Below are 57,671 nucleotides of genomic sequence, written 5' to 3'. Positions count from 1 at the left end.
TGGGCGGGGTTCGTGGAGTTGCGTCCGGCACGGCGCCGCGCCGCTTCGCCCAGGGACGGGCACGACAGTTGTCACAAGCCATCGGAAGGAGCGTTCATGCCGGGTCGGCTGGTGGTCGTATCGGGCGGTGGGACAGGAATCGGGAAGGCGATCGCGGCTACCTTCGCGGCAAGCGGGGACCGCGTGGTCATCATCGGACGGCGGCGGGAGGTGCTGGAGAAGGCCCGGTCCGACATCGGGGAGGACCGGATCCACGTGATGGCGGCCGACCTGCGGGACCCGGGCCAGGTGGAGCGGGCAGGAGACCGCATCGCCGCGCTCGGGGAGGTCGGCGTCCTGGTGAACAACGCGGGAGCCAACGCCACCCCGCCGACCGACGACAGCCTCCATGCCCTGTCGGCTGCCTGGCGCCACGATCTGGACACCAACCTTCTCACCGCGGTTCTGCTGACCAGTGCCCTGCGCGACCGACTGGCGCGGCCGGGGGGCCGGGTGGTCGTCATCAGTTCCACCGCGGCACAGCGCGGCGGAACCGGGGCACACTCATACGGCTCGTACGCAGCCGCGAAGGCCGGACTCCACGGTTGGAGCCTGGGGCTCGCCAAGGAACTCGGGCCCGCCGGGATCACCGTCAACGTGCTCGCACCCGGATACATCGCCGGCACGGAGATTTTCGGGGACACGGCCGATGGGGCGTTCCGGTCCAGGAAACGAGACGACACGCTGGTCGGCCGGGTTGGCACCCCGCGTGACGTGGCGGCCGCGGTCGACTACCTCGCCTCTCCCGACGCCGGCTACCTCACCGGCCAGGTCATCGGTCTCAACGGCGGGGCAGTGCTCGGACGTTGAGACCCCTCAGGCATCCCGTACGGGCGCGACGCGCAGCACCTTCTGGAGCGTATCCATGATCAGTTCAGATCAATTCTGCGACGTACTCGAGGACCAGGACGTCGGCTTCGTCAGCGGGGTTCCGTGTTCCTACTTCTCGGGCCCTATCGAGCGGCTCAGCGCCCAGGGGGTCTACGTGCCCGCTGCGAGCGAAGGGGCAGCGCTCACGATGGCCGCCGGTGCCGCCCTCCGAGGCGTCCGGACGGCCGTCATCGCCCAGAACTCCGGCCTGGGAAACATGATCAATCCGCTGACCTCTCTCCTCTTGACCTATCGGATCCCGACGCTGGTCTTCATGAGCCTGCGGGGCTGGCCCGACCCCGCGGACGACGAGCCCCAGCACGCCGTGATGGGCTCTGCGACGCATGCCCTGCTGGACGCCCTGGGAGTGGCGCACTGGACGCTGTACCAGGACAGTACGGACCTGGGTGGCATCCTTGCCGAGGCCGAGAAGGAACTGGCCCAGGGAAGACCGGCGTTCGTACTGGTCCAGAAGGGCGCTGTCGGCAAGCGTTCCGCGCCACCGCAGCAAGGAGGGGCCGGCCGTCTGACGCGGGCGGAGGCGCTGCCGCTGCTGCTGTCGAAGTTCTCCGGCCTGCCCGTCGTCTCGACCACCGGATATACCTCGCGCGAGTTGTTCGCGGCCGGCGACGCGGACTCCCACTTCTACATGCAGGGATCGATGGGACACGCGTCCGCGCTCGGCCTGGGCGTGGCCCTGGGCGCGGCTCATCAGGACGGCGGGGCCGGGCCGGTGGTCGTGCTCGACGGCGACGGCGCCGCACTCATGCACTTGGGCACGATGTCGACGATCGGGTCGCGGGCACCGATCGGTCTCGTGCACGTGCTGTTCGACAACGGTACGTACGAATCGACTGGAGCCCAGCCCACCACCTCCGGCACGGTGGACTTCGCGGCAGTGGCACGCGGGCTCGGCTATGCGTCGGCTCGCGTGTGCCGCACGCGTGAGGAGATCGAGGAGGGCGCGGAGATGATGCTGCGCACAACCGGCCCCCACTTCATGGTCGTCCCCGTCGGCCCGATCGACGGCGCCGTACCCAACCGCGCGACCTCGTCGATCTCCGCGCCGGCGTTGCACGCCCGGTTCGCATCCTTCATGAGCGCGGGCGCGACGGCAGAGGAGGACATGTGCCGATGAACGCCGACGCGTTGCACTCGAAAGCCGACCAACTGCGCCTGGACACGATGCGGATGATCGCGGCTGCCGGAGCGGGGCACCCCGGCAGTTCGCTCTCGACGATCGAGATCCTCACCACCTTGCACTACGGGGTGATGAGCCCGGGGCGAGGCCTCGTAGCGGACCGGAGACAGGGCGATCCGCTCGTGACGGACCTCGACCGTGACCGTTTCGTCCTGTCCAAGGGACACGCGGCGCCTGCTCTGTACGCGGTCCTGCTCGACCTCGGTGTCCTGCCGGAGGGGACCTGCGGCACCCTGCGCAGCCTGGGGTCCCCTCTGCAGGGACATCCGGACAGTCGGCTGACACCTGGCGTCGAGGTGAGTTCCGGGTCACTCGGCCAGGCGTTCTCGGTGGCGGTGGGCATTGCCCTCGGGCTACGGCATCGAGCGGCGCGCGCCAGGGTCTTCGCCCTGCTGGGCGACGGCGAATGCCAGGAGGGCCAGGTGTGGGAGGCCGCCATGGCGGCGGGGCAGTTGGGCCTGGACGGTCTCACCGCGATCGTCGATGTCAACGGGATCCAGCACGACGGTCCCACCGACGCGATCATGGGCGCCGCGCCGCTGGCCCGGAAGTGGGAGTCCTTCGGCTGGGAGACGGTGACGGTGGACGGACACGACTGCGCCGCGCTCGTCGAGGCCCTGCGGCCGCGCTCCCGGCCGACGGCTGTGATGGCACGCACGGTCAAGGGGCGTGGTGTGTCCTTCATGGAGGGGGCCGTGGAATGGCATTCGGTCTGTGATCAGTCCCGACTGGCAGCTGCCGTGGAGGAGTTGAGCCATGCGTGAGGCATTCGGCGACGTTCTGATGACGGCTCGGGAGCAGGACAGCCGGGTGTACGTCCTGGACGGCGACTGCGCCAGGTCGACCCGGTCCGCCCGGTTCCAGCAACGCTTTCCCGAGTCGTTTCTCAACGCGGGGATCGCAGAACAGAACATGATCGGTATGGCTGCGGGGCTGGCCTTGACAGGGTTCCGGCCGGTGGTCTCCGGCTTCTCATCGATCGTGGTCGGCCGCGGCGCGGAGCAGATCCTGCTCTCTCTCGCCCTGCCGGGGCTGCCGGTCACCATCGCCGGTCACTACGCGGGCCTCTCGGCAGGCCTTGAGGGGGCACCCCATCACGGAATCACCGATCTGGCCTTTCTCCGTGCGGTTCCGGGAATGAGCATCTGGGTACCGGCGGACAACTCCGACGTGGCTCATGCAGGGGGCGCCGCGTTGGCCGCAGAAGGTCCCGCGTACGTACGACTGAGCCGCGATCCCGTGCCTCCGGTCGCGGGCGGTCCGCTGGTGGAGGACTCGCTGCGGCTTTGGGCGGTGCCTCGGCCCAGAGTGACCCTGGTGGGCTGCGGCGTCGCCGTCGGTGTGTGCGTACGGGCAGCGGATGAACTGAACGCGCAGGGGGTTCCCACAGCGGTGGTCGGCGTGTTGCGTCTGAAGCCGTTCGCACAGGAACGGTTTCTTGACCTCGTGGGACAGTCAGAGCTGGTTGTCACGGTCGAGGAGCACACGACCATCGGGGGCCTGGGCGGATGCGTCGCGGAAGTCATCGCGGCGGAGCGCGGACCCCGGACCCTGACTCTGGGCATCGCGGACCGTTTCACTGAAACCGGCCCGCACGCTCAGCTGCTCGAACGATATGGGATCTCCTGCGAGGCGATCACAACCACCGTGCGTGACGCGCTGGGCCCGGGTGACCCTCGTGAGACAGAGGGCGGGTGGCTGTCTGTGCCGCTTTCCGGAGGAGCGCGCCGTAAATGATCACCAGGACTGTGCGGGTGCACGCGGGGACTCCACCGCATCCATCGGCCGAGGGTCGTGTTGCGGCGAGCGGGACACGGCACGGCGCGGTGAACGCGGTCGCTCCTGCGCCGATGACCATGACTGATACCTGGAACAGGGTGGGTACCGCCTTCGATGCTCTCGCCCGTTGCCCGGGCTCGGCCCTCGCGGTCCGGCCGGTGTCGGCACCATGACGCGGGGTGTCGACCAGAGGACGTTCCGCGACGCCATGGCCGCCGTCGCCTCCCCGGTCGCCGTGGTCACGGCGATGGACGGAGAGCGCCCACACGGCAGCACAGTCAGTGCGTTCGCGTCCCTGTCGCTGACGCCTCCCATGGTGCTGGTGTCCCTGGACAAACGCTCGCAACTGCTTGCGATCGTCCGGCGGATCGGCCTCTTCGGCCTCAACGTCCTGGGCGCGCACCAGGTCAATCTCGCTACTGCTTTCGCTCGGACAAGTACCGAGAAGTTCCGGGGCGTCCACTGGTTCCCCAGCGAGGGGCTGCCTCGCCTGCCCGGCTCGGCAGCATGGATCGCCTGCAGGCTGGCCGACACCGTCGATGCCGGGGACCACATCGTCCTTCTGGCTCACGCCGTCGTCAGCGAGGCGGGCAGCGTGCAACCTCTCACCTACCACCGACGTTCCTTCGGCACGCACAGACCGTTCCTCTGATCGATGTGCGGGACCGCGGTAGCCGAGGCTGCTGTGCGGTCGGTGCAAGTTGTGCCATCCCTCGACCTCGACAAAGTCGAAGACTGCGGTGCGGGCCGCGGCCCGGCTGGGCCAGGTTCTCGTGTCGAGCAACAGGCGGATGCCGAACTCCGTTGTCAGGGTGGCGAATTGCTGACTGGTGTCTGACACAGCCACGATCCGAGTGAAGGATTACCGGCCGGGTGCGAACTGCCGCAGGACGAGGCCGGGACGGGAGGCGGCGCGAGGGTCGGGGACGGTGGTCAGGTGCCGTCGTCCGCGGTGGCGGCCCTCCAGGCCCGCCGCCCGCATCAGCCCGGCGACGCGGCGCCGTCCGCAATGGGCACCCCCACGCCAGTCAGACCGTAACCATCACCAGCCCGCGCCAGTGGAACGGCCTGGCGGATCCCTACCTCTACAACGCCGGCGTCGAGATCCACGACATCACCGCGGGCGCGGACAGGATCGCGGATGTGGTGACCGAACGCCTGGGCCTTCGGTCCGTCGCGGTCGACGCCAACACCGGCTTCCAGCTCAATGGCAGCTACCTCGGCCTGCACGGCGTCAACAGGTGGGGGACCGACATGGGGGAGGGGGAGGCACGGTCTCGTGTGACCGGGAATCCCGCGGGGGTCGACGCGACGTCCATCGCGCGGCCGGGGCCAAGGCATCCCCACGGCAGGGCATCCCCACCCGCCGGGGGCGGTGGGGATGCCGATGACGTCGTGCGCGACCGGAGGCCCCCAGGGCGGTCCGTACGGACTCCGTGGGGCGTCAGGCGCCCGGGTGCAGGCCGGGCCAGCCGGGTGTCGGGTCGCCCTTGACCTCGCCGAAGTAGAGGGCGAAGGTCTGCTTCAGCTGCTCGACCTGGGCCCGGTCCTCCATGAAGCGGGGGAACCCGTCCAGGTTGGCGTTCGGGTACTCCCAGATCGGCTTCAGGCCGGCGGGCGGCGCGATGTCCGTGCGCACCGACCAGTTGTTGGAGGTCTGACGCTCGGTGGACAGCTGCCAGTTGAGGTAGAGCTTGGCCGCCGTGGGGTTGGCGGCCTGCTTCAGGATGGCGAGCCGCTGTCCCCACGCCATGAACGGGTGCCCGTCGGTCATCATCCAGCGGTTCGGGCTGGTGGCGAGCGGGTTGCCACCCGTGCCGACGCCGATGATCTTCTCCTTGTTGGTGACCGCGGTGCCGGGGGAGAAGGAGCCGCGGGCGAACTGCGGCTGCTGGGCGGCGAAGCCGGCCACCCAGTCCCAGCCGTAGGTCTTGGCGTAGAGGGCGAAGAGATAGAGCACCGCGTCGTCGTCGTGCGGGTAGGAGGAGGCGATGGCGCCCTTCCAGCGGGGGTCGGCCAGGTCCAGCGGCGTCCGCGGCGCGTTCGCTCCGGCCGCGGCAACGTCGTACAGGTAGCTGAAGGCGATGACCATGCCGGCCACCCAGGCGCCGTCCGGGTCCTTGAACTTCTTGTGGAGTTTGCTGAAGCCGGCGGGCTTGTAGCGGAGCAGCCGCCCCTGGCGCTTCCAGCGGGTGAAGTCGTGCAGCGTCTGCAACTGCACCAGGTCGGGGACCAGGGTGTCGGTCGCGAACTGGTTGTCCACGCGGACGTCGTGGTACTTGCTGTAGTCCACGATGAGGTTGAGGTCGATCTGCGGGAACCGCTGGCGGAAGGCGGTTCGGGCGCCGGCGCCGCTGCCCGAGTTGGCGAGGTCGCCGCCCGCGTAGATCACGAGCTTGCCGCCTTCGGCGATGGCTGCCTGGTACAGCTCGTCGAGGGTCCTGGTCTCCTCGGTGCCGGCGCCCTTCGCGGCGGGGGCGGCCGCGGCGGGGGACGCGGTGGCGCCGAGTGCGCCGAGACCGAGCGCGGCGCCTGCGCCGGTGGCGAGGAGGCGTCGTCGGCTGGGAAGGCTGTTCATTTGGTTAACCCATTCTGCGTGGGGGCAGGGGTGTTCCCGGCGTACGGGCGGTTGACCGCCTCGGCCGGGACGGTGGGAGTGGAAACGGCCAAACCGGTGTACTGCTGCGGATTGCCCGGCAGGTCCATATCAACCCCATGTCATCTCGCCCTGGCGGACGCGATCTAGTTGTCTGACAAGACTGTATCTGACGAGTCAGGATCTCTCGCGGGGGGTGCACGCGGTGTGATGTGAGTCGCATGGGATCGGTGGGGACATGTGGGAGCCGGATTCGCGGCGGGCGGGGCGGCGTAGGAGGGTGCCGGATCCCCAGCAAAGTTGTGCATTATCTTGACGGCCGCAAGAAATAAGCCCTACATTCCTGCACGTCTTCGTTCAGTGCACTGAGCATCTGTCCGGTCCCGCTCCGTAAACCGCCCCCCATTCAGGAGCCGCTCCATGCCCGCAGACACCCGTCCCCCCACCGGTCCCACCGGCCCCACCCGCCGTACCCGTCGCACCCGCTCGCGTGTCGCCCTCGCCGTCCTGGCCGCGCTGACCTCCGCGGCCCTCACCACGCTTCCCTCCTCCGCCGCCCAGCCGGAGGCCGCCGTCACCGGGCATCTCACCGGCACCCTTTCCGACGGCGCCACCTGGATCGCCGATGTGCCCGACAACTGGAACGGCACCCTTCTGGTGTTCAGCCACGGCTTCGGCACCCTGGTCGCGAGGAACGCCCCCAGCGACGCCGTACGCACCGCGCTGCTCGCCAAGGGCTATGCGATGGCCGGGTCGTCGTACGATCCGAACGGTTCGATGTGGGCCCTGAACAGCGCCGCGCGAGACCAGTTCGCCACCATCGACGCCGTCGCCGCGAAGATCGGCAAGCCGACGCGCACGCTGGCCATCGGCAGTTCGATGGGCGGCCTCGTCAACGCGCAGCTGGCCCGGGACGGCGGCGGGCGCATCGACGGCGCGCTCGGCCAGTGCGGGCTGGTCGCGGGAGCGAACGACCTCGAGAACTACCAGCTGGACGCCGAGTACACGATCGCCCGTCTGCTGCTGCCCGAGCAGGACGTCAAGCTCGTACGGTTCGGCACGACCGCCGAAGCCGCCGCCACCGCCGATCTGCTCACCAAGGCGGTCACCGCCGCCCAGGCCACCCCCCAGGGCCGGGCCCGCGTCGCGCTGGCCGCCGCCTTCCTCAACCTGCCCGCCTGGGCGCCGGGCAAGGACCGGCCGGCCCCGACCGACTGGGCGGGTCAGCAGGAGCAGCAGTACGCGTGGTTCGCGCAGGGCATCCTGTCGTTCGTCGAGGGCGGACGGTACGCCATCGAGCAGTCCGTCGGCGGCAACAACTCCTGGAACAAGGGGGTGGACTACGCCCGTCTGCTCGCCGATTCGCAGCACGCGCCGCAGGTCCGCGCCCTCTACCGGGCCGCCGGCCTCGATCTGCGCGCCGACCTGCGCACACTGACCTCGGGTGCCACCATCACCGCCGATCCCGCCGCCGTCCGCACAGCGCAACGGACCTCCTCCGCGGGCCAGGGGCTCGAGGTGCCCCTGCTCGACATCCACACCACCGCCGACAACCTGGTCCCGGTGGAGCAGGAGAACCGCTTCGCCGCCCGCGTGCGCGCCTCGGGGGACGGCGCGTTGCTGCGGCAGGCCTACGTCGAGCGGCAGGGCCACTGCGTGTTCACCACCGCCGAGACGGTGGCCGCCCTGCACGCCCTCGAACACCGTGTCGAAACCGGCCGGTGGGACGACGTGGCGACCCCGGCCGCGCTCCAGAAGTCCGCCACCGCGCTCGGCCTGGACGGGGCGGCCTATGTCCCGTACCGCCCGGCGAACCTGTCGGTCGGCCGCGACGCCTCGGCGTACAAGGCGCACGACTCGCACGCCTCGTACAAACCGTAGGTTTCAGGCGCGTGCCCCCTGGGGCGAGGTCGAGGTCTCGCCCCAGGGCTGGAACGTCTCGGTGACCTGCCGTGTGCGCAGCTGTTCCAGCGTCTCCAGTTGCCGCTCGGCGCGTTGGAGCAGGCCGTCGAGTCGTCCGGGGTCCAGGCGGTCGTCGGCGTCGGCCAGTCGGCGCAGCGTCCGCCAGGCGGCGGCCTTGCCCTCCACGCCCAGCCGCAGCAGCTCCAGCTCCAGCATGGGGGCGAGCGGAGAGCGCCGTACGACCCGGCCGTTGGGCTTGAGCCGGCCCATCCGCTCGGCCAGCCGGCCCGCGACGAGCTTGTAGCGGCGGACGGGGACGTCGAGCGACCGCATGACCCGCAGCAGGGCGGTACGGTCCTCGGCGATCTCGTCCGCGATCGGCCCCACGGCGTCGGAGAGCGCCGGGTCCCGCTCGGCCTCGGCCTCGGCGAGCGACCGGGCCCGGTCCGTACCGAGGGTGGCTCCGGCGAGATGGTCGTTGAGGTAGATGCCGAGCAGGTCCGTGTCGGTCGGGGTCGGACGGTCGTACATGGGACCACTCCCTTTCCCTTGGGATCGACGGAGTCGGTGGCCGAGTACCCCCGGCGACGCGGTCACACCGTCCCGAATCCGGTCGCCCCCGGCTGAGCCGATCCGGCGCTCGCGGGTACCCGGTGCGCCACGGAGGCGGACACAGGACGTCCGGCTCGGCAGCCGAGGAGGTACGGAATGGGACTGCGCAACCAGGTCGTGGTGGTGACCGGCGCGTCCGGCGGCATCGGACGCGCCACGGCCGAGGCCTTCGCACGCAAGGGATGCGCCGTCGTGCTCGCCGCGCGCCGCGAGGAGGCGCTGGAGGCGACCGCTCAGGAGTGCACGCGGCATCGCGGGGCCCGGGCGCTGGTCGTACCGACCGACATGACGGACGCCAAGGCGGTCGACGACCTGGCGCGGCGGGCGGTCGAGGAGTTCGGCCGGATCGACGTCTGGGTCAACAACGCCGCCGTCAATGCCTTCGGCCGCTTCGAGGACGTACCGCTGGAGGACTTCCGCAGGGTCCTCGACGTCAACGTCATGGGCTATGTGCACGGCGCCCGGGCGGCTCTGCGCGCCATGCGGGAGAACGGCCCCGGCGGGCGGAACGGCACCGGGACGCTGATCAACATCTCGTCCATCGTGGGCGCCGTCTCCCAGCCCTACAGCCATCCGTACAGCATGTCGAAGCACGCCGTACAGGGGCTCGGGCAGAGTCTGCGGCAGCAGTTGCGGGTGGAGGGCACGAAGGGCATCCACGTGTGCACGGTGATGCCCGCGACCATCGACACCCCGCACTTCGAGCACGCGGCGAACTACACCGGCCGCAAGGTGGTCGCGATGCCCCCGGTGTACAGCCCGGAGCGGGTCGCCAAGGCGGTCGTGGACCTGGCCCGCCATCCCCGCCGCGAGGTGGTGGTCGGCCCGGCGGGCCGCGCGCTGGTACGTCAGTCACGTATGGCGCCGGGACTCGCCGAACGGGCCATGGCACGGCAGACGGACAAGGGCCACCTCGACCACGACGAGGAGGCCCCGGCCACGCACGGCGCACTGCACGTCCCCGCCCCCGGCGAGGGAGCCGTGCACGGCGGCTGGCACGGCCGCCGACGTACGGCGATGCGCAGGACGGCCACCGTCGCGGCCCTGGCGGGAGCGGCTGTGACGGCCGGCCGCCGGATGAGCCGGGGCGCGACGGCCGCCTGAGCGGCCTGAACGGCGGTCCGCTGTACGACCACCCCCCGCGCTCGCCAGGCACCACGCGCCGCTGCCGTCAGCTCGCGACCGGCACCGGTACCCGGACGCCCTCGATGACGAATCCGCTGCGTACCCGGGACGGCATGCGGTTCAGCGGGATCCTCAGGTCCTGTGCGGGCACCGCGTACTCCAGGCCGGCCAGGCGCGGCCCGAGGGCGCGCAGCAGGGCGATCGTGATGTCCTCCCCGGGGCAGCGGTGACCGTCGGCGCGCTCGCCGCCGCCCTGGGGGATCAGCTCGTCGCGGGCCGGCGGGTGATCCAGGAAGCGGCGCGGGTCGAAGGTGTACGGGTCCGGGAAGACGTCCGGGTCGTGGTTCTGGCCGTACAGGTCGAGCAGGACCAGCGCGCCGGACGGGATTGCCTCTCCCTGCCACCGCAGGTCGGTGACGGCCCGGCCGCCGAGGAAGGGGGCGAACGGGTAGAAGCGCCGCACCTCGTGGGCGAAGGCCACGGCGTACGCGGTGTCGTCCTCGCGCAGCCGCTCCCGGATGTCGGGGGCGCGGTGCAGCGCGTGAGCGGCGTAGGTGACGAACCAGCACACCGCGACGGTCGGCCGGATGACGTTGAGCAGTTCGACCGCGGCCGTGTGCGGGTCGAGGTGCCGGCCGTCGGCGTCCCGGTGCAGGACCACCACGTCGAGCGCCGAGCCGGTCGGCGCGGTGGCGGTGCCCCGCCGTACGTCCTCGACCAGGGCCGCGAGCCATGCCTCGGCGCGGGAGCGGGCGCGCCGGGCCCGCCAATGGCGTGGGCCCGGCGTGGCGAAACCGTCGACCATGGCGACCAGGTCCCCGGCCACCTCGTCGGCGTCGGCGAGGGGCAGACCGGCCCACCGGCAGACACCCCTGGTGAGGATGCGGCTCGCCTCGTCGAAGACGACGACCGAGGGGCGGCCGGGCCACGACGCCACGGACTCGTCCCACTCCCCGGTGACCTCCTCCACGACCCCGGTGACCGCCCGCGCCCCGGTGAGCAGGGAGAGGAACATGCCCTTGCGGACGCGATGGGCGTGTCCGTCCAGGGTGTGCACGGCTCCCTGGCCGAACAGGGTGCTCAGTACGGGCCCGGGGAGCGCCGTCGCCCGCTCCACGTGCTGTTCGTCGTAGAAGAACCGGACGGCGTCCGGCCCGTACAGGGCGACCGTGTGCTGCCCCATCAGCCGGGTGCGCACGACGGGGCCCGAGGCGTGGCGCCGGCGGTCGGGCAGCCAGGCGTACCCCTTGGTGAGCAGGGCGAGCGAGCTGTCGGCGAGCGGGGAGCGGGGACTGTGATCCATGGCTGGCCGAGTGCCCCTCGGGCCTGGCCGGAAACGCGGCATCCGGGTGAGTCCCGGCCGTTTCCGCCCAAAGGCCACGGGTGCCTGGCCGTGGCCCTGCACGGGTGATGGCCCACGCCCGCGCCGAGGAACGCTACGAGTTCATCCACATCCGCCGCACCGCGGACCCCGCCCGCCTCACCTCCCTGGCCGGCGCCGTCAAGGCGGCCGAGGTGATGGCCCCCACCTGCCCCCATCCGGGCACCGAGTCCGCGGCCAAGAACATGACACTCGGCCCGGTGGCCGCGCTGATCGACCGTACGAGGGACGCGGTCCGCTCGGCCATGGACAAGGACGGCTGAGCCGCAGCACTCCGAGGGGCCGTGCCGGCCACCGTGCGCCATGGCCGGAACGGGCCCGCACCCCCTCTGCGTATCGCGTCGGTCAGGAGGGGGTGGCGGGTGCTTTCGACTCCGTGCGGTGTGGCCGTGTCGTGACGAGGGGTGTCGTCAGGTCGTCCAGGAGGCGTTGGGTGTCCGCGGTCAGTCCGCCGAGTTCGGGAGTGGTCTCGGCGTGGCCGCGTGCGAGGACGCGCGTCAGTCGGCCGTGCGCTGCCGCCGCCGTCTCCGCCGCCTCGGTCCTGTCGCCCTCCTCGGCGGCGAGCACGTCGCCGGCGGCCCGCAGCAGGGTCGCGAGGATGCCGGGCACGCCGTCCGGCAGCACGGTGACCTCCGTCAGGGTGCGCGTCGTCGCCCTGATGTCCTCGGCGATCCGGTCCCAGACGAGGTCCCACTCGGCCTGGGGAGGCGGGGACAGGGACCTGCGCATCCGGTGTCCGGGGTTGAGCCGGTAACTCTCGTCCGACCAGCGCCGCGCCGACCGCAGCTCCGTCACCACGTCGGTGATCCACACCGCCCTGTCGTACCAGCGAAGGGCCTGCTCCCGGTCGTACGGTCCGTCGAGGCCGTCGGCGGCTGTGTGCAGCAGGTCGGCGCACTCCTCGGGCAGCCGCCCCCTCAGTCGGCGGACGTTGCGCGAGTGCACCGGCGGCAGGACGAAGGCGTTCACGCAGATGCCGATGACCGCGCCCAGCAGGGTCTCCAGCAGCCGGTGCAGGATGTCGAACCCGGTGTACGAGCCGTAGCCGAGCACGAAGAGGGCGGCCGTCGGGGCGTACAGGCCCTCCGCGCCGAAGCGGGCGTAGTTGCCGAGCAGCACGGTGAGCGGTAACGCCAGGGCCATCGCCGCCATGGTGTTCCGGGTCAGCGCGCCCGCGCCCGCGGCGAGCAGCGTGCCCGTCACCACCACGGCGAACTGCTGCAACCCCGACACGAGCGACCGGTAGACGGTGCGCTGGACGAGGAACAGCGCGGTCCACGGCGCCAGCAGGGCCATGGGCGCGTTCCACCACCAGCCCGCCAACGCCCAGGCCAGCAGCGCGGCGCCCGCCGCCTTGAGGGACTGTACGGCCGTGTCGCGCTCGGGCCCGGCCTCGGTGACGCACCTGCGTGCCGAGCGCCGTACGGAGGCGGCTTCCTGGCGGATCGAGCGCCAGACGATCCGACCGGTGTACCCCTTCCCCTTCCCCTTCCCCTCCGTCACGGGAGCGGGGTGCCGCCCGTGGCGTTCAGGATCTCCGCGGTGACGAAACTCGCGTGGTTCGAGGCGAGGAAGACGAACGCCGGTGCGATCTCGGCCGGTTGGGCGGGCCTGCCGAGCGGTGACTGCTTGCCGAACTCCGCCGTGTCCGGGAGCGTCGCCGGGATCAACGGAGTCCACACCGGTCCCGGCGCCACGGCGTTGACGCGGACCCCGTCGGAGGCCACCATCTGCGCGAGCCCCTGCGTGAAGGTCACGATGGCGCCCTTCGTCATCGCGTAGTCGAGCAGATGCGGACTCGGCTTGTACGCCTGCACGGACGTGGTGTTGATGATGGAACCCCCTGCGGGGATGTGCGGCAGCGCCAGCTTGCAGAGCCAGAACATGCCGTACAGGTTGGTGCGCACCACCCGGTCGAACTGTTCCGTGGAGATCGCTTCGATGCCGTCCGGCTGGGACATCTGGTAGGCGGCGTTGTTGACGAGGACGTCGATACGGCCGAACTCGTCGACGGCACGCTCCACCAGCTTGCGGCACTGCTCCTCCTCGCGGATGTCGCAGACCACGGCGACGGCCGTGCGGCCCGCCTCCTCGACGAGGCGCACCGTCTCGGCGGCCTCCTTCTCCTCCTCCGGCAGGTGGGTGAACAGCACGTCGGCGCCCTCGCGGGCGTAGGCGAGGGCCACCGCGCGCCCGATACCGGAGTCCCCGCCGGTCACCACCGCCTTGCGGTCGCGGAGGAGCCCGCTGCCTTCGTAGGAGTCCTCGCCGTGGTCGGGCGGCGGGTCCATGGGGCCGGTCCAGCCGGGGTGCGGCTGATCCTGCTGCGGAAAGTCGGGGCGTGGGTGCTTGTCGGTGGGGTTCTCGGGCACGGGAACTGCTCCTCGGTCGGGGGGTCGTCTGAGGGGGTGAGCCACTCCTCGGAGTGCCCCCGCCGACGTGATCCACACGGACCGAGACCCGGTTCACGCCGGGACTCGTACACATGTGCGTGGTGACAGCATCCGGTTCCGTGAGGGGCCCGTTTGAGTCCGGGGAAGCGGGGCACCTGGTCCGCAGGTGCTTGGGATCACAGGCCCGCCGCGGGAGGCCGACCACTGGCCGACGTCGGGTGCGTGCCACCCGGAGCTCTCCCGCCGCAACCCCCCATTTCTCAAGGGAGAGCTCTCATGCTGATGGCCCACCCCACCGTCCTCGCCGACCTGCTCGAGAGGTACGAGATCCTGCGCGCCCGCCACGACCAGGAGAACAGCGCCCAGTCACTCCAGCGCCTGAACGACGTCTCCTACACCCTGTGCGTCGCCACCGGCACCCGTGACATCGCCGCCGCGCTGAAAGCCGCCCGCCACCGTGTCCTGGGCGCCCGTTCGAAGAGCGACAGGGACAGGGTGGACCACACCATCAAGGCCGACCTCTGACGGGGTCGTTGGGAGGCACGCGTGGACGCCGTTTCCGTGGACCGGATCGCACGCCCCTGGGGCAGCCGAACGCCGTACGGAAGGCACGAGCCGTGGCCCGCGCGCGTGGACACCCATCTGGCGGCGGGTGTCGAACCGGCGCAGGTGCAGCGGTGGGTGCAGTCCGCCTCCCTCCTCCACTCCGACGGCGACGCGATGGACATCGCGGTCGTCGACGGCCGGATGGTCGGGGTGCGGGGCCGCGCGCGGGACCGGGTCAACCGCGGCCGGCTCGGACCCAAGGACCTCTTCGCCTGGCAGGCCAACGCCGCCCCGGACCGGCTGACCAAACCCCTGGTCCGCCAGGACGGGCGGCTGGTGGAATGCGACTGGGACACCGCGATGGAGCGGATCGTCACCCGCTCCAAGGACCTGCTGCGGGAACGCGGCCCGGGATCCGTCGGCTTCTACACCAGCGGGCAGCTGTTCCTGGAGGAGTACTACACGCTCGCGGTGCTGGCCCGGGCCGGGATCGGCACCAACCACCTGGACGGCAACACCCGGCTGTGCACGTCCACCGCCGCCGAGGCGCTGAAGGAGTCCTTCGGCTGCGACGGACAGCCGGGCAGCTACGACGACATCGACGACGCCGACGTGATCGCGCTGTTCGGGCACAACATCGCCGAGACCCAGCCCGTGCAGTGGATGCGGATCCTGGACAGGCTGGAGGGCGCCGACCCGCCCCGGCTGCTGTGCGTCGACCCGCGCCCCACGCGCGTGGCCCGCCGGGCGGCCGTACACCTCGCGCCGCGCGGCGGCACGAACGTGGCCCTGCTCAACGCACTCCTCCACGAGATCATCCGTACGGACCTAGTCGACCACGACTACATCGAGGCGCACACCGTCGGCTTCGAGGAACTGGCCTCCCAGGTCGAGGAGTGCACCCCGCGGTGGGCCGCCGGGATCTGCGACCTGCCCGCCGCCCGGATCACCGAGGCCGCCGAGCTCCTCGGTACGGCCGACCGGCTCCTGTCGACCGTGCTCCAGGGCGTCTACCAGTCGCACCAGGCCACCTCCGCGGCCGTACAGATCAACAACCTGCACCTGATCCGCGGCATGCTCGGCAGGCCGGGCGCCGGCGTGCTGCAGATGAACGGTCAGCCCACCGCCCAGAACACCCGCGAGTGCGGTGCCAACGGCGACCTGCCCGGCTTCCGGAACTGGCAGAACGACGAGCACATCGCCGACCTGGCCCGGGTGTGGAACGTCGACCCGAAGACGATCCCGCACTACGCCCCGCCCACCCACGCGATGCAGATGTTCCGCTACGCCGAGCAGGGCTCGATCGGCATGCTCTGGATCAGCGGGACCAACCCGGCGGTCTCCCTGCCGGAACTGTCCCGCATCCGGTCGATCCTCGAACAGGAGCGGCTCTTCGTCGTCGTCCAGGACCTGTTCCTGACCGAGACCGCCCAGCTCGCCGACGTGGTCCTGCCCGGAGCCACCTGGGGCGAGAAGACCGGGACGTTCACCAACGCCGACCGCACGGTCCATCTGTCCGACAAGGCGGTCGAACCACCCGGCGAAGCCAGGCCCGACCTGGACATCTTCCTCGACTACGCGACGCGGATGGACTTCCGCGACAAGGACGACGGCCCACTGATCGACTGGCACGACCCCGAGTCCGCCTTCGAGGCGTGGAAACGCTGCAGCGCCGGCCGCCCCTGCGACTACACCGGCCTCACCTACGACAAACTGCGCGCCGGAAGCGGCATCCAGTGGCCCTGCGACGAACAGGCCCCGGACGGCACGCCCCGCCTCTACACCGACGGCGTCGACTGGGCCCGCCCCGACCTCTGCGAGTCCTACGGCAAGGACCTGGTGACCGGCGCCGCGAACGAGGCCACCGTCTACCGCGCCCTCAACCCGGACGGCAGGGCCGTCATCAAGGCCGCCGCCTACCTGCCACCGCACGAGAAGCCGGACGACGCATACCCGTTCCAACTGCTCACGGGCCGCACCCTCTACCACTTCCACACCCGTACGAAGACCGGTCGCACGCCCCAGCTCAACGCCGCCGCTCCCGAGGTCTGGGTCGAGGCGTCCGTGTCCGACGCGATCCGGCTCGGACTCCACGAGGGCGACCTGGTCGACGTCACCACCCCTCGCGGTGCCGTACGGGCGCGGCTGCGCGTCACCGACATCCGCGCCGGACTGCTGTTCGTCCCCTTCCACTACGGCTACTGGGACACCAAGGCCGGACACGCCCCGAACGGCGACACACCCGGGCGGGCCGCGAACGAGACGACCGTCACCGACTGGGACCCGGTCTCCAAGCAGCCCCTGTTCAAGACGGCGGCCGCCGCCCTCCACCTCGCACAACGCGGAGACGGCCAAGCCGCCCCCGCACCGACGACCACGGCCTCGGCCCCGGCACACGCGGACTCCGTACCGGCCACCACGGGCGGCCGGGACGCCCTCGTCACGGAGGCGACCGAATGAACGGCGTCACCCACACCCTGAACGCCCTCCACCACGGCGAGAAGCGGCTCGCCGACCGCCTGACGACGACGGCCGAACGCCACAGTGCGGAGCACGAGGTCCACCATGTGGCCACGGATCTCGCCCGCTGGTCCCGCGAACACGCTCAACGCCTGGCGCAGGCCGCCCAGGACCGGGACACCGAGCTGATGCCCGACCCCGACCCGGACACCGACGACCTGCCGGCCTGGACGACGGACGGCCACCCCGAGCCGGGACTGCTGCTCCTGCACGAACTGCGGGAACTGCACCTGGCCGCCACGGAGAACTCCCTCCTCTGGGAGATGCTCGCCCAGGTGGCGCAGGCCACCAGCGACGACGAACTGCTCACCCTGGCGTCGTCGTGCCATCCACAGACCCTGCGTCAGATGCGCTGGACCAACACCATGATCAAGACCCTCTCCCCGCAGATCCTGTCGAGTCTTTGACGGTCCCGTTTCAGCCCTCTGGAAGCGTGTGCCACCTGCGGAAGCCGTTGCCCGTCTAGGCTGCTGACCGCGCATCTGAGCAGGTTGGCGCAGTGAACGGGCGGATTGCGGTCTACGGGAGGGCTGACCTCATGAGCAGGGTCTGGTTCATCACCGGTGCGAGCAGTGGTTTCGGACGTGCCGTCGCCGAGGCGGCGGTCGCCGCGGGTGACGTGGTCGTCGGTGCCGCACGGCGTACGGGCGCGTTGGACGGCTTCGTGGCCGCCCACCCCAAACAGGTCCAGGCCCTGCGCCTGGACGTCACGGACCTGGCCGCGGTGGAGGTCGCCATCCAGGACGTCCTCGCCTGGCACGGACGGATCGACGTCCTGGTCAACAACGCGGGACGTACGCACGTCGGTGCCGTCGAGGAGACCACGGACGCCGAACTCCGTGACCTGTTCGACCTGCATGTGTTCGGTCCCGCCGCGCTCGTACGGGCCGTCCTGCCGCACATGCGGCAGCGGGGGTCGGGCGCGATCGTGCAGATGAGCAGCGTGGGCGGACAGCTCTCCGCGCCGGGTTTCGGGGCGTACAGCGCGACCAAGTTCGCGTTGGAGGGCATGTCGGAGGCGCTCGCGGCGGAGGTCCGGCAGTTCGGGATCAAGGTGCTGATCGTCGAACCGGGGGCTTTCCGGACCGAGTTGTTCGACAGCGGACGCGCGGGTGCCAGCCGGGACCTCGGCGTCTACACCCGTACGGTGGGCGAGACGCGCCGAATGGTCGCGGACGGGGACGGCACCCAGCCCGGTGACCCCGCCAAGGCGGCGGCCCTGATCCTGGCCGCCCTGGACGCCGACGCCGGCCACACCCCGCTGCGCCTGCCGCTCGGCGATGACGCGGTGACCGCCGTGCTCGGCCATCTCGACCAGGTACGGGGTGACGTGGCCGGCTGGGAGAAGCGCGCGAGGGCGACGGGCTTCGACGACGCCTGACGCTCCGGCGGAGCGGGCATCAGGCCGGCGACGTCGGCACCGTTGCTGACGCCAGGCCGGTCTTGAGCCCCGCTCCGCACAGCGGCACCACCGCCGTCCTCGCCCCGAGCACCGCTCCCTCCCGTACGGCGGCCCAGCAGGCCACCCCGGTCGACTCCACGTACAGCCCCTGGGACGCCAAGTCGCTCTGCGCGTGCCGGATCTGGTCCTCCGTCACGGTCAGGAACGTCCCTCCCGAGTCGCGTACCGCGCGCAGGATCTGGCGGGCCCGGGGCGGGTCGGGGATCGCGATGCCCTCCGCGAGGGTGGGCGAGGCCGGGGGCGGGGCACTGCCGGTGAGGTCGGTGGCGCCCTCCGCCCAGGCGTGCGCCAGCGGGGCGACGGCCGCGGCCTGTACGGCGTACAGCGCGGGGCGCCGGTCGATGAGGCCCGCCGAGTGCAGTTCGGCGACGGCGAGGGCGGCGCCGAGCAGCAGGGTGCCGTTGCCGACGGGGACGACGATGACATCGGGCAGACGCCCGCCCATGTCCTCCCACAGCTCGTGGACGTACGTCTTGGTGCCGTGCAGGAAGTACGGGTTGTAGACGTGGGAGGCGTAGAACGTCCCCGGTACGTCCGCCGCCTCACGCGCCGCCGCAGCGGTGGCCGCCCGGTCCCCGCCGACGACGTTCACGCGAGCCCCGTGGGCCTGGATCTGCTCCAGCTTCTTCGCGGAGGTGCCCTCGGGGACGTACACCGTGCAGGGCAGGCGGGCGCGGGCACAGTACGCGGCGATCGCCGTCCCCGCGTTGCCGCTGCTGTCGGCGATGACCTGCCTCGGCTCCAGACGAAGGGCGAGCTCGGCCAGGAGCACGGCGCCCCGGTCCTTGAAGGAGAGGGTCGGCATCAGGAAGTCGAGCTTGGCCGAGATGCCGTCACGGAGTTCTACGAGGGGGGTGCGGCCCTCGCCGAGGGTGGTCGTGGGAGAGGCGAGGGGGAGCGTCTCCGCGTACCGCCAGAGGGAGTTGACCCTGCCGCCCAGGGACTTGAGGGGCGCCGGGGTCGGGACGAAGTCGAGGTCCAGGGGCCCCCGACAGAGAGGACAGCACCAGACGAGGGTCCCGGCGGGGACACGGGTGCCGTCCGAGGGGCAGTAGGAGTCCGGCAGTGGGGTCATGTACGCAGAGTAGTTGCCACCCACCCGCCCGTTCACCTTCGTGTCCAGCTCAGGCACTCCAGCCCGTCCGGCGTTCGAGGACGAGGCCCCTTCAGGGCCGAAAGCGGGGGTCTGGGGGCGCAGCCCCCAGTGGGCCCCTCTGGGGGAGGGACGGGTAGGGGCGGCGGGGGCGAAACTCCCTTACCATGCGCCAAGTCGCACGCCAGTTCACACCACCCCGACGAGGAGCCCGGCACTCGTGGCCATACCCCCGCCCCCCGGACCCGACCAGCCGCCGTACCCCTCGTACCCGGGCCACCCCCAAAACGCCCCGCAGAGCCACCCCAGCCCCTACGCCAACCCCTACCCCACCCCCCAAAGCCCCTACGCCCCCTGGCCCCAGGGCTACTCCCCGTACAACAATCCCACCCCCGTCAACGGCGTCGCCATCGCCTCCCTCGTACTCGGCATCCTCTGCTTCCTCCCCGCCCTCGGCCTCATCCTCGGCATCATCGCCCTCGCCCAGATCCGCAAGAAGGGCGAGCGCGGAAAGGGCATGGCCGTCACGGGCGCCGTGCTGTCGACCGTCGGACTCGCCCTGTGGGCCCTGCTGCTCGGCACCGGCGGCCTGACCGCGGCCTGGGACGGCTTCAAGGACGCCGCCGACGACAGCAACAGCACCTTCTCCCTCGTCAAGGGCGACTGCTTCGACGCCCCCGACGGCTCCCTCGAAGGCATCGCCTACGACGTCGACACCGTCCCCTGCTCAGGTACGCACGACGGTGAGGTCTTCGCCTCCTTCAAGCTGCCGGCCGGCTCCTACCCCGGCGACGACCGCGTCACCGACATCGCCGACGACCGGTGCTACGCCCTCGAGGACAGCTACGCGATGGACGCCTGGGCCGTGCCCGACGACGTCGACGTCTACTACCTCACCCCGACCCGCCAGAGCTGGCGGGCCGGCGACCACGAGGTCACCTGCGTCTTCGGCAGCGTCGACGCTAACGGCAGCCTCACCGGTTCGCTGCGCAAGGACGAGACGACGCTCGACCCCGACCAGTTGGCGTACCTGAAGGCGGCCCATGTGCTCAACGCGGCGATGGACACGGCGCCCGACGAGGAGTACGTCGAGGACGACCTCCCCGGGCACAGGAAATGGGCACAGCGGGTGACGGCCGCGCTCGACGAGCAGGCGCGCCTGCTCACCGAACACCGGTTCGCCGCGGCCCACGCGCCGAGCGTCGCCGTCTTGGTGAGGGATCTGCGCAACGCGCGCGTGGAGTGGGCGAAGGCGGCCCAGGCGGCCGACGCGGACACCTTCTACGACCACTACGACGCCGGTGACAAGCTGCTCGACGTCAACCGCACGATCACCGCCCGTAAGGCTCTGGGACTGGCGACGAGCCCGCCCTCCTACGAGCAGGGCGGCAGCGGCGACGAAGGCAACGACGGAAGCGGTGGCGGAAACGGGGGCGGTGACGGTGACGGGGACACCGGAATCGAGGTGTAGGGAGAAATCGCTGCGCGGCTGCCCTCGTCATGCCTTCTGAAGGCGCAAGTCATCACATCGAGTGATTCTCTGGCCCCTGCTTGCGTGTCACAACCCATGGTTGCCACGCTGTTGCTGTCTGTACAACCTGATGGGAGCGGCCCGTGACATTCGGTGAGCAGCCGGCCTACCTGCGTGTCGCGGGTGATCTACGAAACAAGATCGTCGACGGTTCGCTCCCACCTCACACCCGCCTCCCGTCCCAGGCCAGGATCAGGGAGGAGTACGGCGTCTCGGACACGGTCGCGCTGGAAGCGCGCAAGGTGCTCATGGCCGAGGGCCTCGTCGAGGGCCGCTCCGGGTCGGGCACGTATGTGCGTGAGCGGCCCGTGCCGCGCCGTATCGCCCGCTCCGGCTTCCGTCCGGAGGGCGGCGCGACACCGTTCCGCCAGGAGCAGTCCGACGCGGAGGCGCGCGGCACCTGGGAGTCCAGCAGCGCGCAGACCGGGGCGAGCGCCGCCGTCGCCGAGCGGCTGCGGCTGCGGCCCGCCGACCGCGTGATGTGCACGAAGTACGTCTTCCGGGATGCGGGTGAGGTGATGATGCTGTCCACCTCCTGGGAACCCCTGGTCCTGACGGGCCGTACGCCGGTGATGCTGCCCGAGGAGGGTCCGCTCGGCGGGATGGGGGTCGTCGAGCGGATGGCGGCGATCGACGTGATCGTGGACAACGTCACGGAGGAGGTCGGCGCCCGCCCCGGCCTGGCCGAGGAACTCCAGGCCCTCGGGGGGGTCCCCGGTCATGTGGTGCTCGTAGTGCAGCGCACGTACTACGCCTCGGGGCGCCCGGTAGAAACAGCAGACGTCGTAATCCCGGCGGACCGCTACCAGGTGGCGTACCACCTACCGGTGAAGTAACCCCAGCAGACCGCTCGCCGGGCCTTCGGCCGCCCGCCCCCCCGGGGGTGCGTCCGACTGCCGCCGGGCCTGCGTCCGACTGGCCCCGCGCCTGCGCCGACTGACCCCAGGCCTGCCGCCGTCTGGTCCCAGGCCTGCCGCCGTCTGGTCCCAGGCCTGCGGCCGATTGCTCCTGGGCCTGCGGCCCACTGCCCTGGGCCTGCCGCCTACCGCCCCGGGGCCTGCTGCCAACCGGCGCCGGGCGTGTGGCCCACTGCCCACGCGCCTGCGGTCGGCCGACCCCCGGGCGTACGGCCGACTACCCCTGGGCGTGCGGTCGGCCAAATCAACGGGCCTGCGGGCCACGGTCCCCGGGCCTGCGGGCCACGGTCCCCGGGCCTGCGGGCCACGGTCCCCGGTCCCCGGGCCTGCGGGCCACGGTCCCCGGGCCTGCGGGCCACGGTCCCCGGGCCTGCCGCCCACTGCCCACGCGTCTGCCGCCGACAACCCCGGGGCCTGCTGCCAACCGGCGCCGGGCGTGCGGCCCACTGCCCACGCGCCTACGGTCGGCCGACCCCCGGGCGTACGGCCGACTACCCCTGGGCGTGCGGTCGGCCGATCCCGGGTGTGCGGCCCACTGCCCCGGGCCTGCTGTCGACCGACCGCCGGGCGTGCGGCCGACTACCCCCTGGGCGTGCGGTCGGCCGACTCCCGGGCCTGCGGCCGCTGTTGCGAGGCGTGCGGTCTGCCGATCCCCGGGCCTGCGGCCCACTGCCCCCGCGCCTGCTGTCGACCGACCCCCGGGCGTACGGCCGACTACCCCCCCGGGCGTACGGCCGACTACCCCCTGGGCGGTCGGCCGACTCCGGTCGGCCGATCCCGGGGCCTGCTGTCGACCGACCCTCGGGCCTGCCGCCCGCTGCCCCCCGGCCCACCGCTCCCAGGCCTGCGGCCTATGACCCCTGGGCCCCGGCCCGTCGTCCCGCGCCCGCCAGTCGACCGCCCTCCCCTCGCCCGCAACCGTTCCCCAATCGACCGCCCTCCCCTCGCCCGCAACCGCCCCCGCAGTCGATCTCGGTCGGATCCGGCCGAATCCTGCTCGACTCGGAGCGATCCAGTGTGAGCGGGACTGGGCCGGGTCGGCCCGGGGAAGTGGCCCGTACCCCCCGGGGCGGTTGGGCTTCCGGGCGCTCCCCCCTTCACCCCTGTCCCGGCAATCGCCGTCGTCCGTCCCGGTGTTGGATTCTGGCCGTTCTCGCAGGTCGTCCCGAGGGGTGTCGTATGCCGCTGACCGGACACACCGTGCCCTTTCGACGGCGCGTTCGATGTCGTGCGCCCCCTTCCCTCTGGCCGGTTGGCGTGCCTCTTTGTGAAAAGCCGTATTCGCTGCGTAAAGGTTAGGCGTAGGGTCGGGCATATGCGGATTGCGGTTTCCTTAGCGGGCGGGGCGCGGCGCAAGCCGGGGGCGGGAAGTGGAGGGGCTCCATGAGCGACGGGACGATCACTCTTCCCTGGCTCGTCATACGGCAGGACGACAACGGCAATCGCTACCGAGTGGGCCGGTACGCGACCCGCGCGGAGGCTCAGAAGATCGCCGACAGTCTCGAAGACCGTGGCCACAAACAGCTCTACTGGGTCGAGCGGATCGGGCAGAACGGAACCCGGTGATCCGACTCCCGTAGGCTCCGGCCCATGACGGAACGGACGGACCCGGCGGCGGCAGCCGCAGGACCGGCGCGCGCGGCCGAGAAGCGGACCGTGGTCGTGGGCGGCGCCCTGCTGCACGGCGGACGCCTGCTCGCCGCCCGCCGTAGCGCGCCCCCCGAGCTGGCCGGCCGCTGGGAGCTGCCCGGCGGCAAGGTCGAGCCGGGCGAGCTGCCCGAGGACGCCCTCGTGCGTGAACTCCGCGAGGAGTTGGGTGTTGACGCGGAGCCCGTCGAGCGCGTCCCGGGGGAGTGGCCGCTCAGGGCGCCGTACGTCCTGTGGGTCTGGATCGCGCGGCTCCCGGACGGCTCCGCCGAGCCGAAGCCCCTTCAGGACCACGACGAGCTGCGCTGGCTGACTCCCGCCGAGATCTGGGACGTGGAGTGGCTGGATCAGGACGTACCGGCGGTACGGGAAGTGGCAGCCCGGCTGGGGTGAGCTGCCCGGCCGGGGGTGCGGGCTCACCAGGCCCGACAGGCGTGCTTGGGGGTGCCCGGCGCGTGCGACCCGTACGCCGTTCGTGCCACAGTGCGCCCTCGTGGGCGGTAATGAGCGCCGAATACCGGGTATGTGCCCATTAACCCCATGAAACCGGACATGGGTGGGTTGCCGGCCTGGGAAGTGATCGGCGTGATCGACACCGAAGGCGACTGTGCCGAGTGGAGCTTTCCGGCGGAGCCCGGCGCCGTCCGTGGGGCTCGCACGGTGGTGCGCGGGCAGCTGCGGAGTTGGGGCCTCGATGCGGTGGGTGACATCGCGGAGTTGCTGGTCAGCGAGCTGGTGACCAACTCGCTGAGGCATGCGGCGGGGCCCATCGGCGTCCGGCTCGTGCGGCCTTCCGACGGTGCCGCCACACTCCTGGTCGAGGTCTCCGACCCGCTGCCCGACCTGCCCCATGAGCGCGCCGCCCGCCTCGACGAGGAGGGCGGCCGAGGGCTCCAGCTGGTCGCGCGCTCCTCCAGCCGCTGGGGCACCCGCCCCGCCGACGCGGGCAAAACGGTGTGGTTCGAACTGTCCGTACCGGGATGAGTCGCCGGGTGAGCGACTCCGATGTGCGGTGCGTTCTCTCGGCGGGCGGTTGTGACGGACAGTCGCGAACCCTCTACCGGTATGAACAGCGGCTGTACGTCCGCCCCCACCCTGTCGACCACCTGGTTCAGGCCACTGGCAGTTGTCGACAAAGGGGATTCGACCCGTGGTCCCCTGGTTAGAAGACTGGGAGTGTTGTCGCGGGCCGGTCCGAAAAGCATCGGGATGGTCCTGTGATCGTGAACACCGTGTTGTGGGGCGCCGTAGTGCTGGATACTGCGGGCAGCCGCCCCCGGTGACCGGTGCCGGACGCGGTGAGCTGGAGGGGACGGTTCGCGTGAGCGAGATACCAGCGAAGGCCACGGAGTCCAAGGACCCGTCGGGCGGCGCGAGTGCGAGGGCCGCGGGTGATGCCGCGGCCGGCGCGCCACGCCGTGTGGCGCACGCCGGGGGCTTCGCCGACGGTGACGCGGTACGCGATGCGACACGTGAAACCGCCCGTGACACCATGGGCGATTCGGTGCGCGATACGACACGTGACACCGCGCAGGACCACACGCGTGACGTGACAGGTGACCCCATGTGGCAGAGCAGCCCGCCCGGCTCGATCTACGACTACATCAAGGTGGCGTCGTTCTCCATCGGCCCCGACGGCCTGGTGGACCAGTGGAGTCTGCGCGCCGAGAAGATCTTCGGCATCCCCGCCGCGCGGGCCGTGGGCATGGACCCCATCCAGGCGTTCATCGACCCCGACCTGCGCGAGCGCGGTCAGCGCAAGATGGCGGAGATCCTCGACGGCCGGGAGTGGACCGGCGTGGTCCCGTTCCGTATCCGCGAGCCCGACCTCGGTGAGGACGGCCTGCGCGAGGGTCTCGCCGAGGTCTATGTGATGCCGACGCGCACGGAGGAGGGTGAGAAGGCCGCCGTCTGCATCGTCGTCGATGTCCGAACGTTGCGGCAGATCGAGACCGACCTCGCCGCTTCGCAGGCGATTTTCGGCCAATCCCCGTTCGGTTTCATCCTGATCGACACCGACCTCCGGGTCCGGCGCGCCAACCAGCGCTTCGCCAACATCTACGGCGGCACGGTCGACGACCACCGGGGCCGCGGTGTGTACGACTACCTGCGCTCTCCCGAGGCCGAGCGGGTCTCGGCGACGCTCCGTCGGGTCCTGGAGACCGGCGACTCGATAACGGACATGCACATCACCGGCCTCGTGCCCGGCTCCGACGAGCGCCGGCACTGGTCGATCAACCTGTACCGCGTGCACAGCGGCACCGGCCGCCCCATCGGTATCGCCTGGCTCGGCCTCGACATCACCGCCCGCCGCGCCGCCGCCCGCGAGGCCGCCGCGGCACGGCGCAATCTCGCCCTTCTGAACGAGGCCGGCTCCCGCATCGGGAACTCCCTGGACCTGGAAACGACCGCGCGCGAACTCCTCGACGTCGTCGTCCCCGGCTTCTGCGACCTCGCCACCGTCGACCTGTACCAGGGGCTGCTGGTCGGCGAAGAGACCCCGCCCGGCCTCGCCGACGGCAGCGCCGAACTGCGCCGCGTCGCCTTCGCCAGCGCCGTCTCCGACGCGCCCCTCGCCGGCGGTCAGGCACCCGTGTCCCTCGGCGCCGTGCACCACTTCCCGTTCAACTCGCCCTGCGCGGACGCCCTGCGCACCGCCCGCCCCCAGTTCGTCCCCGCCGAGGACAACGGCGCCATCCAGTCCACGCTGGCCGTCCCGATGGTCGCCCACGACACCGTCGTAGGGCTCGCGCAGTTCTCCCGTACGAAGGGCAGCGAGCCGTTCGGGGAGCGGGACCGGGCGCTGGCCTGGGAGTTGGCCGCGCGGACCGCCGTCTGTATCGACAACGCCCGGCTGTACCGGCGGGAGCACGAGCGGGCGCTGATACTCCAGCGCTCCCTGCTGCCCCCGGGCGACCCGGAGGCCTCCGGCCTCGACATCGCCTGCCGCTATCTGCCGGGCAACGCGGCCACCGAGGTCGGTGGCGACTGGTTCGACGTCATCGAACTCCCCGGCAACCGCACCGCGTTGGTGGTCGGCGACGTGATGGGACGCGGGTTGCGCGCGGCCGTCGCCATGGGTGAACTCCGTACCGCCGTCCGCACCCTGGCGCTTCTCGACCTCGAACCGGCGGAGGTCCTCTCCGCGTTGGACGAGATCGCGCGCGGCCTCGGCACCCCCGGTGGCGTCCAGCAGGCCACCCGCGCCGCCCGTCAGCCCCGCGACGCCGACCTCTCCGAGGTGTACCTCGCCACCTGCATCTACGCGGTCTACGACTCGGTGACCCGCAGGTGCACCTTCGCCAACGCCGGCCATCTGCCGCCCGTGCTCGTCGAACCGGGCGAGGACGCGCTGATGCTCGACGTGCCGCCGGGCATGCCGCTCGGTGTCGGCGGCGAGCCGTTCGAGGAGGTGGAGGTCGAACTACCCGAAGGTTCGCTGTTGGCGCTCTACACGGATGGACTGGTCGAATCCCGCGATCATCCCCTCGACGAGGGCCTGCAGGCGTTCGTCGGCGCCCTGCGCGATCCCTCCCAGCAGTTGGAGGACGTCTGCGACCACGTCCTCAGCACCCTCGACACCCACCACGGCGAGGACGACATCGCCCTGCTGATGGCACGTGTCCAGGGGCTGCCCGCCGATTCCGTCGGCGACTGGACCCTGCCGCGCGAACCGCGCAGCGTGGGCCGTGCCCGCGAGTACACCCGCACGCAGCTCACCGCCTGGGGCCTCGAAGCCCTCATCGACACCACGGAGTTGCTGGTCAGCGAGCTGGTCACCAACGCCCTGCGCTACGGCGAGGGCGAGATCAGGCTCCGTCTCCTCCTCGACCGCATGCTGGTGTGCGAGGTGTGGGACGCCGGCCTGGTCCAGCCGCGCCGCCGCCGCGCCCGCGACACCGACGAGGGCGGACGCGGCCTCCAGCTGGTCGGCCTGCTCAGCGCGGCGTGGGGCTCCCGCCGGACCCCGCGCGGCAAGACGGTCTGGTTCGAGCTTCCGCTGCCGGAGGCGGGAACGGTCCTCGCGGACCCGGCGGAGGCACTGCTGAGCCTGTTCTGACGCCCTGTTCCGACGACCTGTGCGGGCGACCTGTGCGGGCGATCCGGGAGCTCTTGCACAATTCCCGGCGAGTTCTTACGAATCGATCCCCCGCCGCGCCCGCGTGGCGGGCCCGCCGAACGAGCCCGGGGCGCCGCCGGTCAGCGTCTCGGCCGGCGCGTCCGGCGGGTCGCCGAGCAGGATCCCGCCGAGGACCGCCCCGGCGACCCCGTTCGTGTGCTCGGGCCGCCCGCCGTACGGATTGCCGTGTGCGCGCACATCGCGCTCGGCCAGCTCGCGGGCCTGCCGGGCGAGGCCGTCGGCCTCCGCCGGGTCCCGGTCCAGGAGCCGGCGTGCCTCGGCCAGCCGGGTCCGGGCCTCGGCGCCCACCGCGCCCCGGTGCGTGCCGATGAAACCGTCCGCCGCGTCGGTGGCCCCGCGCGCGACGAGCCGTACGGCACCGGGGACCGCCCCGAGGGGCGCGGACACCACCGCGACCCGGCGCAGGGCCTCCAGGGGGTCGTAGGGCCCGGCGGCGGCCTCCTCCCGTACGGCGGCCAGCGTGGCCACGGCGCGGCTGACATGCCCCTCCAGCGCGCCGTCCGGTGCCCTCGACGCCGTACCCTCGGTCGGCCGCTCCCGTGCCTCCACCACCGCCGCCTCCGCCTCGTCCAGCGCCTCCGGCACCGCCTGTGCGGCGGCGGCCAGCGCGGACGCCAGCCGGTCGACGCCGTCCACGAACATCTCCGCCTGGGTGATCGCGCCCTCGGCGGCGCGCAGTTGCAGCACAGCGCGGTCCCGGTCGCCCAGGTCGGCGGACTGGCGGGCCCGGTTGAGCCCGGCCGTGGCGAACACCAGCCTGTCCTTCGCCTGTTCGACCTGGCCGGAGACGAGGAGCGACGCGCTCGGCCCGTACCGCTCCCGCAGGTCGGCGAGGGTGGCCTCCGCCGCGCTCGTACGGCCGGTCAGCTCACGGAAACGCACCTCGGCGTGGCTCAGGGCGCTGCTCATGTCCTGTTCCAGGGCGCGTAGTTGGTCGAAGCCGGCGGCCTCGGCGTCCAGTCGTCTGCCCGCGTCCACACAGCGGGCGACGATCTCGTCGAGGGTGTCCCGGGAGGCCGCCGCCGGGTTGTCGTCGTACGCCTGGCGGAGTTGGAAGGCGGCCGCGAGCTCGGCCTCGGCGTACCGCACGGCCTCCGCGAACGGTGCGACCGACTCGGCCCCGAACAGCCCCTCCACGAAGCCGAGTTCCTCCCGGCTGGTGCGCAGGCAGTCGTCGGCGGAGACCAGTGACCTGCGGGCCTGCCGGTCGAGTTCGGGGGTCGTGGCCCGTGCCGGGGGAACCAGGCCGGCGGGAGCCGTCTGGGCCCTGGTACGGCGTCTGCGGCGGGCGTAGCCGTACGCGGCCACGGCCGTCGCGGCTCCCGCCGCCACCAGGGGCAGGACCAGATCGCCGGTGGAGGTCTCGTCCTCGGCGGCGGCGGCGACGGCCGGGGCGGCGGGGGCGGCGGACACGGAGACCTCGTGTCTCTCCTGGTCCGCCGTCACTCCGGGCAGCACCAGCCACAGCACGCCGATGACCCCGCCCAGAGCGGTGTGCGCCACGCGCACGGGTATGTGGGAGGCGGCTCGCCGAGGCCGGCCCCGGGTAAGGGAGGGCGTCACATTTGTGAGCGTATGGGGGTGATCGCGGTCCCGCGACCGGGACGGGGCCGAGGGGGCGGGAGGGGCGGACTGGGTAGGGTCCCCGCAGAGGTGTTCGAAGGGGGCGGGGATGCACTGGTTGCTGTTGGGGACTGCCGCGCTGTTGCTGAGCGGGCAGGTCGTGGCCGGTGCGGTGGCGGCCCGAACCGGTTGGCTGCCGCTCCCATCGCTGCGGAGCCGGAACGTGCGGCCCAGGCTGTGGGGCTACGGAACGATGCTGTTCGGCACGGGCCTGCTGCTGATGATGTCGTTCGGCGCGCTCCACGTGCTCGTCGGACACCCGGTCCTCGTCGACGTCGGGTCCGGCGCCGCGGTACTGATGATCGTGGCGGGCGCCTGTCTCCAGGTGCTTTCCTCACGACGGCGCCTCGAGGCATGACCGCCACGCCCCGCAGGGAGCTCACCGCCCCCGACCTCGCCCCCCTGGCCCGCGCCGCCCTCGGCCGCGACCGTTCGTTGACCGGTGTCACCCGGGTGCGCGGCGGCAGCAAGAAGGGTGTCTACCGGCTGGCCCTCGACGACGGCGCGACGGCGGTCGCGTACGTCTGGTCGCCGGACGAGGACCTCTGGGACGCCGGGCCCGTCGACCACCGCGACCCACTCGCCCACGCCACCGGCCTCGACCTGTTCACGGCGTCCCACGACCGCCTCACGGCCGTCGGCGTCCGCACCCCGGGCCTCCTGTACGCCGACCCGACGCACACCCACCTCCCGGCGGACGCGGCGGTCGTCGAGGACGTACGGGGACACCCGGGCGGCGGCAACCTGGAGGTGCTCCTCGAACGTGACCCGGAGACCGGCGCCCGGGTGCTGGACCGCCTGGGGGGCCTGCTCGGCGTGCTGCACAGCGCCACCGGGCCCCGCCTCGGCAAGGTCGGCCTCGTCGACAGGGGCGGGACGTCCCAGGGGAGTTCCTGCGAGCGGATCATCACGGACCGAGCCCTGCACGACCTGGACGACCTCGTCGTGCGGCAGCCGCGAGCCGCCGCACTGCACGCCGAACTGGCCGCGCTGGTACGGCACCTGGTGGCCGAGGTCCGCCCCAGGACGGGCCCGCTGCCCCTCATCCACGGCGAACTCGGCCCGGACCACGTCCTGGTGACCCCGGACGGCGAACCTGCGCTCATCGACATCGAAGGCCTGCTGTACTTCGACGCCGAGTGGGAGCACGTGTTCCTGCGTCAGCGGTTCGGGACGCTGTACGAGAGCCTGGCCGCCTCCGCCTCCGCCTCCGCTCCCGCCCTCGACCCGGACCGGCTGCGCCTCTACCGGCTCGCCATGCACCTCTCCCTGGCCACCGGCCCGCTGCGGCTGCTCGAGGTCGGCGCGTTCCCGGACCCCGCCTTCATGCGCGGGATCGCCGAACACAGCCTCGATCAGCTCATCGGCATCCTCATGAGCCCGCGGAACTCATGAACTCTCCGACCGCCTCCTGATCTTCGAGCCCAGCCACACCAGCGGGTCGTACTTGCGGTCGACCGCCCGCTCCTTCAAGGGGATCAGCGCGTTGTCCGTGATGTGGATGCCCTCCGGGCACACCTCCGAGCAGCACTTGGTGATGTTGCAGTAGCCGAGGCCGTGTTCGTCCTGGGCGGTGCGCTTGCGGTCCAGGCCGGACTCCGCCGCCGCGTCCAGCGGATGCATGTCGAGTTCCGCGACCCGCATCAGGAAGCGCGGGCCGGCGAACGCGGGCTTGTTCTCCTCGTGGTCGCGGACCACATGGCAGGTGTCCTGGCACAGGAAGCACTCGATGCACTTGCGGAACTCCTGCGACCGGTCCACGTCCTCCTGCATCATCCGGTACTCACCGGGGGCCACCCCGTCCGGCGGTACGAAGGACGGCACCTCGCGCGCCTTGGTGTAGTTGAAGCCGACGTCGGTGACGAGATCCCGGACCACGGGGAAGGCCCGCAGCGGAGTGACGGTGATCGTCTCCTCGCGGGTGAACACCGACATCCGGGTCATGCACAGCAGCCGGGGACGTCCGTTGATCTCCGCCGAGCACGAACCGCACTTGCCCGCCTTGCAGTTCCAGCGGACGGCGAGGTCGGGTGCCTGGGTCGCCTGGAGCCGGTGGATGATGTCGAGCACCACCTCGCCGTCGTTCACCTCGACCGCGAAGTCCTTGAGCCCGCCGCCCTTCACATCACCGCGCCACACCCGGAAACGGGCCTCGTAGCTGCTGCTCCCGCCGCTGCTCACACTGCTGCTCACTCGTAAAGCTCCTCATCGGTGAGGTACTTGACCAGCTCCTCTTTCTCGAAGAGGGCGAGCAGGTCGGGGCGGACGGGGTCGGTGGTCTCTCGGGTGAGGGCGATCAGGCCGTGCGCCGGGTCGGTCGCCGCCAACCCACTGGCGGGATCGGACAGTTGGCACAGCAGGTTCACATTGCGCCACGCGCGGTCCATCGTCGGATGGTCCTCACGGGTGTGGCCGCCGCGCGACTCGGTGCGCTCCAGCGCCGCCAGGGCCACACATTCGCTGACCAGCAGCATGTTCCGCAGGTCCAGGGCGAGATGCCAGCCCGGGTTGAACTGGCGGTGCCCCTCGACGCCGGCGCGCTGGGCCCGTGCCCGCAGCTCGGCCAGTTTCTCCAGCGCCTGTGCCATCTCGCCCTCGCGGCGGATGATGCCGACCAGGTCGTTCATGGTCTGCTGGAGTTCCTGGTGGAGGGTGTACGGGTTCTCCGCCGGGCGGCTGTTGTCCCCGCCCGGGGTGGGTTCCTCCGCCGAGAAGGGGCGCAGGGCCTCCGCGGCGGCCGTGTCGATCTGGTCGTCGTCAACGGGGGAGCGGGCGGCGGCCGAGTTCGCGTACTCGGCGGCGTGCAGACCCGCGCGGCGGCCGAACACCAGCAGGTCGGAGAGGGAGTTGCCGCCGAGCCGGTTGGAGCCGTGCATCCCGCCCGCGACCTCGCCCGCCGCGAACAGACCGGGAACCCCCCGGGCTGCGGCGGTGTCGGAGTCGACCGCGATGCCGCCCATCACGTAGTGGCAGGTGGGCCCGACCTCCATCGCCTCGGCGGTGATGTCGACGTCCGCCAGCTCCTTGAACTGGTGGTACATGGACGGCAGCCGGCGCCGGATCACCTCCGCGGGCATACGGGTGGACACGTCCAGGAACACTCCGCCGTGCGGGGAGCCGCGGCCCGCCTTGACCTCGGAGTTGATGGCGCGGGCCACCTCGTCCCGGGGGAGCAGTTCGGGGGGTCGGCGGTTGTTGTCCGGGTCCTCGTACCAGCGGTCGCCCTCGTCCTCGGACTGGGCGTACTTCTCCTTGAAGACGTCCGGGATGTAGTCGAACATGAAGCGTTTTCCGTCGGAGTTGCGCAGTACCCCGCCGTCGCCGCGCACCGACTCCGTGACGAGGATGCCCTTCACCGACGGCGGCCAGACCATGCCCGTGGGGTGGAACTGCACGAACTCCATGTTGAGCAGCGGCGCCCCGGCGAGCAGCGCCAGCGCGTGGCCGTCGCCGGTGTACTCCCACGAGTTCGACGTCACCTTGAAGGACTTGCCGATACCGCCGGTCGCGATGACCACGGACGGCGCCTCGAGGACGAAGAAACGGCCCGACTCACGCTCGTACGCGAAGACACCGGAGACCTTCTCGCCGCTCTTGAGGACGCGGGTGACCGTGCACTCCTGGAAGACCTTCAGCCGGGACTCGTAGTCGCCGGTCTCCTTCTTGTCCTCCTGCTGGAGGGAGACGATCTTCTGCTGGAGCGTGCGGATGAGCTCGAGGCCGGTGCGGTCGCCGACGTGCGCGAGGCGCGGGTACTCGTGACCGCCGAAGTTGCGCTGGGAGATCCGGCCGTCGCGGGTGCGGTCGAAGAGAGCGCCCCAGGTCTCCAGCTCCCAGACCCGGTCGGGTGCCTCCTGGGCGTGCAGCTCCGCCATGCGCCACTGGTTGAGGAACTTGCCGCCGCGCATGGTGTCGCGGAAGTGGACCTGCCAGCTGTCGTGGCTGTTGACGTTGCCCATGGCGGCGGCGATCCCGCCCTCGGCCATCACCGTGTGCGCCTTGCCGAACAGCGACTTGCAGATCACCGCCGTACGGGCGCCACGCTCGCGTGCCTCGATGGCGGCGCGCAGTCCGGCGCCACCGGCGCCCACCACGACAACGTCCCACTCCTGGCGGTCGACCACGGACATCAGAAGCTGTTCCCTTTCTTCTAGAAGATGGTCGGATCGTCAAAGGCACCGGACGCGACCAGGTACACGTAGAAGTCGGCGAGCGCCACGCTCACCAGCGACGCCCAGGCGAGCAGCATGTGACGGGCGTTCAGCTTCCCGACCCACTGCCAGGCGCGATAGCGCACGGGATGCTTGGAGAAGTGCTTGAGCTTGCCGCCGACGATGTGCCGGCAGGAGTGGCAGGAGAGCGTGTACGCCCAGATCAGCGTGATGTTGAGCAGGAAGACGAGGGTGCCGAGGCCCATGTGGCCCCACTCGTAGTGCTCGTCGCGGAAGGCGAGGGCCGTGTCGTAGGTCAGGATGCAGGCGACCAGCAGTGCCGCGTAGAAGAAGTACCGGTGGATGTTCTGCAGGATCAGCGGGAAGCGGGTCTCGCCCGTGTACTTCTTGTGCGGCTCGGCCACCGCGCAGGCGGGCGGGGACGCCCAGAAGCCGCGGTAGTAGGCCTTGCGATAGTAGTAGCAGGTCAGCCGGAAGCCCAGCGGGAAGATCAGGATGATGATCGCGGGGGAGATGCCCCACCAGCCGCCGAACAGGTCGGCGTTGGGGCCGTGCCGCATCGGGGCGCAGTTGTCCGCCAGACAGGGCGAGTAGAACGGCGAGACGTAGGGGGCCGCGTAGTAGTCGGCGTTGGCGAACGCCCGCCAGGTCGAGTACACGATGAAGGCCAGCAGACCGGCTGCGGTGGCGGCGGGCGCCAGCCACCAGCGGTCGGTCCGCAGATGCGGGGCGTCGATGGCGGCGCGCGTACGGTCCCGTACGCCGCCGCCCTTCGGATGAGGTTCCGTGTCAGTGGCCAATGAGGACTCCGGTCAGGGGGCGTGCCGGTCGCGGGCGCCGAGACCCTCGTCGTCCGAATCCGTCCACAGTGCGTTGTCGTACGGGGTGTCGGAGATGTGCACGAGGTCGGGGCGCCGGGGCTGGGTGAGTGCGGGGGCGGCCTCGCGGAGCAGCGCGAGGCTTTCGCGCAGATGGTTGGCGTCGGTGCGCAGGCGCCGCAGTTCCAGGCCGCCCTTGCCGATCTGCTGCTCCAGGCGGCCCATCGACCGGAACAGGTCGTCGAGGGAGCGCTGGATGGATGTCAGTTCGTCGTTCACGGACATGACGTGACCTCACTTCCGTAGGCCGGGGCCTTGGGCGGCGACGTTCATGCGCCTGCGAGTGTTGCGCGTCACACCTGCCGGTGGGAAGGGATGTGCACCGATTGGCCGAGGCGTACCGGTGCATCCCAGGGTGCGCTGCGCCGCACGGGTGGGCTTGACGGACGTCGTCGCCGTGTCGCCGTCCGTTGCCGAACCCTTTCCTCTTCAGTGGCGGAATACATGCGATCAGCTCCATATACCACCAAAAGCGATCATAACGTCCGCGGCTCCCGGAGGTAAGCAGAGATGTCCCACCACGGCGTCGGACTGCGCGCGGTCACGCGCTCGGTCGCCTTCCTCACCGCCGGCGTACTCGCCGTGCCCCTGCTCACCGCGTGCGGCGGTGACCAGGACGAAGAGAGCAAACCGCTCGCCGGGCAGGACATCGCCCCCGCCGACCGCGCCCGGCTCGCCGACGGCGGCACCCTGCGCTGGGCCGTGGACGCCCTGCCGGAGACGCTCAACACCTTCCAGGCGGACGCCGACGCGACCACCACCCGGGTCGCGCAGGCCGTGCTGCCGTCGATGTACCGCCTCGACGCGAACGGGCGGGCCAAGCGCAACGCGGACTTCCTGGAGTCCGCGAAGGTCGTCGAGAGAGAGCCCAAGCAGGTCGTCCTCTACAAGCTGCACCAGCAGGCCGTCTGGAGCGACGGCCGGGAGATCGGCGCCGCCGACTTCGCCGCCCAGTGGCGTGCCCTGTCCGGCAGGGACTCCGCGTACTGGACCGCCCGCAACGCCGGGTACGACCGGATCGAGAAGGTGCAGCGCGGCGCGAACGACCTCGAGGTCAAGGTCACCTTCAGCCGCCCGTACGCCGACTGGAAGTCGCTGTTCTCGCCCCTGTACCCCAAGGAGGTCATGGGCACCCCGGACTCCTTCAACGACGGGGCGCGGCGCAGGCTCAAGCTCACCGCGGGGGCGTTCACCCTCAAGAAGGTCGCCAAGGCGGACGGCGACGTCGTCCTGGTGCGCAACCCGCGCTGGTGGGGGCAGACACCCCGGCTCGACAAGCTCGTGCTGCGCGCCGTACCGCGCGACAAGCGTGCCGAGGCGCTCGCCGCCGGCAAGGTGGACGTCGCCGAGGTCGACCCCGCCCAGGCCGAGCGCATCGTTCTCGCCTCGCGCGGCAAGTCCAAGCCACTCCAGGGTCCCGGCGCCCGGCGCGAGCAGCGCGAGGCGACCGCCGGGTACGCCGAACAGCAGCAGTCGCTCAGCGCGTTCGAGGTGCGCAAGTCCCTCGAGCCCGCCTACACCCAGCTCGCCCTGAACGGCGCCGACGGCCCCCTCGCCGACGAGCGGGTGCGCCGGGCCGTCGCCCGTGCGCTGGACCGCAAGGAGATCGCCGGCCTCGTACTCAAGCCCCTGGGGCTGCCCGCCGTACCCGTCGGCAGTCATCTCGCGCTCTCCGGACAGGCCGCCTACGCCGACAACAGCGGCGCGCTCGGCGGCGAGGACACCGACGAGGCCGAGGCGCTCCTCGCCGACGCGGGCTGGGTGCACGGCGGCCCGATCAAGAAGCCGAAGGAGAAGGACGGCGAGAAGGTCGCCGGGGGAGAGGGCAGGAAGGCCGTCGGCAAGTCCCCCACGCCCAAGGCCTCCGCGAAGCCCGGCAAGGCCGGCGACGACAGCAAGGTGGGCGCCGACGACGACGGGACCTATGTCGTCGGCGACGACGACAAGCCGTACGGCGAGCCCGTCCGCGAGGACCACCAGGCCCCCCGCGATTCCCAGCGCGGCCGGGGGAAGACGAGTCTCGCCCAGGAGGGCGAGCAGCCCGAGCAGGGCGGTGCGCCCGCTGGTGCCTACGCGCCCAAGGGCACCCCCGCTCCCGCCGGGGCCGCCGGGGCGCTCGCCAAGGACGGCAAGCCGCTGACCCTGCGGTTCGTGCTGCCCTCGGGGCCGGGCTCGGCCACGCTCCGGGCCGTGGGCGAGCGGATCGCGCGGATGCTGGACCGGGTCGGTATCCGTACCGCCGTCACCAAGGTGTCCGACGACAGCTACTTCAAGGACCACATCGCCAACGGGCAGTACGACCTCGCCCTGTACTCGTGGCCCGCGTCCGCCTTCCCCGCCACCGACGCCCGGCCCATCTACGCCAAGCCGGTGCCCGCCGCCGACGGTTCGCTCAACGTCGAGCAGAACTACACCCGCGTCGGCACCGACCAGGTCGACCAGCTGTTCGACCAGGCCATCGCGACCCTCGACGAGGGCAAATCGGCCAAGCTGGTGAGGAAGGCCGACGCCCGGATCTGGGCGGCCGGCGGGTCCATCCCCCTCTTCCAGCGCCCCCAGCTCACGGCCGTGCGCAAGAACGTCGCCAACGTGGGCGCCTTCGGGTTCCAGACGCCCCATTACGAGGACATGGGGTTCCTGAAGAAAGGCGTGACGCCGGGCAGCAAGGCCTCCCACCGACCGTGACGGTCGCCTCACCCGTACGGCCCGGCGAGCCTCTGCCGCGCCGGGCCCGTACGATGGGGTAAGGCCGTGGCATGTTCAGCCCGGCAGGGTCCGCGTAGCACTGACGTACGCGCAGGCCATCCACTCAAGCCGGGAGTACGCCGCAATATGGCCACGCGCCACGACATCCGCAACGTCGCCATCGTCGCCCACGTCGACCACGGGAAGACGACACTCGTCGACGCCATGCTGAAGCAGGCCGGTGCCTTCGCCGCGCACGCCGCCGAGTCGCTCGACGACCGCATGATGGACTCGAACGACCTGGAGCGTGAGAAGGGCATCACGATCCTCGCCAAGAACACGGCGGTGAAGTACCACCCGAAGGACGGGGGGGACGTCATCACCATCAACATCATCGACACCCCGGGCCACGCCGACTTCGGTGGCGAGGTCGAACGCGGTCTGTCGATGGTGGACGCCGTGGTCCTGCTCGTCGACGCCTCCGAGGGGCCGTTGCCGCAGACCCGGTTCGTGCTGCGCAAGGCGCTCCAGCAGCGTCTGCCGGTCATCCTGTGCATCAACAAGACGGACCGCCCGGACTCCCGGATCGACGAGGTCGTCAACGAGACCTACGACCTCTTCCTGGACCTGGACGCGGACGAGGAGCAGATCGAGTTCCCCATCGTCTACGCGTGTGCGCGTGACGGTGTCGCCTCGCTGACCAAGCCGGAGGACGGCACCGTCCCGGCCGACAGCAACAGCCTGGAGCCGTTCTTCTCCACGATCCTGTCGCACGTCCCGGCCCCCTCGTACGACGAGGAGGCCCCGCTCCAGGCGCACGTCACCAACCTGGACGCCGACAACTTCCTCGGCCGTATCGCGCTGCTCCGCGTCGAGCAGGGCGAGCTGCGCAAGGGCCAGACCGTCACCTGGATCAAGCGTGACGGCACGATGTCCAACGTCCGCATCACCGAGCTGCTGATGACCGAGGCGCTCACCCGCAAGCCCGCCGAGATGGCCGGCCCGGGCGACATCTGCGCCGTCGCCGGTATCCCGGACATCATGATCGGTGAGACCCTCGCCGACACCGAGAACCCGATCGCGCTGCCGCTCATCACGGTCGACGAGCCGGCGATCTCCATGACCATCGGTACGAACACCTCGCCGATGGTCGGCCGCGGTGCCACCGGCAAGGGCGCGGACAACAAGGCCGCCGTCAAGGACCGCAAGGTCACCGCCCGTCAGGTCAAGGACCGTCTGGACCGCGAGCTGATCGGTAACGTCTCGCTGCGCGTCCTCGACACCGAGCGTCCCGACGCCTGGGAGGTCCAGGGCCGTGGTGAGCTGGCGCTCGCCATCCTGGTCGAGCAGATGCGCCGCGAGGGCTTCGAGCTGACCATCGGCAAGCCGCAGGTGGTCACCCAGGAGATCGACGGCAAGGTCCACGAGCCCGTCGAGCGCATGACGATCGACGTGCCCGAGGAGCACATGGGCGCGGTCACGCAGCTCATGGGCGTCCGCAAGGGCCGGATGGACAACATGTCCAACCACGGCTCCGGTTGGGTCCGCATGGAGTTCGTCGTGCCCTCCCGCGGGCTCATCGGCTTCCGTACGGAGTTCCTGACGGGCACGCGCGGCACCGGTATCGCGCACTCCATCCACGAGGGCCACGAGCCCTGGTTCGGCGTGCTGGCGACCCGTAACAACGGTTCGCTGGTGGCCGACCGGTCCGGCGCCGTCACCGCGTTCGCGATGACGAACCTCCAGGAGCGCGGTGTGCTGTTCACCGACCCCGGCACCGAGGTGTACGAGGGCATGATCGTCGGCGAGAACTCGCGCTCCGACGACATGGACGTGAACATCACCAAGGAGAAGAAGCTCACGAACATGCGGTCGTCCTCGGCCGACTCGTTCGAGGCGATCGTCCCGCCGCGCAAGCTCTCCCTGGAGCAGTCCCTGGAGTTCTGCCGCGACGACGAGTGCGTGGAGGTCACCCCGGAGGCGGTTCGCATCCGCAAGGTGGTCCTGGACGCCCGCGATCGCGCCCGTACCGCCAGCCGCGCCAAGCACGGCTGATCGGCCGCTGACCGTCCGCTGAGCGGTCGCTGATGTGACGTCAGGAGAACCCGGCCCCCACCTTGTGGGGCGCCGGGCCTTCGGCATGTCCGCGTTGCCCGGACGGAAACGGGTTCGTCCCCCGGTCGCCGTCCTGTCGGCGTCCCTGTCCGTGCGCTGTGCAAGGCTGTTCGGATACCGGTGAACCAACGATCAAGTTTCGGACATGTAAACAGAAACCGAACCCTATATGTCCGTTTAGTCGATATGCTTTCCAACGTGTCAAGCGCGCGCAGGTGTCAGTCTTTGCAATTTTTGCTCAAAATATGGACGGTAGGGAGATCCCTATGCCTTCCGGCCTTGACGCGCGTTGACTTACTTGGCGAAAGTTCCCCCAAACCACAGAACCCGCCGGTATCTGTGCTGCGCTCAACTCTCCAACCCCCCGGGGGAAGAACACACATGACCAGTCCAGCCAAGGCTGAAGGCTCCGGGCCCTCGATCGCCTTGGACCCCGAGCTCGATACGAACACCGAGCCCGCCAAGGGCCCGAAGAAGCTCGAGGGTCGTTCCCCGGGGCAGTTGATGTGGCAGCGCTTCAAGCGCGACCGTACCGGTGTGATCTGCGCTTGCGTAGTGATTTTCTACTTCGTGATCGCGCTCGCGGCACCCCTGCTCACGAAGCTGAGCGGGACCAACCCGTACACGCTGTACGGCCAGGACCCCACGTACGCGGACACTCCGGTCCTTGACGAGTTCGGGTTGCCGCTGGGCTACTTCGGCGGTGTCTCGGGGACCCACTGGTTCGGTGTGGAGCCGCAGTACGGGCGTGACTTGTTCGCCATGGTCGTGTACGGCATGCGGACCTCGCTGTTCATGGCACTGGGCGTGACCATTCTGCTCATGGTCAGCGGCATCGTCATCGGTCTCGTCGGCGGCTACTTCGGCGGTCGTACCGACTACTGGATCGGCCGGGTCACGGACTTCTTCCTGTCCTTCCCCTCACAGCTTTTCTTCATCGCGTTCATGCCGGTGGTCACCGCGTTCTTCGTCGACCCGCAGGAAGAGACCCCCACCTACTTCCGCGCGCTGGCGATCCTTCTCGTGCTGTGGCTGCTGGGCTGGATGGGCATGTCACGACTGGTGCGGTCCACGGTGCTGTCCCTGCGCGAACGGGAGTTCGTGGAGGCGGCCAAGGTCTCCGGGGCCTCGCCCTGGCGGATCATCCGCAAGGAGATCCTGCCGAACGTCGTCTCGCCGATCCTGGTGCAGTTCACGTACCAGTTGCCCAGCACCATTCTCACCATCGCGTTCCTTTCCTTCGCCGGTGTCGGGTTCGTCGAACCGACCCCGGACTGGGGGCGGCTGTTCGCCGCCGCCTCCGACTATGCCAAGCAGGACCCGGCATTCATGTTCTTCCCGGGCACAGCACTGGTGATCTTCGTCCTGTGCTTCAACCTCCTCGGAGACTCCGTCCGGGATGCCTTCGACCCCAAGTCCGGGCGCTGATCGTCCATTGGTGGGGGGTGACTGCCGCCCCCGCGTCGGCCTACCGGCCGCGTCAGGCAGTACTCATGGATAACAACCGACAGGTAGGTGCTTTAGCCACATGAAGTCGTTCACCTCGCGCAGAGCGCGAGCCATCATGGTCGTCATCGCGACCGGCTCACTCGTGCTCACCGGCTGCTCCGAGAACAAGGGCGGTAGCACCAACAAGGACTCCAAGAAGGACCAGGCCGAGGCCTCCGTCCAGTCGAAGCCCGTCGTCTACGGCGACGCGGCCGCGTCGACCGGCCCTGCCAAGGAAGTGCCCGGCGCCAAGTCCGGCGGCACCATCGAGGTCTACCAGGAGCAGGGCCTCACCCACCTGGACCCGGGCCAGATCTACGTCTCGGACGCCGGCCAGATGGCCAACCTGCTCTTCCGCGGTCTGACCAACTTCCAGGAAGACGGCAAGGGCAACACCTCCGTCGTCGGTGACCTCGCGACCGACTCCGGCAAGTCCTCGGACGGCGGCAAGACCTGGACGTACACGCTGAAGGACGGCGTGAAGGACCAGAACGGCAACGTGATCACGTCCGCCGACATCCGTCACACGGTCGAGCGCCAGTACGCGGAGTTCATCTTCGACGGCCCGACCTATCTCCAGACCTGGCTGAGCGGCCCGAAGTACCGCAAGGCGCTGCCGGACGGCGGCTTCGGTTCCAAGCACCTGCCGGCCTCGGTCCTGGACACCCCGGACCCGAAGACCGTCATCTTCCACTTCGCGGCGCCGCAGCCGGACCTTCCGCAGACGCTGGCCATGCCGGGTTACACCGTCGTCCCGGAGAAGACCGACACGAAGGCGAAGTACGACACGGCTCCGGTCTCGTCCGGTCCGTACAAGATCGCCGAGTACAAGGCCGGCAAGTCCATGAAGCTCGTCAAGAACGAGAACTGGGACCCGAAGACCGACTCGGTGCGTCACCAGTACGTGGACGGCTTCAACTTCGACTTCGGTGTCACCGAGTCGACGCAGACGAGCCGTCTGATCGCCGACCAGGGCGCCTCGAAGAACGCCATCCAGCTCACCGGCTCCGTCGAGTCCACCCAGATCCAGGACGTCGTCGGCAACGCCGCTGTCAACAAGCGCACGATCAAGGGCTACCAGCCCTACGTCATGGTGCTGAACTTCAACCTGGACCGGGTCAAGAACAAGGCGGTCCGCGAGGCGGTCGCCTACGGCGTGAACTCCAAGTCGCTCATCGCCGGTGAGGGCGGTGCGTACGGTGGTGACGTCGCCCCGAACCTGTTCGCCCCGACGCTGCCGGGCTACGAGCCCGACTACGACCCGTACGGCCGTCTGAAGGCGCCCCAGGGCAACATCACGAAGGCCAAGGAACTCCTCAAGGACGTTCCGGCCGCGGAGAAGAAGCTCGTCTTCGCGTACGCCAACAGCGAGGCCGGCCAGAAGCGCAAGGTCGCCATCGTGGACGCGCTGACCAAGATCGGCATCGACGTCGTGGCCAAGGAGGTCGACGCCGCGAGCTACAGCGAGCAGGTCGCCAAGCTCAAGAACCCGTACGACATCTACATCAACGGCTGGGGCCAGGACTGGCCGTCGCCGGCCACGGTCGTCACGCCGGTCTACGACGGTGACCAGGTCGCCGACGGGTCGCCGAACTACTCGCACATCAACGACCCCGAGGTCCAGAAGCTCATCAAGAAGGCCCTGACCCAGCAGCCGACCGAGGCCGCTGTGACATGGCGGGAAGCTCACCACTACATCATGGAGAAGGTCGTCCCGAGCGCCCCGCTCTGGTACACCAAGCAGCTCCAGCTCTTCGGTTCGAACATCGGCGGCGCCCGCTACAGCGCCGAGTCGAGCTACATCGACGTCACCCAGCTGTTCCTGAAGTCGTAACTCTGTACGGCTGATCGCGGGGGTGCGCACCAGGCGGAGCGCACCCCCGCGGTTCCGTGAACCTGCCCCACACCGTTTTCACCGTCTCCGCAGAGAGCAGCCCTCCCGCCATGTTTCAGTTCATCATCCGGCGCACGGTCGGTGCCGTCGTCACCCTGTTCCTGATCGGTGCGGCCACGTTCTTCCTGTTCGTCGCCGCGCCCTCCGACTACGCTTCACTGGCCTGTGGCAAGGACTGCTCGCCCACGAGACTCGACGAGATCCGTACGGCACTCGGACTCAATCTGCCGATCCACCAGCAGTTCTGGGACTTCATGTCCGGCATCGTGATGGGCCGTGACTTCCCCACCGGTCACTGCTCCGCCCCGTGCCTCGGGCAGTCGTTCTACTCGGGCGAGTTCGTGTGGAACACGATCATGGACCGCTTCCCGCTGACCCTGTCGCTGACGCTCGGCGCGCTGGTCGTCTTCCTGTTCGTGGGCATCGGCGCGGGCATGCTCGCCGCCTACAAGCGCGGCTCCATGGTCGACAAGGTCGCCACCGGTTCGTCCATGGTGCTCAGCTCGTTCCAGATCTACTTCCTCGGCCCGATCGCGCTGACGGTCCTCGTCTACCAGACCGGCTGGATGGAAGACCCCAAGTACGTGCCGTTCACCGAGGACCCGGTCGGCTGGCTCGTCGGACTGTCCATCCCGATGGTCGTCATGGCCACCATCTTCACCGCGCAGTACACGCGTATGGCGCGCGCCTCGATGATCGAGCAGCTCGCCGAGGAACACGTCCGCACCGCCCGCGCCAAGGGCATGTCACAGAAGTACGTCTTCTTCCGCTACGCCTGGCGCGGTTCGCTGATCCCGATCGTCACCGTGCTCGGCATCGACATCAGCGGCCTGCTCGGCGGCGGTGTCGTCACCGAACTGACCTTCTCCCTCCAGGGAATCGGCCGCCTCGCCGTGAACGGCGCGGTCACCAAGGACCTCCCGCTGACGATGGGCGTCATGCTGTTCGGGGCCTTCTTCATCCTGATCCTGAACATTCTTACCGACATCGTGTACGCCTATATCGACCCGCGCGTCCGGCTCTCCTAGGAAGAACGAACCACCGTGACCACACTGACCAAGCCCGAGGGCGCACCGGCCCCGACCGGTCCGGACAGCTTCCTCTCGGTCCGCGATCTCAAGGTGCAGTTCTCCACCGAGGACGGCATCGTCAAGGCGGTCGACGGGCTCTCCTTCGACGTCGAGCGCGGCAAGACCCTGGGCATCGTGGGCGAGTCCGGATCGGGCAAGTCCGTCACGAACCTGACGATCCTCGGTCTGCACAACCCGATGAGCACGACCGTCGACGGCGAGATCGTCCTCGACGGCAAGGAGCTCGTCACCGCCACGGAGAAGGAGCTCGAGCAGCTCCGCGGCAACAAGATGGCGATGATCTTCCAGGACCCGCTGACCGCGCTCTCCCCGTACTACACGGTGGGCCGCCAGCTGTCCGAGCCGTTCATGAAGCACACCGGCGCCTCCAAGAAGGAGGCCAAGGACCGGGCCGTGCAGATGCTGGAGAAGGTCGGCATCCCACAGCCCAAGACGCGCTTCGACGACTACCCCCACCAGTTCTCCGGCGGTATGCGCCAGCGCGCGATGATCGCCATGGCGCTGATGTGCGACCCCGACCTGCTGATCGCCGACGAGCCCACCACCGCGCTGGATGTGACGGTGCAGGCCCAGATCCTGGACCTGCTCAAGGACCTCCAGCAGGAGTTCGGCTCCGCGATCATCTTCATCACGCACGACCTCGGCGTCATCTCCAACATGGCCGACGACCTGCTGGTGATGTACGCCGGCCGGGCCGTGGAGCGCGGCACCGTGAAGGAAGTCCTCCGCTCGCCGCAGCACCCGTACGCCTGGGGTCTCCTCAGCTCCATGCCGCGCCTGGACGGTGACATCAACGAGGCGCTGATGCCGATCCCCGGCTCGCCGCCCTCGCTGCTCAACCCGCCCTCGGGCTGCCCCTTCCACCCGCGCTGCGCCTTCACCGGCGAGGTGTCGGGCAGCCTCTGCACCGACGTACGGCCCTCGCTGGGGGACGGGCGCGCCGCCGCGTGCCACCTGTCGGCGGAGCAGAAGCAGACCATCTTCATCGACAAGATCCAGCCCCGGCTGCGCTAGGGAGCACCGAGACATGAGCGACAACCTCACCCTCCCCACCCAGCAGGGTTCCACCGGTACGTCGACCGAGGAACTGCTCAAGATCGAGGGCCTCACCAAGCACTTCCCGATCTACGGCGGCTTCCCGATCAAGCGGAGGGTCGGCGCCGTGCAGGCGGTCGACGGCATCGATCTGAGCATCGGTGTCGCCGAGAGCGTCGGCATGGTGGGCGAGTCCGGCTGCGGCAAGTCGACCGCGGGCCGGCTCATCACCCGGCTCCTGGAGCCGACCGGCGGCAAGATCACGTACGCCGGCCAGGACATCACGCACGCCTCGCGCAGGCAGCTCGCGCCGGTCCGCTCCGAGATCCAGATGATCTTCCAGGACCCGTACAGCTCCCTGAACCCGCGCCAGACCGTCGGCACGATCATCAAGTCGCCGATGGAGGTCAACGGGATCGAGCCGGCGGGCGGCCGGGAGAAGAAGGTCCGGGAGCTGCTTGAGCTGGTCGGGCTCAACCCCGAGCACTACAACCGCTTCCCGCACGAGTTCTCCGGCGGCCAGCGCCAGCGCATCGGCGTGGCCCGCGCGCTCGCCCTGCAGCCGAAGCTGATCGTGGCGGACGAGCCGGTCTCCGCGCTGGACGTCTCCATCCAGGCCCAGGTGGTGAACCTCCTCAAGAAGGTCCAGGAGGAGATGGGCATCGCGTTCCTGTTCATCGCCCACGACCTGGCGATCGTGCGGCACTTCTCGCAGCGCGTCGCGGTGATGTACCTCGGCAAGATCGTCGAGGTGGGCGACCGGGACTCGATCTACAACCGCCCGCGTCACCCGTACACCCACGCCCTGCTGTCCGCCGTCCCCGAGGTGGCGATGGACGACGAGACGGACGCCCGCGAGCGCATCCGCCTCGCCGGTGACGTCCCCTCGCCGATACACCCGCCGTCGGGCTGTCGCTTCCGTACGCGCTGCTGGAAGGCGCAGGACAAGTGCGCGAGCGAGGAGCCCCCGCTGGTCCAGATCTCCGGCAACCGTGAGGGCCACCTGACGGCCTGCCACTTCCCGGAGGACCCGACGACGGAGGCCCGCGACGCGGACGTCGTCCTGGACCCGGCGCTCAAGGCGCTGGAGGCGGACGCCACGGAGGACTGAGGTCCCGAGCACGCGTGACACCGGCCGGGGGTGAGGAGCCGCAGCTCCTCACCCCCGGCTTTATTCGTTCGACATACGGGCACGGAAGAGAAACCCTCACACGCGGTATCCCTCACACGGCCCGGAGGCCAGGTTGTCCTTCTCCACGATCCACAGCATCACCTTCGACACCACCGGTGACCCCTACGACCTCGGCCTGTTCTGGAGCGCGGTGTTCGGCCGCCCCCTGGCCGACGACGACAAGCCCGGCGACCCGGAGGCGCTGATCGACGACCCGGACGGCGGTCCGAGGATCCTGTTCATCCGGGTACCGGAGGGCAAGTCGGTGAAGAACCGCCTCCATCTCGACCTGCGACCGCACGGCCGCACCCGGGACGAGGAGGTGGAGCGGGTGGTCTCCCTCGGCGCCCGCGTGGTCGCGGACCACCGTCGCCCCGACGGCAGCGGCTGGGTCCTGATGGCAGACCCGGAGGACAACGAGTTCTGCGTGGAGCGCGGCGACCTGGGCTGACCGTCGGTGGCGTTCAGTTCGGGTCGTTCCCGGCCTTCCCGTAGCGGCGGAACGCGTGGGTTTCCACCTTCCAGGGGCCGACCGGTACCGAGTCGCCGAAAATGTAGGGGTCCTTCTGCTGGTAGCGGCTCTTGCACGGGTCGGAGTGCACCTGGATGGTGCCCGTGCGGGGATCGACGATCAGGTAGTGGGCGATGCCCATGGCGGGATACTCGGCGAGCTTCTCGCCGTGATCGTTGTGCGCATTGGACGGCGAGACGATCTCGATGACCGCCAGCACCTGGGTCGCGTCGACGGCGAGTCCCTCTTCGTCGAGCACGTCCTCGGGGATGACGACGGCATCCGGGCGGCGCATGCGGCCTGTCGCCGGGTGCTCGATCTCGGGGCCGTTGGCGCAGACGTAGCCAGGGTGTGTGTCCGGCAGCTGGGCATCGAGTTGTTCGCGGATGCGCCGGACCGTGCCCTGGTGACGCTTCGACGGGCTGACCATGGCCAGGAAGGGGCCCGAAGAGCCGATCTCGACCTTCCAGGTTCCGTCGAGCGACTCGGCGTAGGCCGTCAGCTTCTCGGCGAGCGCGGCATCTTCGCGTAGTCCATGTCCGGAGAGTAGCGATCAGGCTCTTCGTGTCACCTCGCGTCCGCGCCCACGTAGTCCATGTAGAACTCCCCGCGCTGCGCCCGTGTCAGATGGCAGGCCGCGCCGTGGGCCGGGGTGCGGGGGAGATGGGGGCGGCGGGTCGCGCAGTGGCCCTCCGGGACCTGTTCCGTGAAGGCGCAGCGGGGTTCGAAGCGGCAGCCCGGGAGGGGGTCCAGGAGGGACGGGGGTGTGCCCGGGATCGGGGAGAGGGGAATGTCCACCGGGGCGGTGAGGGTCGGCATGGAGCCCAACAGGCCCCAGGTGTACGGGTGTTCAGGCGTCCTCAGTACCTCGGCGCGGGTGCCGTGTTCCACCGCCCGGCCCGCGTACATCACCAGGATGTCGTCCGCCATACGGGAGATGACGCCGAGGTCGTGCGTGATGAAGACGATCGACGTGCCGAACTCCTGCTGGAGGTCCTTCAGCAGGTCCATGATCTGGGCCTGGACCGTGACGTCCAGGGAGGTGGTCGGCTCGTCGGCGATGAGGAGCTGCGGGTCGCAGACCAACGCCATGGCGATCATCGCCCGCTGGCGCATGCCGCCGGAGAACTGGTGGGGATAGTCGTCGGCGCGGAGCTGCGGCTGCGGTATGCCCACCCGCCGCAGCAACTCCACCGCCCGCGCCCTGGACTCCCTCCGGGACGCGCCCGTGTGCCTGGCGTACGTCTCCGCGATCTGCCGGCCCACCGTGTGGTACGGCGACAGGGACGCCAGCGCGTCCTGGAAGATCATCGCCATCCTGCTGCCGCGCAGCCTCTCCAGCTCCCGTTCCCGAGCCGTCAGCAACTCCTTGCCGTCCAGGACGATTTCCCCGGCCAGCGTCGTGCGCGTGCGGTCGTGCAGGCCCAGGATCGCCAGGTTCGTCACCGACTTGCCCGAGCCGGACTCGCCGACGATGCCCAGGGTCCGGCCGCGTCCCACGTCGAAGGACAGGCCGTCGACCGCCCTCACCACGCCGTCGTCGGTGGGGAAGTGCACCTTCAGGTCCCGTACTGACAGGAAAGGGGCAGGGGCAGGGGCGGGGGCGGGGGCAGGGGTGTTGGCGGCGGTGGCGGTCGGCTCAGCCTCTGAGGTCACCGGGCGTGTTCCTACGCCAGCCTGATCCGCGGATCGATCAGCGCGTACACCGCGTCCACCACGATGTTCGCCACGACGATCGCCGCCGCGGCCACCAGGACCACCCCCAGCAGCAGCGGCAGGTCGTTGTCCCGTACCGCCTTGATGGACAGGGCGCCGATCCCGTGCAGGCCGAAGGTCTCCTCGGTGATGATCGCGCCGCCGAGCAGATACCCGATGTCGAGGCCCAGGATCGTGACGATCGGGCCCATCGCGCCCCGCCAGGCGAACCGGAAGAACACCGTGCGCCGCGACAGACCCTTGGCACGGGCCGTACGGACGTAGTCCTCGGCGAGGGTCTCCACGAGCTGGGAGCGGGTCATCCGGGTGTAGTTGGCGGTGAAGATGATCGCGAGGACGAACCAGGGCAGCAGCAGGCCCTTGAACCAGGCCACCGGGTCCTGGCTGAAGCCGACGCTGTCCTGGGGGCGGGGGAGGATGCCCCACTCGTCGGAGAGGTAGTACATGGCGACCACGCCGACGATGTAGATCTGCAGTGACGAGCCGATCAGCGAGACCGACGACGCGATCTTGTCCAGGGCCCGGCCCTGCTTCACGGCGGCCAGCATGCCCGTACCCACACCGAGGACCACGAAGATCACCGTGCTGCCCAGGGTGAGGGACAGGGTGGTGGGGAAGCGGTTGGTGATCAGGCCGAGGACCGGCTCGTGGTTGGTGAAGGAGTAGCCCAGGCAGGGCGCCGCGCAGTGGCCGAGGCCGGCGTAGTCACGGCCCACGAACACGCCCGCCAGCCAGTGCCAGTACTGCACCGGCAGCGGGTCGTCGATGCCCAGGTTGCGCCGGACGAGCGCGAGCGTCTCCGGGGTGCAGAGCTTGCCGCAGGCGCTGCGGGCCGGGTCGCGCGGGGCGACGTAGAAGAGGACGAAGGTGATCGCGCTGATGACGAGGAGGATCATCAGCGCGCCGGCTGTCCGGCGGAGGATGAAGCGGAACATGGCGATCGATTCCCTGGCGGAACCCCGACACCGGTCCCTGGTGGGCGGGACCGGTGCCGGGGTGGTGTCGGGTTGTGCGGGGATTGGGGGCCGACAGGCCCCCTCTAGGGGCGCGGGGAACTGCGCGACCAGCCCCCACGGCCCGCAGCTAAAAAACCGCCTATGCCTTCGCGTACAGCTTGTAAAGAACGAACGACGAGTTGAGGGGGTCGTACTCCGTACCCCCCACCTTGCTCCCGTACAGATAGAACCGCCGCTGATACGTCTCGGGAATGATCGGCGCCTCCTTCTCCATGATGTCCTTGTCCAGCGCCGCCCACGCCGCGTTCGCCTGCGTCGGGCTCGTGAGCGCGGCGGCCTTGTCGATCGCCGCGTCGACCCAACTCGCCTTCAACTGCGAGACGTTGTTCGCACCGTTGGCGATCACCCGGCCGTCGAAGAGCGGCTGGATCATGGTGTAGCCGGTGGGCCAGTCCGGGGACCAGCCGAACCACATCACGTCGAAGGAGTTGTCGATCTGCTGGACCTGGTCGTAGTAGCTCGTCGACTCCACCGGCTTGACCACCGGGTCGAAGCCCGCCTCCTTCAGGGCATTGGCGATGACGACCTTCGTCTTCTCGTAGGCGTCGTTGCCGCCCTGCGGGTACGTGTAGACGATCTTCTGGCCGAGCTTGCCGGCCTCCTTCAGCAGCGCCTTGGCCTTCGCGGTGTCGCCCTGCGGCTTCGTCAGCTTGCCGTAGATGTCGAACTTGACCCGGCCCGCCATGTCCGGCCCGAGGATCGTGGTCGCGTAGTCACCGGCCGACGGGCCGCCGTAGATGGTCCGGATCTGCTGCAACGGCCAGGCGTAGTTCAGCGCCTGACGGACCTTCAGATCGGTGATCCGCTTGCAGTTGATGGCGTAGTAGTACAGGCCCGTCAGCAGCCCGTCGACGGTACGGCTCTTCAGCGCGGGCGTCGTCAGCACCTTCTGGATGCGCTCGGCCGGCACCCCGCTGTACGCCATGACCGCGTACTGGTCGGTCCCGGAGTCCGCGATCAGCCGGTCGGTGCTCTGGAGCGCCTCGGGTCCGAACTCGAAGGCGAACGAGTCCGGGTAGGCGTTGCGGATCGGGTCGGTCGCCGGGTCCCAGTGGGTGTTGCGGACCATCGTCAGCGACTTGTCGACGGAGTGCGCCTTGAGCCGGTACGGGCCGCAGGAGAAGGGGTCCTTGTCGTACTTCTCCTTGGTGTCGTGCTTGGCCGACACCGCTCCGTACGACTGCATCGCCAGCGTCCAGTTGAGGTCCGGGCGGGCCGTCTTGAGGTGGAAGGTGATCGTCTTCTTCGCGGTGTCCGTGACGACCGAGTCGAGGTGCTTGCCGCTGTACGGGCCCTTGTAGACCGAGCGGAAGTCGTTGGTGCCGGTCAGCGCGGCCTGGAGGTAGGTGGCGCCCTCGGTGGTGAAGCTGGCGAAGCCGCGCTCGATGCCGTGCCGTACGTCCTCGACGGTCAGCTCGCTGCCGTCTTCCCACTTCAGCCCGTCCTTCAGGGTGAAGGTCCAGGTCTTGCCGCCGTCTGACATGGTGCCGGTGTCGGTGGCGAGGTCGCCGACCAGCTTCATCGCGCCGCCGTCGATGCGGTAGCCGGTGAGGCAGCGGATGTAGAGGTTGCCGACCTCGGAGTTCCAGGAGTAGTAGATGCGCTGCGGGTCGAGGTGCGAGAAGTCCTGCGGGCCGATCGGCCGGATCGTGCCGCCCTTCTTCGCCCCGGGGATCTCCGGCGCGGGCCCCGTGGAGTCCTCCTTGGTGCCGATGCTGACCGCCGCGAACTTGGCGGTACCGGCCGCGTCACCGCCGCCCGAGGTGCCGCCGCCGCCTCCCCCACCGCTGCTGCACGCGGACAGGACCATGGAGCCGCCGGCGGCTACCGAGGTGGCGATGATGAAGTTTCTGCGCGAGAGAGACATGGGTTGTCCTGCCTGAATCAGGGAGAAGGGGTGTTTCCCGGTGTTTCCGGATGCATCCGGTTTTTTCCTGGGCGGGGCCGGTGCGGGGCCGGAGGGTGTGGCGTCGGGGTGCGGTGCCGTGGGGGGTGCTGTGCGGAGGGGTGAGGGGGTCTCGTGCGGTGAGGTGCGATGACGGCGGCGCTGCTGTCAACGCCTCGTCTTCGGGTCCAGTGCGTCGCGCACGGAGTCGCCGAGGAGGTTGAAGGCGATGACGAAGATGACCATCGAGAGGCCGGGGAAGAGCATGTACGTGATGTCGTTCTGGTAGACCTGCGCCCCGCGCTGGATCATCACGCCCCAGTCGGGCGTGGGGTCGCTGAGCCCGACCCCGAGGAAGGCGAGCGCCGCCTCGGTGGTGACGTACATGGGCAGCGCGAGAGTCGCCTGGATGAGGACCGGGGTCCACAGGTTGGGCAGCAGTTCCTTGAAGATGATCCGGGCCGGGGAGGCGCCGGTGACCTTGGCGGACTCCACGAACTCCCGCTCGCGCAGGGCGAGTACCTCACCGCGCAGCAGCCGGGCGATGGGCGCCCAGCCGAACGCGGTCATCACGGAGATGAGGCTGACGACGGTCAGCCAGGTCGGGGTGTTCTCCTCCGGCGACACGAAGACCGAGATCATCACAGGCCAGAAGGCGATGAAGAACAGGGTGGAGGGGAACGCCAGCAGGATGTCGATGACCCGGCCCACGAACCCGTCGATCCGCCCGCCCAGATAGCCGGCGGTGAGCCCGACGGCGATGCCGAGCAGGGTGACCAGCCCGGTCGTCACCGTGGCGATGAGGAGCGAGTTGCGGATGCCGTAGAGCAGCAGGGTGAAGACGTCCCGGCCGAGCTGGGGCTCGACCCCGAACCAGAAGTCGCCGCTGATCCCGCCGTTGGGCCGGATCGGGAAACCGAACTCGTTGAGCAGTCCGGTGCCGTTCTGGCCGTACGTCGTGTACGGGTCCTTGCCGTAGAGCTTGGCGATCAGGGGGGCGGCGATACCCGCCCCGAAGAACAGCACGACCACGACGGCCGAGACGACGCCGGTCCGGTCGCGTCTGAAGCGCAGCCAGGCGATCCGGCCCGGCGAGCGGCCGGTGCCGCCGCGGGCCGGCGCGGTGGGCGCCGGCGGTTCGGCACCGGAATCGGCCGCCACCTGGGGTGCGGTGGCGGAAGGTATGGACGAGGTCACATTGGGGACTTTTCAGCGCCGCTTCGGTCGCCGTCAATGTTTTGTTGACGCCTTTGATCTGGACTTTTGCCCTTTGACTCAGGTGTGGTGTGCCACTTGGTTCAGCTTTTGACGGCCATGACCAAAGCGGGAGAGAAGCGGGGAGAGGGCTCGGCGGGGGCTCGGAGGGTAGCCCGGCAGGCCGAGGTGGCCTCGAAATCCGGGACGATCTTGTCGACGGATGCAGATAACCGTACAAAGGCACACGAACCGCGTTTACACGCAGGCAACTTGGCCGACCCGATCTCGATATATGGACGGGCCACTCTGAGGAACGTACGGCCGTGCGGGTGCCGTAAACGGGCCGGGGCTCGCCATGTAGCCCCGGCCCGTTGCCGTACCCGCGCCCACGGCCTACGCGAGCCCCAACGCCCGCTTCAGGAAGTCCACTTGAAGCAGCAGCAGGTTCTCCGCGACCTGTTCCTGCGGGGTCATGTGCGTGACACCGGACAGCGGGAGCACCTCGTGCGGGCGGCCCGCGGCCAGCAGGGCCGAGGACAGCCGCAGGGCGTGCGCGAAGACGACGTTGTCGTCCGCGGTGCCGTGTACGACCATCAGCGGCCGGTGCGGCTCGGCGGGTGACGACAGCCCGGCGTCCGTCAGCAGTGAGCTGTTCGCGTACGCCTCGGGTGCCGTGGCCGGGTCGCCCAGGTACCGCTCCGTGTAGTGCGTGTCGTACAGCCGCCAGTCCGTCACCGGGGCCCCCGCGATACCCGCGTGGAAGACGTCAGGGCGCCGCAGGACCGCCAACCCCGCGAGCCAGCCGCCGTAGGACCAGCCCCGGATCGCCACCCGGGAGAGATCGAGCGGGTGGCGCTCGGCGAGGTCCAGCAGGGCGTCGACCTGATCGTCCAGCGAGAGGGTGAGGTCCCCGTCGATCGCCTTTTCCCAGGCCGGCGAGCGCCCCGGGGTTCCCCGGCCGTCCGCGACGATCACCGCGAATCCCTGGTCGGCGAACCACTGCGAGGTCAGATGCGCGTTGTGCGCGGCGACCACGCGGGGGCCGTGCGGACCGCCGTAGGGGTCCATGAGGACGGGGAGGGGAGTGACGCCGTCGTAGTCGGTCGGCATAAGCAGGGCGCATGGAATTCTGCGTGCGCCCCCCTCTGTGAGTGTCATGCGCGGGGACAAACCGGGGTCTTCGGCGTACGAGGCGACGGTCGCCACGGGCTTTCCGTCGCGCAGCACCTGCACCTGGGCCCCCGGCCGGTCCGGCACCGCCGACACGAGCACGGTCACGCCCCCGGCGCGAACCGCCGAGTGCACGCCGGGCTCTTGCGAGACGCGCTCCAACCCGAGCTCGTTCACTCGATAGACGTGCACTTCGCCGATCTTGTTGCCGCTCGCCCCCATGCCTGCGGACGCGGAGACGAGCACGTCGTCGGCCGAGACGTCCAGAACCGCCCGGACATGCAACTGGGCGCCGGTCAGGGGCCGTTCACCCACCGCCAACACCCGGGCGCCACCCTCGTCGGAGATGCGCACGAGCTGTCCGGAGGGGCTCCAGCAGGGCACGCCAGGGAAAAGATCCAGCCAATGTGGATCTTCTTCCGCGTGCACCATCCGGGTCGCCCCCGTGTCCGGGTCGACGGCCAGGAAAAGCTGCCCGCGCTGATCCCGCGACTGCACCAGGATCAGCGGCGCACCCGCCCCTGACCAGTGCACACGCGCCAGATACGGGTACCGCGCCCGGTCCCAGACCACCTCGGTGCGCACACCCTCAAGGGTCAGTACGAAGAGCCGCACCTCCGCGTTCAGGGAGCCCGCCACCGGATACGCGACCCGCTGCGGCTCCCGTTCCGGATGCGCGGGATCGGCGATCCACCAGCGGTCCACGGGCGCGTCGTCGGCCCGCGCGACCAGCAGCCGGTCGGACTCGGGGGACCACCAGAACCCCCGCGACCGGGCCATCTCCTCGGCCGCGATGAACTCGGCCAGCCCGTACGTCACCGTCTCCGACTCGGGCTCGGCGAGTGCGCGGGCCCACTCGCCGGTGAGGTCGGTGAGATACAGGGCGCCGTCCGCGACGTACGCGACGAGCCGGCCGTCGGGGGAGGGGCGGGGGTCGATGACGGGCCCCGGGGTGGCGATCTCGTTCACCGTCCCGGCTCGCAGCTCGGCCACGAAAAGCCGCCCGGACAAGGCGAAGGCGGCCAGTTCGACGGCCGAGTCGGTGGCATAGCCGACGATCCCGGCACTGCCCTCACGACTGCGTTCCCGGCGCGCCCGCTCCTCGGGGGACAGCGTCTCGTCGGCCCCACCGAGGAGCGCGAACGGATCGGCGGCGACCCTCCCCCAGCCTTCGGCCGGGGGGACCCCCATCTCGCTTCGCTCGCCGCCGTCCGAAAGGTCCAGCACCCACAGCTTGTTCGCCCGGTCGGTACCCGAGGAGGACCGCAGATAGGCGACCCGCGAACCGTCGGGCGCCACGGTGAACGCGCGGGGTGCGCCGAGCGTGAATCGCTGGGTGCGGGCGTGCCGGCGGGGGAAGGAGACAGGCTCGGTCGTCATGCCCCGACCATATTGGCCATGCGCCCCCTTGTGCGGCAGTGCGCCGACCGATGCGCGCGGGCGAATAGTTATGATCACTGACGGCGAGTGGGTATGAACCTGCTGGCCACTGTATGGATTTACTGCCCCCATAGTCCGACCCCCCGCGTCCCTGGGCCCCTTGGAGGTGAGCCGCCGTGGCACTTTCGATTTCGGCGGTCGTGCTGCTGGCGATCATCGTCTTCTTGCTGATCAAGAAGTCGGGGCTCAAGGGAGGGCATGCGGTGGTGTGCATGCTCCTGGGGTTCTATATGGCCTCATCAACCTTCGCCCCGACGATCAGCGACCTGACGACAAGCATCGCGGGCATGATCGGCGACCTGAAGTTCTGACCGCGCGCGCTGAACGGCGCCGGTGGCGGTGGACGGGCTGCTGGTAGGGCCCGGAGGGCTCTGGTGGGCTCCGGTGAGTGCATGACCGGAGCCGGGCCTCGCCGGACGCCCGTCCGGTGCGGCGGCGCCCGCTTCTCGAGTCGCGGCTATCGCGCCATACGTGTCTTGCCTTTGCCCCTCTTGCGCAGCTTTCGCATGCGCTCACGCTCACGTGCCTGGCGCTCCTCGGCCCGAGCGTTCTGGAGGCGATACCCGCCCCATCCCAGAAGCGCTGAGGTGGCCAGGCAGGCGATGAGGGCACTTCCCGTCCCGGGGATGTACTCGCAACCGTCCCTGTATGACGGGCAGTTCTTGCCGGGCAGCGAGGCGAGGAGGTACATCAGTACGGCGAATGCCGCTCCCGCGCAGACCGCCGTGCCGAGCTCGTGCCCTGCCCGTTGCAGCCGCGACCCGCTGAAGGCCGGTCCGGAGAACCACCGGGCGCCGAGAAAGCCGAGGGCCACGATCACCCCGGCGGCGACCCCGAACGCCCATGACCCGCCGGGCCAGTCGAGCACCACGGGCGCTGTCGCCCGGACGAACCACTTCCACAGGCCCAGCGCCATGACAGCACCGGCCCCGAGGGCGATCACCACCCCGGCGAGTGCGAAGCCTTCCCAGGTCCTGAACGCCCTGCTGCGCTCGCCCATCACCTGGACGCGTAGGGGATGAAGCCGGCCCAGGCGGAGGGGGTGAGGCGCAGACGGGGGCCGGTTTCTATGTGCTTGGAGTCTCGGACGTGGATGGTGCCGGGGGTGGTTGCGACCTCGACGCAGGACTCGCCGTCGTTTCCGTCGCTGTAGCTGCTCTTGAACCACGCCAGTTCGGAGGTGTCCCTGGCGGAGGCCTTGAGGATCATGTTTCTCCCAGCAGTTGTTCGATGAGGGCCATCGACTCCCCCGGTGGAAGGGCCTGAGCCCGGATGGTCCCGTACCGCAGCTCAAGAATACGGAGCTGCCTCGGATCGGAGACGGGGCGGCCGTTGAACGCGCCATCAGAACGCGCCACCGCCGTACCGTCCGCGAACTTCAGCACCTCGATCTTGCCGTCCAGACCGGAATGAATCTCGCAGTCCATCGACATCACCTGAAGTGTGACGTTGCGCAGCCCGCCTACTTCCGCCAGGCGTTCGAGCTGCTGTCGCCACATCATTGTGCCTCCGAGTCGTCGCCGGAGCAGAGCCTCCTCCAGCACAAACCCGAGCGCGGGCGCCGGGTCCCGCTCGAAGATGGACTGTCGAGCGAGGCGCGCGGCCACCATGCGCTCCACTTCACCTTCCGAGTACGGAGGTTGTGCCGCCTCGATTGCAGCCCTGGCGTGCCCCGGCGTCTGCAGCAGTCCGCTGATGCTGTTGCACAGGTACAGCCCGATCTCCACCGCCTTCGCTTCCAACTTCGCGATGGCCCGCACCTTCTTCGGGTACCGGACCTTCTCCAAGTCCTCGTTCATGGCGGAGATCAAGCCGTCCGCCTCCAGGATCTCGTCCGCCTTCACCAGATACTCGGGCCTGGCGATCCGCTTCCCGCCCTCGATCTTGTAGACCATGTCCTCGCCGTACCCGAGCGCCCTGCCGAAGTCGGCTGCCCGCATCCCCACCGTCTCCCTGCGGAGCTTCAACTGCCGCCCCACGGTCTCCACGACCGCCACCCCCCACTCGTCGTCCGGGTCGACCTCCCAACCCGGCTCGTCCGCCTCGCTCTTGAGCTGCCCCGCGTCGCTGTCCACGCTCATGCCGTGCCTCTCCGTCGTACCGCGCCGTACTGCCCCCGCCCTACCCGCGCACCCCGTCCCGACAGCCCGGACACCACCGGACAAGCTCCGGACAGTCACCGTACGCAACGGCGAAGTCACACATCACGGTAGGCATCCGCAGCCACTCTGAGTGACGTGAACCAAGAAACCGCCACCCCCGAGGCCCGACTCGAGGACTTCTTCCGCAACTTCAGCGTCCGGCTGTCGCCCACGCCCCGAGGCGCCCGCCTGGCCCGGCTGCTCGCCGCCGAGCAACTCCGCTCCTGGGGACTGCCGGTGGATCCCGCGCGTCAGGTCGTGGCTGAACTGGCGGCCAACGCCGTCACCCACGGACGCGTCCCGGGCCGCGACTTCCGGCTCACGATGTACGTCATCGCCGACACCCTGCGCGTCGAGGTGACCGACACCTGCGGGGACCTTCCACCTCACCTCCAACTTCCGTCCGACGACGCGGAGTCCGGGCGGGGCCTGGCGCTGGTGGAGGCACTTGCCGATCGCTGGGGGTGGGGGCCGGGGCTACGGCCGCGGAAAACGGTGTGGGCCGAGATGGCCCTGGAGCAGGGGCCCCGGGACTCTTCCGTTCCGGGACTCAGGGACCCGAGTTCCGGTGCCACCAGCGGTCCTTTAACCTCGGGCTTTCATGAGGTGAGCTGTCCGAGGCTTGATCAGAAACGCGAGAAGTGCTCCTGACCTGGAACGATAGGACTTGTCGAGGGTCCAGATCGTG

General features: G+C 70.1%; 50 protein-coding genes and 1 pseudogene. 30 read left to right on the top strand and 21 right to left on the bottom strand.

The genetic code is table 11. The features are described from left to right. Window positions 1-96 precede the first annotated feature (96 nt). From PV396_RS40760 to PV396_RS40740, 5 genes are all read left to right on the top strand, one after another. Window positions 97-849, top strand: a complete 753-nt coding sequence (locus tag PV396_RS40760) for an SDR family oxidoreductase (protein WP_319213386.1) — start codon at window positions 97-99, stop codon at window positions 847-849. 55 nt (window positions 850-904) lie between these two features. Then, window positions 905-2,047 carry a phosphonopyruvate decarboxylase gene (gene aepY / locus PV396_RS40755; RefSeq protein WP_319213385.1) on the top strand — a complete coding sequence of 381 codons (1,143 nt, stop codon included), beginning with the start codon at window positions 905-907 and terminating at the stop codon, window positions 2,045-2,047. Further along, window positions 2,044-2,874, top strand: coding sequence for a transketolase (locus PV396_RS40750; protein ID WP_319213384.1), 831 nt, complete (start codon window positions 2,044-2,046; stop codon window positions 2,872-2,874). Before aepY ends, PV396_RS40750 begins: the two co-directional genes overlap by 4 nt. A 46-nt stretch (window positions 2,875-2,920) precedes the next feature. Next, the gene (locus tag PV396_RS40745) at window positions 2,921-3,847 is read left to right on the top strand and encodes a transketolase family protein (RefSeq protein WP_319213383.1); all 927 of its coding nucleotides are present in this window, start codon (window positions 2,921-2,923) and stop codon (window positions 3,845-3,847) included. Window positions 3,848-4,058: 211 nt separating this feature from the next. After that, complete coding sequence (locus PV396_RS40740) at window positions 4,059-4,541, top strand: flavin reductase family protein (protein WP_319213382.1); 483 nt, start codon at window positions 4,059-4,061, stop codon at window positions 4,539-4,541. Between the two features lie 329 nt (window positions 4,542-4,870). Here the strand turns inward: PV396_RS40740 and PV396_RS40735 are convergent, their stop codons facing one another. Both PV396_RS40735 and PV396_RS40730 read right to left on the bottom strand, forming a co-directional pair. Next, window positions 4,871-5,119 (bottom strand): hypothetical protein, encoded by a 249-nt coding sequence (locus PV396_RS40735; RefSeq protein ID WP_319213381.1) that lies wholly within the window; start codon window positions 5,117-5,119, stop codon window positions 4,871-4,873. 214 nt (window positions 5,120-5,333) lie between these two features. Next, a complete protein-coding gene (locus tag PV396_RS40730) occupies window positions 5,334-6,467 on the bottom strand; it encodes an ABC transporter substrate-binding protein (protein ID WP_319213380.1) in 1,134 nt (377 codons plus the stop codon). 438 nt (window positions 6,468-6,905) lie between these two features. Between PV396_RS40730 and PV396_RS40725 the strand changes: the two genes are divergently transcribed. Continuing rightward, window positions 6,906-8,366, top strand: coding sequence for an alpha/beta hydrolase (locus tag PV396_RS40725; RefSeq protein ID WP_319213379.1), 1,461 nt, complete (start codon window positions 6,906-6,908; stop codon window positions 8,364-8,366). Between the two features lie 3 nt (window positions 8,367-8,369). Here PV396_RS40725 and PV396_RS40720 read toward each other — a convergent pair whose 3' ends face one another. After that, window positions 8,370-8,918: a hypothetical protein gene (locus PV396_RS40720; RefSeq protein ID WP_319213378.1), complete on the bottom strand. Its 549-nt coding sequence runs from the start codon at window positions 8,916-8,918 to the stop codon at window positions 8,370-8,372. Window positions 8,919-9,095: 177 nt separating this feature from the next. Between PV396_RS40720 and PV396_RS40715 the strand changes: the two genes are divergently transcribed. Then, window positions 9,096-10,103 carry an SDR family oxidoreductase gene (locus PV396_RS40715; protein ID WP_319213377.1) on the top strand — a complete coding sequence of 336 codons (1,008 nt, stop codon included), beginning with the start codon at window positions 9,096-9,098 and terminating at the stop codon, window positions 10,101-10,103. 67 nt (window positions 10,104-10,170) lie between these two features. Here PV396_RS40715 and PV396_RS40710 read toward each other — a convergent pair whose 3' ends face one another. Next, the gene (locus tag PV396_RS40710; protein WP_319213376.1) at window positions 10,171-11,427 is read right to left on the bottom strand and encodes a cytochrome P450; all 1,257 of its coding nucleotides are present in this window, start codon (window positions 11,425-11,427) and stop codon (window positions 10,171-10,173) included. A 104-nt stretch (window positions 11,428-11,531) separates the two neighbouring features. Between PV396_RS40710 and PV396_RS40705 the strand changes: the two are divergent. Further along, window positions 11,532-11,768 (top strand): annotated as a pseudogene (locus PV396_RS40705) (hemerythrin domain-containing protein); the annotation flags it as partial. An 82-nt stretch (window positions 11,769-11,850) separates the two neighbouring features. Here the strand turns inward: PV396_RS40705 and PV396_RS40700 are convergent. Both PV396_RS40700 and PV396_RS40695 read right to left on the bottom strand, forming a co-directional pair. Continuing rightward, a complete protein-coding gene (locus tag PV396_RS40700) occupies window positions 11,851-13,008 on the bottom strand; it encodes an FUSC family protein (protein ID WP_319213375.1) in 1,158 nt (385 codons plus the stop codon). Further along, window positions 13,005-13,877 (bottom strand): SDR family oxidoreductase, encoded by an 873-nt coding sequence (locus tag PV396_RS40695; protein WP_319213374.1) that lies wholly within the window; start codon window positions 13,875-13,877, stop codon window positions 13,005-13,007. The genes PV396_RS40700 and PV396_RS40695 overlap by 4 nt, the downstream gene beginning before the upstream one ends. A gap of 297 nt (window positions 13,878-14,174) precedes the next feature. Between PV396_RS40695 and PV396_RS40690 the strand changes: the two genes are divergently transcribed. From PV396_RS40690 to PV396_RS40675, 4 genes are all read left to right on the top strand, one after another. Next, a complete protein-coding gene (locus PV396_RS40690) occupies window positions 14,175-14,423 on the top strand; it encodes a DUF5133 domain-containing protein (protein ID WP_319213373.1) in 249 nt (82 codons plus the stop codon). Window positions 14,424-14,444: 21 nt separating this feature from the next. Next, window positions 14,445-16,904 carry a nitrate reductase gene (locus tag PV396_RS40685; RefSeq protein ID WP_319213372.1) on the top strand — a complete coding sequence of 820 codons (2,460 nt, stop codon included), beginning with the start codon at window positions 14,445-14,447 and terminating at the stop codon, window positions 16,902-16,904. Beyond that, complete coding sequence (locus PV396_RS40680) at window positions 16,901-17,371, top strand: hypothetical protein (RefSeq protein ID WP_319213371.1); 471 nt, start codon at window positions 16,901-16,903, stop codon at window positions 17,369-17,371. Before PV396_RS40685 ends, PV396_RS40680 begins: the two co-directional genes overlap by 4 nt. Window positions 17,372-17,502: 131 nt before the next feature. Beyond that, complete coding sequence (locus PV396_RS40675) at window positions 17,503-18,345, top strand: SDR family NAD(P)-dependent oxidoreductase (protein WP_319213370.1); 843 nt, start codon at window positions 17,503-17,505, stop codon at window positions 18,343-18,345. A 19-nt stretch (window positions 18,346-18,364) separates the two neighbouring features. Here the strand turns inward: PV396_RS40675 and PV396_RS40670 are convergent, their stop codons facing one another. Further along, window positions 18,365-19,501: a pyridoxal-phosphate dependent enzyme gene (locus PV396_RS40670; protein WP_319213369.1), complete on the bottom strand. Its 1,137-nt coding sequence runs from the start codon at window positions 19,499-19,501 to the stop codon at window positions 18,365-18,367. Window positions 19,502-19,739: 238 nt separating this feature from the next. On the opposite strand from PV396_RS40670, the gene PV396_RS40665 reads away from it, so the two are divergent. The 6 genes from PV396_RS40665 to PV396_RS40640 all read left to right on the top strand — a co-directional run bounded on the left by PV396_RS40665 (window position 19,740) and on the right by PV396_RS40640 (window position 27,674). Then, window positions 19,740-20,990, top strand: coding sequence for a DUF4190 domain-containing protein (locus PV396_RS40665; protein WP_319213368.1), 1,251 nt, complete (start codon window positions 19,740-19,742; stop codon window positions 20,988-20,990). A 143-nt stretch (window positions 20,991-21,133) separates the two neighbouring features. Beyond that, window positions 21,134-21,886 (top strand): GntR family transcriptional regulator, encoded by a 753-nt coding sequence (locus PV396_RS40660; RefSeq protein ID WP_319213367.1) that lies wholly within the window; start codon window positions 21,134-21,136, stop codon window positions 21,884-21,886. 1,464 nt (window positions 21,887-23,350) lie between these two features. Continuing rightward, on the top strand, window positions 23,351-23,533 hold the full coding sequence (locus PV396_RS40655) for an SPOR domain-containing protein (RefSeq protein WP_319213366.1): 183 nt from the start codon (window positions 23,351-23,353) through the stop codon (window positions 23,531-23,533). A 24-nt stretch (window positions 23,534-23,557) separates the two neighbouring features. After that, complete coding sequence (locus tag PV396_RS40650; protein ID WP_319213365.1) at window positions 23,558-24,007, top strand: (deoxy)nucleoside triphosphate pyrophosphohydrolase; 450 nt, start codon at window positions 23,558-23,560, stop codon at window positions 24,005-24,007. Window positions 24,008-24,166: 159 nt separating this feature from the next. Further along, the gene (locus PV396_RS40645; protein WP_319213422.1) at window positions 24,167-24,598 is read left to right on the top strand and encodes an ATP-binding protein; all 432 of its coding nucleotides are present in this window, start codon (window positions 24,167-24,169) and stop codon (window positions 24,596-24,598) included. A 337-nt stretch (window positions 24,599-24,935) separates the two neighbouring features. Continuing rightward, window positions 24,936-27,674 (top strand): SpoIIE family protein phosphatase, encoded by a 2,739-nt coding sequence (locus PV396_RS40640; RefSeq protein ID WP_319213364.1) that lies wholly within the window; start codon window positions 24,936-24,938, stop codon window positions 27,672-27,674. A gap of 75 nt (window positions 27,675-27,749) precedes the next feature. Here PV396_RS40640 and PV396_RS40635 read toward each other — a convergent pair whose 3' ends face one another. Continuing rightward, window positions 27,750-29,258 carry a hypothetical protein gene (locus PV396_RS40635; RefSeq protein ID WP_319213363.1) on the bottom strand — a complete coding sequence of 503 codons (1,509 nt, stop codon included), beginning with the start codon at window positions 29,256-29,258 and terminating at the stop codon, window positions 27,750-27,752. A 169-nt stretch (window positions 29,259-29,427) separates the two neighbouring features. Here PV396_RS40635 and PV396_RS40630 point away from each other — a divergent pair, with 169 nt between their 5' ends. Both PV396_RS40630 and PV396_RS40625 read left to right on the top strand, forming a co-directional pair. Continuing rightward, a complete protein-coding gene (locus tag PV396_RS40630) occupies window positions 29,428-29,736 on the top strand; it encodes a hypothetical protein (protein WP_319213362.1) in 309 nt (102 codons plus the stop codon). Further along, entirely contained in the window at window positions 29,733-30,773 is a 1,041-nt protein-coding gene (locus PV396_RS40625) for a phosphotransferase family protein (RefSeq protein ID WP_319213361.1), read from the top strand. Before PV396_RS40630 ends, PV396_RS40625 begins: the two co-directional genes overlap by 4 nt. On the opposite strand, the gene PV396_RS40620 is transcribed toward PV396_RS40625, so the two are convergent. From PV396_RS40620 to PV396_RS40605, 4 genes are read right to left on the bottom strand one after another with little or no spacing between them, the layout of a single operon-like run. After that, complete coding sequence (locus PV396_RS40620) at window positions 30,768-31,559, bottom strand: succinate dehydrogenase/fumarate reductase iron-sulfur subunit (protein WP_319213421.1); 792 nt, start codon at window positions 31,557-31,559, stop codon at window positions 30,768-30,770. The genes PV396_RS40625 and PV396_RS40620 overlap by 6 nt on opposite strands. 8 nt (window positions 31,560-31,567) lie before the next feature. Further along, a complete protein-coding gene (locus PV396_RS40615; RefSeq protein ID WP_319213360.1) occupies window positions 31,568-33,508 on the bottom strand; it encodes a fumarate reductase/succinate dehydrogenase flavoprotein subunit in 1,941 nt (646 codons plus the stop codon). Between the two features lie 20 nt (window positions 33,509-33,528). Beyond that, window positions 33,529-34,350 (bottom strand): hypothetical protein, encoded by an 822-nt coding sequence (locus PV396_RS40610; protein ID WP_319213359.1) that lies wholly within the window; start codon window positions 34,348-34,350, stop codon window positions 33,529-33,531. Window positions 34,351-34,362: 12 nt separating this feature from the next. Next, window positions 34,363-34,653 (bottom strand): hypothetical protein, encoded by a 291-nt coding sequence (locus tag PV396_RS40605; RefSeq protein ID WP_319213358.1) that lies wholly within the window; start codon window positions 34,651-34,653, stop codon window positions 34,363-34,365. A gap of 285 nt (window positions 34,654-34,938) precedes the next feature. On the opposite strand from PV396_RS40605, the gene PV396_RS40600 reads away from it, so the two are divergent. The 8 genes from PV396_RS40600 (at window position 34,939) to PV396_RS40565 (ending at window position 46,358) form a co-directional block, all read left to right on the top strand. Next, a complete protein-coding gene (locus tag PV396_RS40600) occupies window positions 34,939-37,113 on the top strand; it encodes an ABC transporter family substrate-binding protein (protein ID WP_319213357.1) in 2,175 nt (724 codons plus the stop codon). Between the two features lie 147 nt (window positions 37,114-37,260). Further along, window positions 37,261-39,168: a translational GTPase TypA gene (gene typA, locus PV396_RS40595; protein ID WP_319213356.1), complete on the top strand. Its 1,908-nt coding sequence runs from the start codon at window positions 37,261-37,263 to the stop codon at window positions 39,166-39,168. Window positions 39,169-39,609: 441 nt separating this feature from the next. Continuing rightward, entirely contained in the window at window positions 39,610-40,656 is a 1,047-nt protein-coding gene (locus PV396_RS40590; RefSeq protein ID WP_319213355.1) for an ABC transporter permease, read from the top strand. 100 nt (window positions 40,657-40,756) lie between these two features. Continuing rightward, entirely contained in the window at window positions 40,757-42,550 is a 1,794-nt protein-coding gene (locus PV396_RS40585) for an ABC transporter substrate-binding protein (protein ID WP_319213354.1), read from the top strand. A 110-nt stretch (window positions 42,551-42,660) separates the two neighbouring features. Beyond that, on the top strand, window positions 42,661-43,638 hold the full coding sequence (locus tag PV396_RS40580; protein ID WP_319213353.1) for an ABC transporter permease: 978 nt from the start codon (window positions 42,661-42,663) through the stop codon (window positions 43,636-43,638). Between the two features lie 15 nt (window positions 43,639-43,653). Next, window positions 43,654-44,715: an ABC transporter ATP-binding protein gene (locus PV396_RS40575; RefSeq protein WP_319213352.1), complete on the top strand. Its 1,062-nt coding sequence runs from the start codon at window positions 43,654-43,656 to the stop codon at window positions 44,713-44,715. 13 nt (window positions 44,716-44,728) lie between these two features. Further along, window positions 44,729-45,847 (top strand): dipeptide ABC transporter ATP-binding protein, encoded by a 1,119-nt coding sequence (locus PV396_RS40570; protein ID WP_319213351.1) that lies wholly within the window; start codon window positions 44,729-44,731, stop codon window positions 45,845-45,847. A gap of 133 nt (window positions 45,848-45,980) precedes the next feature. Further along, entirely contained in the window at window positions 45,981-46,358 is a 378-nt protein-coding gene (locus PV396_RS40565) for a VOC family protein (RefSeq protein ID WP_319213350.1), read from the top strand. A 13-nt stretch (window positions 46,359-46,371) separates the two neighbouring features. Here PV396_RS40565 and PV396_RS40560 read toward each other — a convergent pair whose 3' ends face one another. The 6 genes from PV396_RS40560 to PV396_RS40535 form a co-directional block, all read right to left on the bottom strand. Beyond that, window positions 46,372-46,848, bottom strand: coding sequence for a Uma2 family endonuclease (locus PV396_RS40560; RefSeq protein WP_319213349.1), 477 nt, complete (start codon window positions 46,846-46,848; stop codon window positions 46,372-46,374). A gap of 137 nt (window positions 46,849-46,985) precedes the next feature. Further along, window positions 46,986-47,996 (bottom strand): ABC transporter ATP-binding protein, encoded by a 1,011-nt coding sequence (locus PV396_RS40555; RefSeq protein ID WP_319213420.1) that lies wholly within the window; start codon window positions 47,994-47,996, stop codon window positions 46,986-46,988. An 89-nt stretch (window positions 47,997-48,085) separates the two neighbouring features. After that, complete coding sequence (locus PV396_RS40550; RefSeq protein WP_319213348.1) at window positions 48,086-49,069, bottom strand: ABC transporter permease; 984 nt, start codon at window positions 49,067-49,069, stop codon at window positions 48,086-48,088. A 160-nt stretch (window positions 49,070-49,229) separates the two neighbouring features. After that, complete coding sequence (locus PV396_RS40545) at window positions 49,230-51,017, bottom strand: ABC transporter substrate-binding protein (protein ID WP_319213347.1); 1,788 nt, start codon at window positions 51,015-51,017, stop codon at window positions 49,230-49,232. Between the two features lie 186 nt (window positions 51,018-51,203). Next, window positions 51,204-52,196, bottom strand: coding sequence for an ABC transporter permease (locus PV396_RS40540; RefSeq protein ID WP_319213419.1), 993 nt, complete (start codon window positions 52,194-52,196; stop codon window positions 51,204-51,206). 429 nt (window positions 52,197-52,625) lie between these two features. Next, on the bottom strand, window positions 52,626-54,782 hold the full coding sequence (locus PV396_RS40535) for a S9 family peptidase (RefSeq protein WP_319213346.1): 2,157 nt from the start codon (window positions 54,780-54,782) through the stop codon (window positions 52,626-52,628). A 176-nt stretch (window positions 54,783-54,958) separates the two neighbouring features. Between PV396_RS40535 and PV396_RS40530 the strand changes: the two genes are divergently transcribed. Then, window positions 54,959-55,153, top strand: coding sequence for a hypothetical protein (locus PV396_RS40530; protein WP_006375723.1), 195 nt, complete (start codon window positions 54,959-54,961; stop codon window positions 55,151-55,153). Between the two features lie 146 nt (window positions 55,154-55,299). Here the strand turns inward: PV396_RS40530 and PV396_RS40525 are convergent, their stop codons facing one another. Genes PV396_RS40525 through PV396_RS40515 form a run of 3 tightly spaced genes read right to left on the bottom strand, consistent with a single transcriptional unit; the run spans window position 55,300 to window position 56,923 of the window. Further along, complete coding sequence (locus PV396_RS40525; RefSeq protein ID WP_319213345.1) at window positions 55,300-55,842, bottom strand: hypothetical protein; 543 nt, start codon at window positions 55,840-55,842, stop codon at window positions 55,300-55,302. After that, window positions 55,842-56,051, bottom strand: a complete 210-nt coding sequence (locus tag PV396_RS40520) for a DUF397 domain-containing protein (protein WP_319213344.1) — start codon at window positions 56,049-56,051, stop codon at window positions 55,842-55,844. Before PV396_RS40520 ends, PV396_RS40525 begins: the two co-directional genes overlap by 1 nt. After that, on the bottom strand, window positions 56,048-56,923 hold the full coding sequence (locus tag PV396_RS40515) for a helix-turn-helix transcriptional regulator (RefSeq protein WP_319213343.1): 876 nt from the start codon (window positions 56,921-56,923) through the stop codon (window positions 56,048-56,050). The genes PV396_RS40520 and PV396_RS40515 overlap by 4 nt, the downstream gene beginning before the upstream one ends. A gap of 156 nt (window positions 56,924-57,079) precedes the next feature. Between PV396_RS40515 and PV396_RS40510 the strand changes: the two genes are divergently transcribed. Continuing rightward, window positions 57,080-57,634, top strand: a complete 555-nt coding sequence (locus PV396_RS40510; protein WP_319213342.1) for an ATP-binding protein — start codon at window positions 57,080-57,082, stop codon at window positions 57,632-57,634. Window positions 57,635-57,671 lie beyond the last annotated feature (37 nt).

The organism is Streptomyces sp. ME02-8801-2C, assembly GCF_033793965.1.
In the GTDB taxonomy this organism is placed as follows: domain Bacteria; phylum Actinomycetota; class Actinomycetes; order Streptomycetales; family Streptomycetaceae; genus Streptomyces.
This window is presented reverse-complemented; position numbering and strand designations above follow the sequence as displayed.

Excerpts from the sequence above, each read along its gene's own strand:
- PV396_RS40760 (WP_319213386.1), top strand. The coding sequence starts at position 97 with ATGCCGGGTCGGCTGGTGGTCGTATCGGGCGGTGGGACAGGAATCGGG.
- aepY (WP_319213385.1), top strand. The coding sequence starts at position 905 with ATGATCAGTTCAGATCAATTCTGCGACGTACTCGAGGACCAGGACGTC.
- PV396_RS40750 (WP_319213384.1), top strand. The coding sequence starts at position 2,044 with ATGAACGCCGACGCGTTGCACTCGAAAGCCGACCAACTGCGCCTGGAC.
- PV396_RS40740 (WP_319213382.1), top strand. The coding sequence starts at position 4,059 with ATGACGCGGGGTGTCGACCAGAGGACGTTCCGCGACGCCATGGCCGCC.
- PV396_RS40730 (WP_319213380.1), bottom strand. The coding sequence starts at position 6,467 with ATGAACAGCCTTCCCAGCCGACGACGCCTCCTCGCCACCGGCGCAGGC.
- PV396_RS40725 (WP_319213379.1), top strand. The coding sequence starts at position 6,906 with ATGCCCGCAGACACCCGTCCCCCCACCGGTCCCACCGGCCCCACCCGC.
- PV396_RS40720 (WP_319213378.1), bottom strand. The coding sequence starts at position 8,918 with ATGTACGACCGTCCGACCCCGACCGACACGGACCTGCTCGGCATCTAC.
- PV396_RS40715 (WP_319213377.1), top strand. The coding sequence starts at position 9,096 with ATGGGACTGCGCAACCAGGTCGTGGTGGTGACCGGCGCGTCCGGCGGC.
- PV396_RS40710 (WP_319213376.1), bottom strand. The coding sequence starts at position 11,427 with ATGGATCACAGTCCCCGCTCCCCGCTCGCCGACAGCTCGCTCGCCCTG.
- PV396_RS40690 (WP_319213373.1), top strand. The coding sequence starts at position 14,175 with ATGCTGATGGCCCACCCCACCGTCCTCGCCGACCTGCTCGAGAGGTAC.
- PV396_RS40680 (WP_319213371.1), top strand. The coding sequence starts at position 16,901 with ATGAACGGCGTCACCCACACCCTGAACGCCCTCCACCACGGCGAGAAG.
- PV396_RS40675 (WP_319213370.1), top strand. The coding sequence starts at position 17,503 with ATGAGCAGGGTCTGGTTCATCACCGGTGCGAGCAGTGGTTTCGGACGT.
- PV396_RS40670 (WP_319213369.1), bottom strand. The coding sequence starts at position 19,501 with ATGACCCCACTGCCGGACTCCTACTGCCCCTCGGACGGCACCCGTGTC.
- PV396_RS40655 (WP_319213366.1), top strand. The coding sequence starts at position 23,351 with ATGAGCGACGGGACGATCACTCTTCCCTGGCTCGTCATACGGCAGGAC.
- PV396_RS40650 (WP_319213365.1), top strand. The coding sequence starts at position 23,558 with ATGACGGAACGGACGGACCCGGCGGCGGCAGCCGCAGGACCGGCGCGC.
- PV396_RS40645 (WP_319213422.1), top strand. The coding sequence starts at position 24,167 with ATGGGTGGGTTGCCGGCCTGGGAAGTGATCGGCGTGATCGACACCGAA.
- PV396_RS40630 (WP_319213362.1), top strand. The coding sequence starts at position 29,428 with ATGCACTGGTTGCTGTTGGGGACTGCCGCGCTGTTGCTGAGCGGGCAG.
- PV396_RS40625 (WP_319213361.1), top strand. The coding sequence starts at position 29,733 with ATGACCGCCACGCCCCGCAGGGAGCTCACCGCCCCCGACCTCGCCCCC.
- PV396_RS40615 (WP_319213360.1), bottom strand. The coding sequence starts at position 33,508 with ATGTCCGTGGTCGACCGCCAGGAGTGGGACGTTGTCGTGGTGGGCGCC.
- PV396_RS40605 (WP_319213358.1), bottom strand. The coding sequence starts at position 34,653 with ATGTCCGTGAACGACGAACTGACATCCATCCAGCGCTCCCTCGACGAC.
- PV396_RS40600 (WP_319213357.1), top strand. The coding sequence starts at position 34,939 with ATGTCCCACCACGGCGTCGGACTGCGCGCGGTCACGCGCTCGGTCGCC.
- typA (WP_319213356.1), top strand. The coding sequence starts at position 37,261 with ATGGCCACGCGCCACGACATCCGCAACGTCGCCATCGTCGCCCACGTC.
- PV396_RS40590 (WP_319213355.1), top strand. The coding sequence starts at position 39,610 with ATGACCAGTCCAGCCAAGGCTGAAGGCTCCGGGCCCTCGATCGCCTTG.
- PV396_RS40585 (WP_319213354.1), top strand. The coding sequence starts at position 40,757 with ATGAAGTCGTTCACCTCGCGCAGAGCGCGAGCCATCATGGTCGTCATC.
- PV396_RS40580 (WP_319213353.1), top strand. The coding sequence starts at position 42,661 with ATGTTTCAGTTCATCATCCGGCGCACGGTCGGTGCCGTCGTCACCCTG.
- PV396_RS40570 (WP_319213351.1), top strand. The coding sequence starts at position 44,729 with ATGAGCGACAACCTCACCCTCCCCACCCAGCAGGGTTCCACCGGTACG.
- PV396_RS40560 (WP_319213349.1), bottom strand. The coding sequence starts at position 46,848 with ATGGTCAGCCCGTCGAAGCGTCACCAGGGCACGGTCCGGCGCATCCGC.
- PV396_RS40550 (WP_319213348.1), bottom strand. The coding sequence starts at position 49,069 with ATGTTCCGCTTCATCCTCCGCCGGACAGCCGGCGCGCTGATGATCCTC.
- PV396_RS40545 (WP_319213347.1), bottom strand. The coding sequence starts at position 51,017 with ATGTCTCTCTCGCGCAGAAACTTCATCATCGCCACCTCGGTAGCCGCC.
- PV396_RS40535 (WP_319213346.1), bottom strand. The coding sequence starts at position 54,782 with ATGACGACCGAGCCTGTCTCCTTCCCCCGCCGGCACGCCCGCACCCAG.
- PV396_RS40525 (WP_319213345.1), bottom strand. The coding sequence starts at position 55,842 with ATGGGCGAGCGCAGCAGGGCGTTCAGGACCTGGGAAGGCTTCGCACTC.
- PV396_RS40520 (WP_319213344.1), bottom strand. The coding sequence starts at position 56,051 with ATGATCCTCAAGGCCTCCGCCAGGGACACCTCCGAACTGGCGTGGTTC.
- PV396_RS40515 (WP_319213343.1), bottom strand. The coding sequence starts at position 56,923 with ATGAGCGTGGACAGCGACGCGGGGCAGCTCAAGAGCGAGGCGGACGAG.